41 protein-coding genes and 1 pseudogene are annotated in these 40,873 nt (G+C 50.6%); 20 read left to right on the plus strand and 22 right to left on the minus strand.

Annotated features, from left to right (window positions below):
• The 3 genes from JCM12296_RS38175 to JCM12296_RS38185 all read right to left on the minus strand — a co-directional run.
• The coding region (locus JCM12296_RS38175) for a hypothetical protein (RefSeq protein ID WP_218188044.1) at positions 1 to 695 on the minus strand (695 nt) is incomplete at its 3' end.
• Positions 641 to 1,327, minus strand: coding sequence for a recombinase family protein (locus tag JCM12296_RS38180; protein WP_172683857.1), 687 nt, complete (start codon positions 1,325 to 1,327; stop codon positions 641 to 643). The genes JCM12296_RS38175 and JCM12296_RS38180, both read right to left, overlap by 55 nt.
• Positions 1,324 to 1,911 (minus strand): recombinase family protein, encoded by a 588-nt coding sequence (locus tag JCM12296_RS38185; RefSeq protein WP_054692640.1) that lies wholly within the window; start codon positions 1,909 to 1,911, stop codon positions 1,324 to 1,326. The genes JCM12296_RS38180 and JCM12296_RS38185 overlap by 4 nt, the downstream gene beginning before the upstream one ends.
• 223 nt (positions 1,912 to 2,134) lie before the next feature.
• Between JCM12296_RS38185 and JCM12296_RS11010 the strand changes: the two genes are divergently transcribed.
• From JCM12296_RS11010 to JCM12296_RS11065, 15 genes and pseudogenes are all read left to right on the plus strand, one after another.
• Positions 2,135 to 2,455, plus strand: a complete 321-nt coding sequence (locus JCM12296_RS11010; RefSeq protein WP_054692643.1) for a hypothetical protein — start codon at positions 2,135 to 2,137, stop codon at positions 2,453 to 2,455.
• A gap of 475 nt (positions 2,456 to 2,930) precedes the next feature.
• A complete protein-coding gene (locus JCM12296_RS50400; RefSeq protein WP_422698680.1) occupies positions 2,931 to 3,170 on the plus strand; it encodes an acyl-CoA dehydrogenase family protein in 240 nt (79 codons plus the stop codon).
• A gap of 4 nt (positions 3,171 to 3,174) precedes the next feature.
• Positions 3,175 to 3,333 (plus strand): hypothetical protein, encoded by a 159-nt coding sequence (locus JCM12296_RS38190; RefSeq protein ID WP_157067537.1) that lies wholly within the window; start codon positions 3,175 to 3,177, stop codon positions 3,331 to 3,333.
• A gap of 11 nt (positions 3,334 to 3,344) precedes the next feature.
• On the plus strand, positions 3,345 to 4,238 hold the full coding sequence (locus JCM12296_RS11020; protein ID WP_054692649.1) for a 3-hydroxyacyl-CoA dehydrogenase family protein: 894 nt from the start codon (positions 3,345 to 3,347) through the stop codon (positions 4,236 to 4,238).
• Positions 4,239 to 4,255: 17 nt separating this feature from the next.
• Positions 4,256 to 5,434 (plus strand): thiolase family protein, encoded by a 1,179-nt coding sequence (locus JCM12296_RS11025; RefSeq protein ID WP_054692652.1) that lies wholly within the window; start codon positions 4,256 to 4,258, stop codon positions 5,432 to 5,434.
• A gap of 155 nt (positions 5,435 to 5,589) precedes the next feature.
• Entirely contained in the window at positions 5,590 to 6,459 is an 870-nt protein-coding gene (locus JCM12296_RS11030; protein WP_172683858.1) for an enoyl-CoA hydratase/isomerase family protein, read from the plus strand.
• A gap of 89 nt (positions 6,460 to 6,548) precedes the next feature.
• Positions 6,549 to 7,007 (plus strand): annotated as a pseudogene (locus tag JCM12296_RS50405) (ketopantoate reductase family protein); the annotation flags it as partial.
• 236 nt (positions 7,008 to 7,243) lie between these two features.
• Positions 7,244 to 7,489: a ketopantoate reductase family protein gene (locus JCM12296_RS50410; RefSeq protein ID WP_422698679.1), complete on the plus strand. Its 246-nt coding sequence runs from the start codon at positions 7,244 to 7,246 to the stop codon at positions 7,487 to 7,489.
• A gap of 63 nt (positions 7,490 to 7,552) precedes the next feature.
• Positions 7,553 to 8,803 carry a 2-hydroxyacyl-CoA dehydratase subunit D gene (locus JCM12296_RS11040; protein WP_054692660.1) on the plus strand — a complete coding sequence of 417 codons (1,251 nt, stop codon included), beginning with the start codon at positions 7,553 to 7,555 and terminating at the stop codon, positions 8,801 to 8,803.
• An 11-nt stretch (positions 8,804 to 8,814) separates the two neighbouring features.
• On the plus strand, positions 8,815 to 10,371 hold the full coding sequence (locus tag JCM12296_RS11045; RefSeq protein WP_054692663.1) for a class I adenylate-forming enzyme family protein: 1,557 nt from the start codon (positions 8,815 to 8,817) through the stop codon (positions 10,369 to 10,371).
• Positions 10,372 to 10,418: 47 nt separating this feature from the next.
• Entirely contained in the window at positions 10,419 to 10,895 is a 477-nt protein-coding gene (locus tag JCM12296_RS44185; RefSeq protein ID WP_246804154.1) for an indolepyruvate ferredoxin oxidoreductase subunit alpha, read from the plus strand.
• The gene (locus tag JCM12296_RS11050; protein WP_246804155.1) at positions 10,856 to 12,226 is read left to right on the plus strand and encodes a thiamine pyrophosphate-dependent enzyme; all 1,371 of its coding nucleotides are present in this window, start codon (positions 10,856 to 10,858) and stop codon (positions 12,224 to 12,226) included. The genes JCM12296_RS44185 and JCM12296_RS11050 overlap by 40 nt, the downstream gene beginning before the upstream one ends.
• A gap of 24 nt (positions 12,227 to 12,250) precedes the next feature.
• On the plus strand, positions 12,251 to 12,841 hold the full coding sequence (locus JCM12296_RS11055; protein WP_054692672.1) for an indolepyruvate oxidoreductase subunit beta: 591 nt from the start codon (positions 12,251 to 12,253) through the stop codon (positions 12,839 to 12,841).
• A 153-nt stretch (positions 12,842 to 12,994) separates the two neighbouring features.
• Positions 12,995 to 13,516: a ketopantoate reductase family protein gene (locus tag JCM12296_RS11060; protein WP_172683860.1), complete on the plus strand. Its 522-nt coding sequence runs from the start codon at positions 12,995 to 12,997 to the stop codon at positions 13,514 to 13,516.
• Positions 13,438 to 14,328: a ketopantoate reductase C-terminal domain-containing protein gene (locus JCM12296_RS11065; protein WP_083456058.1), complete on the plus strand. Its 891-nt coding sequence runs from the start codon at positions 13,438 to 13,440 to the stop codon at positions 14,326 to 14,328. Before JCM12296_RS11060 ends, JCM12296_RS11065 begins: the two co-directional genes overlap by 79 nt.
• Positions 14,329 to 14,341: 13 nt before the next feature.
• Here the strand turns inward: JCM12296_RS11065 and JCM12296_RS11070 are convergent, their stop codons facing one another.
• A complete protein-coding gene (locus tag JCM12296_RS11070) occupies positions 14,342 to 15,076 on the minus strand; it encodes a TetR/AcrR family transcriptional regulator (RefSeq protein ID WP_054692681.1) in 735 nt (244 codons plus the stop codon).
• Between the two features lie 315 nt (positions 15,077 to 15,391).
• Here JCM12296_RS11070 and mobB point away from each other — a divergent pair, with 315 nt between their 5' ends.
• Positions 15,392 to 15,913 (plus strand): molybdopterin-guanine dinucleotide biosynthesis protein B, encoded by a 522-nt coding sequence (mobB, locus tag JCM12296_RS11075; protein ID WP_054692683.1) that lies wholly within the window; start codon positions 15,392 to 15,394, stop codon positions 15,911 to 15,913.
• 10 nt (positions 15,914 to 15,923) lie between these two features.
• Here mobB and mobA read toward each other — a convergent pair whose 3' ends face one another.
• From mobA to JCM12296_RS11110, 7 genes are all read right to left on the minus strand, one after another.
• A complete protein-coding gene (gene mobA / locus JCM12296_RS11080; RefSeq protein WP_157067538.1) occupies positions 15,924 to 16,550 on the minus strand; it encodes a molybdenum cofactor guanylyltransferase in 627 nt (208 codons plus the stop codon).
• Positions 16,551 to 16,571: 21 nt separating this feature from the next.
• On the minus strand, positions 16,572 to 17,789 hold the full coding sequence (locus JCM12296_RS11085; RefSeq protein ID WP_054692690.1) for a molybdopterin molybdotransferase MoeA: 1,218 nt from the start codon (positions 17,787 to 17,789) through the stop codon (positions 16,572 to 16,574).
• Between the two features lie 49 nt (positions 17,790 to 17,838).
• The gene (gene moaA, locus JCM12296_RS11090; RefSeq protein ID WP_246804158.1) at positions 17,839 to 18,942 is read right to left on the minus strand and encodes a GTP 3',8-cyclase MoaA; all 1,104 of its coding nucleotides are present in this window, start codon (positions 18,940 to 18,942) and stop codon (positions 17,839 to 17,841) included.
• Complete coding sequence (locus JCM12296_RS11095; RefSeq protein WP_246804156.1) at positions 18,894 to 19,832, minus strand: molybdopterin-binding protein; 939 nt, start codon at positions 19,830 to 19,832, stop codon at positions 18,894 to 18,896. Before JCM12296_RS11095 ends, moaA begins: the two co-directional genes overlap by 49 nt.
• A gap of 97 nt (positions 19,833 to 19,929) precedes the next feature.
• Positions 19,930 to 20,559 (minus strand): FmdE family protein, encoded by a 630-nt coding sequence (locus JCM12296_RS11100; RefSeq protein ID WP_054692694.1) that lies wholly within the window; start codon positions 20,557 to 20,559, stop codon positions 19,930 to 19,932.
• Positions 20,560 to 20,679: 120 nt separating this feature from the next.
• Positions 20,680 to 21,045, minus strand: coding sequence for a winged helix-turn-helix domain-containing protein (locus tag JCM12296_RS11105; RefSeq protein ID WP_083456059.1), 366 nt, complete (start codon positions 21,043 to 21,045; stop codon positions 20,680 to 20,682).
• A gap of 5 nt (positions 21,046 to 21,050) precedes the next feature.
• Positions 21,051 to 22,037 (minus strand): DUF169 domain-containing protein, encoded by a 987-nt coding sequence (locus JCM12296_RS11110; RefSeq protein WP_054692700.1) that lies wholly within the window; start codon positions 22,035 to 22,037, stop codon positions 21,051 to 21,053.
• A 307-nt stretch (positions 22,038 to 22,344) separates the two neighbouring features.
• On the opposite strand from JCM12296_RS11110, the gene JCM12296_RS11115 reads away from it, so the two are divergent.
• Positions 22,345 to 22,611: a hypothetical protein gene (locus JCM12296_RS11115; protein WP_054692702.1), complete on the plus strand. Its 267-nt coding sequence runs from the start codon at positions 22,345 to 22,347 to the stop codon at positions 22,609 to 22,611.
• Between the two features lie 54 nt (positions 22,612 to 22,665).
• On the opposite strand, the gene JCM12296_RS11120 is transcribed toward JCM12296_RS11115, so the two are convergent.
• The 11 genes from JCM12296_RS11120 to JCM12296_RS11170 form a co-directional block, all read right to left on the minus strand.
• Positions 22,666 to 24,438, minus strand: coding sequence for an aldehyde ferredoxin oxidoreductase family protein (locus JCM12296_RS11120; protein ID WP_054692704.1), 1,773 nt, complete (start codon positions 24,436 to 24,438; stop codon positions 22,666 to 22,668).
• A gap of 62 nt (positions 24,439 to 24,500) precedes the next feature.
• Entirely contained in the window at positions 24,501 to 25,133 is a 633-nt protein-coding gene (locus tag JCM12296_RS11125) for a heterodisulfide reductase-related iron-sulfur binding cluster (protein ID WP_083456061.1), read from the minus strand.
• Positions 25,052 to 25,660, minus strand: a complete 609-nt coding sequence (locus JCM12296_RS11130; RefSeq protein WP_054692711.1) for a 4Fe-4S dicluster domain-containing protein — start codon at positions 25,658 to 25,660, stop codon at positions 25,052 to 25,054. Before JCM12296_RS11130 ends, JCM12296_RS11125 begins: the two co-directional genes overlap by 82 nt.
• Before the next feature lie 26 nt (positions 25,661 to 25,686).
• Positions 25,687 to 27,498: an acyl-CoA dehydrogenase gene (locus JCM12296_RS11135; protein WP_054692751.1), complete on the minus strand. Its 1,812-nt coding sequence runs from the start codon at positions 27,496 to 27,498 to the stop codon at positions 25,687 to 25,689.
• A 114-nt stretch (positions 27,499 to 27,612) separates the two neighbouring features.
• Positions 27,613 to 28,968 carry a DUF1329 domain-containing protein gene (locus JCM12296_RS11140; RefSeq protein ID WP_172683861.1) on the minus strand — a complete coding sequence of 452 codons (1,356 nt, stop codon included), beginning with the start codon at positions 28,966 to 28,968 and terminating at the stop codon, positions 27,613 to 27,615.
• Positions 28,969 to 29,099: 131 nt separating this feature from the next.
• Positions 29,100 to 31,463, minus strand: a complete 2,364-nt coding sequence (locus JCM12296_RS11145) for an efflux RND transporter permease subunit (RefSeq protein ID WP_054692718.1) — start codon at positions 31,461 to 31,463, stop codon at positions 29,100 to 29,102.
• 2 nt (positions 31,464 to 31,465) lie between these two features.
• Entirely contained in the window at positions 31,466 to 31,651 is a 186-nt protein-coding gene (locus JCM12296_RS11150) for a hypothetical protein (protein ID WP_054692721.1), read from the minus strand.
• Positions 31,652 to 31,668: 17 nt separating this feature from the next.
• Positions 31,669 to 31,998 carry a beta propeller repeat protein gene (locus JCM12296_RS11155; RefSeq protein WP_157067540.1) on the minus strand — a complete coding sequence of 110 codons (330 nt, stop codon included), beginning with the start codon at positions 31,996 to 31,998 and terminating at the stop codon, positions 31,669 to 31,671.
• Complete coding sequence (locus JCM12296_RS11160; RefSeq protein ID WP_054692726.1) at positions 31,974 to 32,594, minus strand: WD40/YVTN/BNR-like repeat-containing protein; 621 nt, start codon at positions 32,592 to 32,594, stop codon at positions 31,974 to 31,976. Before JCM12296_RS11160 ends, JCM12296_RS11155 begins: the two co-directional genes overlap by 25 nt.
• Positions 32,595 to 32,637: 43 nt before the next feature.
• Complete coding sequence (locus JCM12296_RS11165; RefSeq protein ID WP_054692729.1) at positions 32,638 to 33,996, minus strand: DUF1329 domain-containing protein; 1,359 nt, start codon at positions 33,994 to 33,996, stop codon at positions 32,638 to 32,640.
• Positions 33,997 to 34,049: 53 nt separating this feature from the next.
• Positions 34,050 to 35,726, minus strand: coding sequence for a DUF1302 domain-containing protein (locus JCM12296_RS11170; RefSeq protein ID WP_083456062.1), 1,677 nt, complete (start codon positions 35,724 to 35,726; stop codon positions 34,050 to 34,052).
• A 630-nt stretch (positions 35,727 to 36,356) separates the two neighbouring features.
• On the opposite strand from JCM12296_RS11170, the gene JCM12296_RS11175 reads away from it, so the two are divergent.
• From JCM12296_RS11175 to JCM12296_RS11185, 3 genes are read left to right on the plus strand one after another with little or no spacing between them, the layout of a single operon-like run.
• On the plus strand, positions 36,357 to 39,035 hold the full coding sequence (locus tag JCM12296_RS11175; RefSeq protein WP_054692741.1) for a molybdopterin-dependent oxidoreductase: 2,679 nt from the start codon (positions 36,357 to 36,359) through the stop codon (positions 39,033 to 39,035).
• A gap of 36 nt (positions 39,036 to 39,071) precedes the next feature.
• Positions 39,072 to 40,196, plus strand: a complete 1,125-nt coding sequence (locus tag JCM12296_RS11180; protein ID WP_054692744.1) for an NADH:flavin oxidoreductase — start codon at positions 39,072 to 39,074, stop codon at positions 40,194 to 40,196.
• On the plus strand, positions 40,177 to 40,818 hold the full coding sequence (locus JCM12296_RS11185; protein ID WP_054692747.1) for a TetR/AcrR family transcriptional regulator: 642 nt from the start codon (positions 40,177 to 40,179) through the stop codon (positions 40,816 to 40,818). Before JCM12296_RS11180 ends, JCM12296_RS11185 begins: the two co-directional genes overlap by 20 nt.
• The last annotated feature ends 55 nt before the right edge of the window (positions 40,819 to 40,873 follow it).

Consider the following 40,873-nt stretch of genomic DNA (forward strand, 5'->3'; position numbering starts at 1 on the left):
TTCGCATTTTTAACAATTTCATCTGACGGCCGTTTTCTTTTCGAACTTCTCAAACCCTGGCGAGAAAGCAAACTATGCACCATATATCTATTAAATGTATTCCGGCGCTTGGCCGGTCGCCACCCTTCTTCATTCAATATATGCACAATCGCTTTAGCACTCTTTTTTTGGCCGTTCAAATCCGCAACTCGCTTTAGCAAATCAGGATAGTAGCTCAACTGCTCTAACCGGGCAACGGGTCGAATTAAAGATGCTTGGGTCTTATGGCCGCCGGCCCAATGGTATTCTACCGAAACTTTTTCTGTTTCTCCCTGAACCGTTACAACAATACGATCAATTAACTGACGGACTATCATTTGTCGCTCTGCAGGAGTCGTACTGTCTGCATTCCATATTTTGGGTATATCAACTGCTAACTGTCGTATTGCTTCGCGCTCTTCTTTTGACAAAGGAGAGGCCTGTTGTGATAAAAATCGCTCATATTCCATTTTTAATTCTTCTTCTGCAACAAGGGCCTCTTCCCACTGCTTTTCTAACGAACGAGCAACCAACCTGTTTTCCGGTTCAACAACGTTGTATTGACGAAATGCTCTTTCTACTGCATAGCGCGCTCGTTCTAATTTTTTCTCCCAATGAGCTCTCATTTGACTGCGTTCAGACTCAATATCTTCTGCAACCTTGAGACTAATCTCCAAGCCGCCGGTTCAAGTGATTGAAATACAAGAATCGTCGTTAGTTCATCCAAAGGCTCTCCTACCAAAGATTGGCAAAGCGGCTCTCCATAATCAACCATCAAACGGCTGCAATTGTACCGTAATCCGTTTCCGTTATTACTATATTGAGTGGACATTCTCATTCCACATCGGCCACAAATAAGCAGCCCGGATAACAAAGAAGGTCCATTTCGCGGAGCACCAGTTCCCTGGATGGTATTGGATTCCAACTGGCATCTATTTTTCTCAAACTGATCCCAAGTAATATAAGAAGGAAGGTGATCTTTTAATAACACCTCCCACTGACCAAACATAGCTACTGCTCGGCCTGTTGAAGGCCTCTCGGGCTTTTTCTTTTTGGTAACCGTCGGCCGACGCCCGTAGACGTAAGCTCCGGCATAAATTGGATTGTGCAATATGTTACTCAACGTCGGACGATTGGGTCTGACCCACTTAAGTTCACCTTTAGCCGGTCCAGATCTTACTCGGTTCGGCATCTGGATGCCATTGCGGACAAAATGCTGTAAAACAGCGTTTAAGGTTCCGTACCGTTTAAACAGATTGAAAACCATCTCGATGGTGTCTTGGGCTTGCTCGTCCGGATCTTTTATCACTTCTCCCGACGGACGCCGGATATATCCCATGGTACTTGCATACCAAGTTCACCACGTCGTGCTTTGGCGCGTTTACCTTCCAGCATTCGTCGTTTTAGTATGTGCAATTCTGCTTCCGACATGGTGCCTTTTAATCCCAATAACAAGCGGTCGTTATAGTCGGATGGATCGTATATGCCATCAAGATCGCCAATCAGTGTTCCAAAAAGGGCACATATCTCAAGCAACTGGTGCCAGTCTCGATTGGAACGGGCTAACCGAGACATCTCTATCCCAAGAACAATCCCTACATGGTCTAAACCAACTTCGGCAACTAAACGTTGAAACCCCGGTCGACCAACTGTGGTTGTTGCCGACCGGCCAAGATCTTCATCGATGACAATCACTCGTTGAGACGGCCAACCCAATTGAGTCGCTCGAGATACAAGACCGTACTGGAGCCGCGTGGATTCCTGATGTCGTTCGACTTGCTGCATGGTTGACTGACGAACATAAATTAGAGCAAGACGATCTATGTGATTTCCCAGTATTTTCCCATTGTGGAAGGGGGCCGTCAATATCGATTCTTGACAAATTCCGGTCATTTGAGGACCTCCCTACTGTTTGCGTTTGCATTTGACGTTTCAGTAGTCGTCCTACTAATGCGATTATCCGTTCCTGTCGCTCCTCTGGGATAATCGTCCACTCCACCGGAGTTACTTGAATCTCTAAGCTCATGTAGCCTCCTGACCAACGCAACCAGCGACAATAGTGCGTTTCTGCTAACGATAGGAGATTCAAAGGAATCTGTCAATTTGAGATTTTTAGATGTATTTACTATGGTGCATTGAGCTGTTTTTCAAGGCCCTCAAGCAGAATCTGAAAGTGAAGACCTTTGTCGGGACCACCGAGAATGCATTATTCATCCAGATTTGGACAGCATTGATCGCCATGCTGCTGATCAAGTATCTCAGCTTCAAAGCCAAGTTCGGCTGGTCGCTGTCCAACCTGGAGGCCTTTCTCCGCTGGAATCTGTTTACTTACCGGGATTTATGGGACTGGATCGATCATCCCTTCGATGTTCTCCCCATACGCCCGAGTCTGTCCAAAATCTACTTCCCTTCAAAGGTCTTGGACAGCATCAATTGAAAATGGGGACCTGATTCTGAATTTGAAGGTTTTCAAATGCTAAACGGTTGTATTCCCAAAGAGCGATTTTGAATTTCCGATTATTTTGGACAGCAGTGGATAAGTTCAAAGATTTATTTTGTTGCCTATTCAATTGAACCAGTGTGTGACCGCCGATTTAATCCCCCACCTTCTATATCTTGGAAAAAATGTTCGACATCCTGATGCCCGATACGACAGCACCGAAAATGGCAGGCATACAAATTCCTTCATTGGCCGGCAAAAAGGCTTGACAACGATTCGATCCTTTAATAATTACACCTATAGGTGGCACTATTAAGTAACTTTAATTGGTTCAATAATTTCCGGCGTATAAATTGATGCGCTTCTACGTGGGTTCGCCCAGACATGAACGCTACTTTCCCGCGGTATTCAAACAGCATGACTGATACGATGCATAACAACTGAAACCGCCGCGGTCATAAAAGAGTATGCCATCAGGTGTTCTGCGGCCAAAGTATACAGTAGTGAGTGCCTTGACTTCTGTGTGGATGAATGGGTTCAGATTCTGGATGGCGCCGGTTACACCACCGAATACCCGGCAGAACGCGCCTACCGAAACTCCCGGATCAACCGAATCGTTGAAGGCACCAACGAAATCAATCGTCTTCTGGTTGCTCGGACCCTGATTCAAAGAGCCAATCAGGGAAGACTTGACCAATCAGGGAAGACTTGAACTGATGGAAGCGGCCACCCACGTGACCCGGGCGGTAGAAAATGTTGACCTTGCACCAGAGGCCCACACATACGGTCCGCTTTCTCATGAGGCCCATGTGCTTGTCACATGTAAAAAACAGATTGCTGAAAAAGTACTCAAGACAAAAAAATACTTCTTTTAGGAGATGAAAAAATGACCATCAAACACGTTGGAGTCGTGGGTTGCGGTGCGATGGGATCAGGAATCGTGCAAGTGATCCTTCAAGGCGGCTATCATGTCATCGTGCAGGAATCCAGCGAGCAGTTTCTCGAGCAAGGCCTTGCTCGGGTTGAAAAAGGCGTTGCCAAGCTTTCCGCAAAAGGATCCATTTCCGAAGAGGAATCTCGGAATATGCTCGCCAGCCTGTCTGGCACCCTGAATACGGCGGACTTGAAGGATTGCGATCTGATCATCGAGGCTGTCTTCGAGGAGATCGAAATTAAAAAAGAATTGTTTAATACCCTGGACGGCATCTGCAAACCCGAAACCATCTTTGCCAGCAACACATCCTCCCTGTCGATTACCGAGATGTCGGCGGCGACCCAAAGAACACAACGCTTCGTGGGCCTGCATTTTTTCAATCCCGTGCCACTGATGCCGCTGGTCGAGGTCGTCAAGACCCTTTCGACTGAACCGGATGTTATTCAGGATGCATTGAGCTTCGCCAAATCCATCGGGAAGGTACCCGTCCTCGCCAAGGATCAGGCCGGATTCATTGTCAATTTGCTGCTGACCCCTTTCATGCTCAATGCCATGCATGCCGCGGCCAATGGTGTGGCCAGCGTCGGTGACATCGACAAGGCCATGAAGCTGGGTTGCAACCATCCCATGGGGCCGTTGATGCTTGCGGATTTTATCGGTCTGGATGTTATTTACAACGCCTGCCAGGTCATGTTCGAGGAATATTGCGATGCGCGATACGCGCCGCCCCCGATCTTGAGAAAAATGGTACTGGTCGGCAACCGGGGACTCAAATCCAGTCGGGGGTTCTATGATTGGTCCGATCCCAAGAAACCCGTACCCTGGATGGCCGAGGGTCAATTCTAATCCCTGTGGAGGATAATATGGAGAAAGAGGTCTTTATTGTCGGGGCCACCCGAACACCCGTCGGTGAATTTGGTGGTGCGTTGAAAACCATGTCGGCAACCGAGCTGGCCATGACCGTGATGACGGCGGCGATCGATCGCGCCGGCATTGAAAAAGAACAATTAGAGCTGGTGACCATGGGAAATTGCATGGATCCCATAGCCAGCAATGTGGCCCGCATCGCCTCGGTTAAATCGGGGATTCCATCCGAAACACCGGCCATCAGCGTGTCGTGCACCTGTGGATCGGGAATGCAGGCGATTATCAACGGATTCCTGGCCATTCGCAACCGGGATGCCCAAGTCGCTTTGGCCGGCGGGGTCGAGAGCATGAGCAATGCGCCCTACATCCTGCCGGCGGGTCGATGGGGACAACGACTGCAACATGCCCAACTCGTGGATTTGATATGGAAGCAAATGCAGGAATACCCGATCGGGGTTGGCATGGGGCTGACCGCGGAAAATTTGGCCGAGCGGGACAACATTACCCGGGAAGCCCAGGACGAATTGGCCCTGACCAGTCAGACTCGGGCCTTGAACGCCATCGACACGGGCCGCTTCAAGGACGAAATCACACCGGTTGAGATTCCCGTGCGGGGGCGTGAACCCAAGATCGTCGACACCGATGAGCATCCCCGGCGCGGCTTGAGCATGGAAAAACTGGCCGGGTTGCCAGCGGTTTTCAAAAAAGGTGGTACCGTGACCGCGGCGAATTCCTCGGGAATCAACGATGGTGCCGCGGCAGTAATTCTCATGGACGGTGACAAGGTAAAAGAAACCGGTGCTAAACCGTTAGCCAGGATTATCGGCTACGCAGTCGCCGGTGTCGACCCGAACATCATGGGTATCGGCCCAGTTCCGGCGACCCGCATGCTTCTGAAGAAAACCGGCCTGTCCATGGCCGACATCGACCTGATCGAACTGAACGAAGCTTTTGCCGCCCAATATTTGAGCTGTGAAAAGGGGCTGGAACTCAATCGGGAGATCACCAATGTGAACGGCAGCGGCATTGCATTGGGTCACCCGGTGGGATGCACGGGATGCCGCCTGGTCGTCAGCTTGGTCTACGAGATGCAGAAAAGGGATGTGAAAAAAGGGCTCGCCACGCTCTGCGCGGGCGGCGGCCATGGATTTGCCATCATGATTGAACGGCTATAGACTTCAAGGAAATGTTTTTGGGCTGCGTTATCGGTTGTCGCGGTATTATTATACAGCTTCCTCCCTCTGGCCTTGCCACAAACATTTTCTTAAACCCTATATATCAGAGTGCTCAACCGTCGTTATTGCGGACCCCGCCTCTATCCAAACGCTCGATGAAAATCATCGACCCAATTTTTTTGGAATGGATAAGTTTTTCTATTGACAACTGTTCAACCATATCAGGAGCGAAAGTAATGGAAAACCCAACCACACGAGTTGAAATTTGCGGTGCGATCGGGAAACTGATTTTCAATCGCCCCGAAGTCCTCAATGCCTATAATCGTTCGGTTTCGGAAACATTGACGGCAGGTCTTGAAACATTGATCGGCACGGATGAAGTACGGGTTATCGTTATCACGGGTGCCGGAAACGCGTTCATGGCCGGTGCGGACATCAACATGCTCAATGATTGGAATCAGAAGGGGGATAGGGCGCATATCCGGTCATCACTTGAAGCCACGTTCAATCCCACCATGTTGGAGGACTGCCCGAAACCGACGATTGCCGCGGTCAATGGCTTGGCTTTTGGCATTGGGTGCGAGGTCGCCATGGGCTGCGATTACCGGATTGCTTCCCAGGACGCCAAATTCGCCCTTCCCGAAATCAAGCTGGGAATCATTCCCGGTGGCGGCGGAAGTCAACGTCTGCTGCGACTGGTGGGTGCCACCAAGGCGCTGGAAATGATCAGTACAGGCGATCCCATTGATGCGGCCGAAGCGCTGCGCATCGGTTTGGTAAACCAGGTGGTTGCACCGGACAAATTATGGGATGCGATCGACGCGTTCGCTTCCCGCTTGACCAGTAAAAGCGCTTTAGCCCTGAAAATAGCCAAACAATTGGTCTATCAGGGCGGCAATCGTTCCTTATATCAAGGGATCGACTATGAACGTGACTGCTTTTGTGAAATCCTGCTCAGTGAAGATGCTGCAGAAGGCACCCGCGCTTTCATTGAAAAACGCAAGCCGGTATTCAAGGACAGATGATCAAACAGGTCGGTACGGATATCACCGACCTGTTCATGCGTTTATCATTACACGCTAATCGAACCAAACTAATATAGGGGAGGATGATCATGAAAGACAAGAAAATTGCAGTGGTGGGTATTGGTGCAACGGGATCGGTCCTGGCTGCCGCGCTCCTCCAAAAACGTCCGGATACCATACTCGTTGATCCCGCCCCCGGAATGAAAAACAAACTTCTCGAAAATGGACTCAACATCACGGGAGAAATTTCTTATCCATCCGTACCGGTAACCCATTTTTGTAGCAAGATATCGGAAATGGAAGAAGATGCTCCGGATATCGTATTCATCGCAACGAAAACATTTTATCTGCCATCCGTGCTAGAAGATTTGAAATCGATTGCCAAACCGGGAATAAAAATCATCAGCACCCACAACGGCCTGGGGACTGAAGACATGATCGCTAAAACGTTTGGGGCTGGCGCGGCTTTCCGGATGAGCCTTAATTTCGGTGTGGCATTGAAGAAACCGGGAGAGGTGGAGGCCGCATTTTTTAATCGCCCCAATCACCTTGGATGTTTGGATAAGACAAACACGGAAATCGGCAAACGAATTGCCGAACTACTGACCCGTGCAGGGCTGGATACCGAACTGGTTGATGACATAAAGCTCTACGTATGGAAAAAAATGATTTTGAAATGCACCATGGCATCGATCTGCGCGGTAACCGACAAAAGTATTAAAGATGCCCTCGCATCCAAGCCGGCAAGAGAAATTGCGAGGTTTGCTTTCGGGAAGCGCTTGCCGTGGCAAAAGCGCAGGGATATGATCTTGGTGAAAAATATCTTACCGACGCATTCGCATATCTGGAAAAGGTGGGCATCCACAAGGATTCAATGTGCGGTGATCTGGAAAGAAACAATCCCACCGAAATCGATTTTCTGGGCGGCAAGGTTGTTAAATATGCTCGTGAATTAGGAGTTTCCGTGCCTTACTATACCGTAATGACAAATCTGGTGAAGGAACTGGACAAGGCTTATTCCGCCAAATGATATTGAAAGGCGATCCCTTTTTGCGCGGTAACGATCAAAACCCAATACAAACAAGAGAAAATCATGCCTGTGGAGAAAAAGAAGGTATTGAAAAGGCTCGATTCAGCAAAGGACCTGTCACGGTTCATGGCCGAATACTACCATGCGCTGGATGAAGCGGATCGTTCCGGAGAGCAGAAGATCGCCTGGTGCACGAGTGTGGGGCCGGCAGAACTGCTGCGTGGCATGGGCTATCAAATCTATTTTCCCGAAACCCACTCGGCCATGTTGGGGACTACGCGCATGGCCACCGACCTGATCCCCACGACCACCGCCATGGGCTATTCACCAGAGATCTGCTCGTACTTGACGGCCGACATCGGGGCCTTTGTCAAGGGCGTCACTCCTCTGGCCACGGCGTTCAAGGGAATCAGCCAAGTGCCCAAGCCGGACATTCTGGTCTACAACACCAACCAGTGCCGGGATGTCCAGGATTGGTTCAGGTGGTATGGCGTTCACTTCAACGTCCCGGTGATCGGTATCCAATCCCATCGGTCGGTGGGCGACATCACCGATGCCCACATCGCTTCCATTGCCACGCAAATCCAAGACCTGGTGGAGCCCTTGGAAACGGTGGCTGGCCGCAAGCTCGACATGGATGTTTTCAAACATGCCGTGGCCTTGTCCCGGCAGTGCTCGGACCTGTGGGAAAAATGCCTGGCCACCGCTTCGGCCCTACCCGCACCCCTGACCTTTTTCGACGGCACGACCCTCATGGGGCCGGCGGTGGTGGGACGCGGCACGCAAAAAGCCGTGGATGTCTACCGCCTGCTTCTGGAAGAACTGGAATCGCGTGTGGCGGCCGGCGAGGGCGCCCTCGTCGATGAGGAGAAACACCGTATATACTGGGATGGCATGCCGGTGTGGGGCCGCCTGGGCATGCATTCCACGATGTTTGCCGAACTCGGTGCCAATGTGGTCGCCTCCACCTACTGCAGCAGCTGGATTTTCTCGGCCCTGGATGCGTCGGATCCGTTCCGAAGCATGGCCCGGGCCTATACCGAGCTGTTCATCACCCGCGACGATGCTTACAAGGAAAACTACATCCAAAATAAACTCGAATGTTTCGGCTGTGACGGCATTATCTACCACAATGCCCGCACCTGTCCCAACAATACCAATTGTCTGTACGGCCTTCCGCAACGCATGTCCAAGAAAAACGGCATTCCCTTCTTGATCATCGACGGTGATTTGAACGACTTGCGGTGTTTGTCCGATGAACAGACACGGACCAATATCGAAGCCTTTATCGAACAACTGGAAGAAACGAAATAAGGAGGTGAACCGTGGCGCATTGGATGAATCTGGGCCAACAGTTCAAGGTCAATGCGAGGAGATACGCCCGCAAGCTGGCCTTGAAGGACCAAAGGCGCAGCTATACATATGCCGAAGCCAACCAGCGGGTCAACCAGCTGGCCCACGGTCTCAAGGGACTGGGCCTTTCCAGAGGCGATAAAATCGCCGTATTCATGGATAACTGTATCGAAATCATTGAGCTTTACCTGGCCACGGCCAAGACCGGCATCATTATTGTGCCGATCAATTTCCGGCTGGTGGGCCCCGAGGTGGAATACATCGTCAACAATGCCGATGCCAAGGCCATGGTGGTGCAGGACCAGCTCACCGACGTTATTGATCCGATCAAGTCGCGTCTTTCCAATATCCCCGCAAACCATTACGTGGCGGTGGGAAGTGAAGTACAAGGCTACATGGCGTACGAGAAATTCATCGCCGGCAATATGGACGATGAACCTGACGATACGGTAGCTCCCAGTGACACGTGGATCTTGATGTATACATCCGGTACAACAGGCAAGCCCAAGGGGGTGATCCGCTCCCACGAATCCCACATCTCCTTTTACCTGATCAACGGTTTGGACATGGGATTCAACAATAGTGACTACTGCATGAACGTCATGCCCTTGTGCCACATTAATTCGACGTTCTACACGTTTTTGTTTCTTTATCTCGGGGGCTCGGTCTATGTCCATCCGGCCCTGGCGTTTCGGGCGCCGGAGGTGCTGCGCATCGTCGAAGCGGAGCGGATCACCTTCATCTCCCTGATTCCGACCCACTATAACCTGATCTTGAATGTGGATGAGGAAAACCGGCGTCGCGACGTCGGCTCCATCCGCAAACTGCTCTGCTCGTCGGCACCGGTGCGGCGCAAGATGAAACGGGAAATTATGGACTTTTTCCCCAATGCCGAACTCTATGAAGGGTATGGTTCCACCGAAGCCGGATCGGTCACCGTGCTTCAACCCGAGGACCAAATGGTCAAAACCGGTTCCATCGGGCGGGAGCTGCTTGGCACCGATTTTATCAAAATTCTGGACAAACAGGGCAAGGAGGTGCCCGCCGGTGAGGTGGGCGAGATTTATTCATGCGGCCCCACACTGTTTGACGAATACTACAAGCTGCCGGAAAAAACCGCCGCATCCTTCAAGGACGGTTGGTTCTCCGCCGGTGATATGGGCATGCGGGATGAAGACGGTTACTATTATATCGTCGACCGCAAGGACAACATGATCATTACCGGCGGGGAAAACGTCTATCCCAGTGAGGTGGAGGAGGCGATCGGCAGCCATGAATGCGTGTTCGACTGCGCCTGCATCGGCCTGCCCGACGAAAAGTGGGGCGAGAAGATCGTGGCCGTGGTGACCCTCAAGGAAGGCGTCGACGAGAACAGTGTTAACGCGGCGGATATTCAATCCTGCTGTCAAGAAAAACTAGCCGGTTACAAGCGTCCCAAGGAGATCATTTTTATCAAAGGCAATGAAATGCCCCGCACGACCACCGGTAAGATCCTGCACCGGAAATTAAAAGACAGATACACGAACTAGAAGTAACGGCCAATGCGCCCGCAACCCATTGACTGGAGAATTTATAGATGAACAAGCATATCCTATCAGGCAACGAAGCGGTGGCCCTAGGCGCGTACCAAGCCGGTGTAAAGGTCGCCAGTGCCTACCCGGGAACTCCGAGCACGGAGATCCTGCAGAATTTTGCGACCTATGACGGCGTATATGCCGAGTGGGCGCCCAATGAGAAAGTGGCCCTGGAAGTGGCGATCGGGTCGGCCATGACCGGTGTCCGCACGCTATTCACCACCAAACATGTGGGGCTGAACGTGGCTGCAGACCCCTTGATGACCCTGGCCTACACCGGTATTACCGGAGGTCTGTTAATCGTGTGCGCCGATGATCCGGGCATGCATAGCAGCCAGAACGAGCAGGACAACCGGTATTATGCACGCTTCGCCAAAATTCCCATGTTGGAGCCCAGCGACAGCCAGGAGGCCAAGGCCATGGTGCGGAAGGGCTGCGCTTGTCCGAATCCTACGACACGCCGACCCTTTTGCGCATGACGACCCGAGTCTGCCATTCAAAAGCGATCGTTGATACGGATGTGGAAAATCAGGCCCCGATCCCCAAGGCCGAGGGATTCAAACGGGACCTGAAAAAATTCGTCATGATCCCGGCCTTTGGCAAACTGCGGCATCCCCTGGTGCTCGAACGAGAAGAAAAGCTTACGGCCGTATCCGAGAAAAGCCCCTTCAACCGCATGGAAATGAACGACACGCGGGTCGGGATCATCACCAGCGGCATCGCCTACCAATATGTCAAGGAGATCCTGCCCGAAGCGTCGGTGCTCAAACTGGGGATGACATTTCCGTTGCCCGCCACCCTGATTCGGGAATTCGCCGCCAAGGTGGACAGGTTGCTCGTGGTGGAAGAGCTTGAGCCTTATATCGAGGATGAGATCCGTATCATGGGGCTCGCTGTCGAGGGCAAGGCCTTGTTCTCCAAACTGGACGAACTCTCTCCGGACACCGTGGCCGCCGGTTTTGCCAAAGCCGGCATGCTGCCGTTTGATCTGCCGGCAGCCCGGGAAAAGGCGCCGGGCAGCGAAATGCCTCGTCCGCCGCTACTTTGCGCCGGCTGCCCGCATCGGGGGCTGTTCTACGCCCTGAATAAAATGAAGGCCCTCGTCCACAGCGATATCGGCTGCTATACCTTAAGTGTGCTGCCACCATTGCAGAGCATCGACACCACCCTTTGCATGGGCGCCAGCATCAGCATGGCCCACGGTACGGCCAAAGCCGTGGCCCAGGCCGGCATCGAGGACAAGCGGCCGGTGTTTGCCACCATCGGCGATTCCACATTCTTTCACTCGGGCATCACCAGTCTTTTGGATGTGATCTACAACAAGGGTAACGTGAACGTGATCATCATGGACAACCGCATCACGGCCATGACCGGCGGGCAACAGAATCCCGGCACGGGCAAGACCCTGCAGATGGAAGATACCAATGCCGTGGACATCATTTCCCTGGTCAAAGCCATGGGCTGCACGCGGGTCAGGGAAATCGATCCCTTTGACCTTGAGGGAACCCTGGCGGCGCTCAAGGAAGAAGTTGATTACGACGGACCCAGCGTGTTGGTCACCAAGCGCCCCTGCATCCAGCTTTTCCGTCAAGACCCCCAAGCCGTACGCGTGGTGGACGAGGCGGCCTGCATCGGCTGCAAGATGTGCCTGAAACTGGGTTGCCCGTCCATTTCCCAGGGCGGGATCATCCCGGATGAAGAGGGCAAGAAGGAGCGTCACTACGCGCGCATCGACGCCGCTACCTGTTACGGCTGCTCCCTTTGCGAACAGGTTTGCAAACAAAACGCCATTTCCGTGGTGGCCGGCTAATCACCGGGAGACAGGAGACGAACAATGAAGCGTGAGAATACAAAGACGACCAACGTGTTGGTGGTGGGCACCGGCGGCCAGGGGGTGATCACGGCCAGCGAAATTCTCTCGGACGTGGCCATGTTCAGCGGTTTTGACACCAAGAAGAGTGAGATTCACGGCATGTCCCAGCGTGGCGGCGTGGTGACCAGCCATGTGCGCTACAGTGAGAAAGTCTACTCTCCGATGATCATGGAGGGTGAGGTAGACATTTTGCTCTCATTCGAACTGGCCGAAACGGTCCGATGGATGCATTATTTAAAGCCAAAAGGCCGAGTCATCGCCAACCTCCAGCAAATCATCCCTCCGGCAGTGTATGCGGGGATGGGCCGTTACCCGGAGGATGCGGTATCGGTTATCCGTCAGGGCGCTGATCATTCGATCTTGGTGGATGCCCAACTGATTGCGAAGGAACTCGGCAATCCCAGGCTCGTCAACACCATTTTGTTAGGTATTGCCTCGGCCTTTTTGGACCTTTCTGTAGACGGTTGGAAAACCGTCATCGCCAACCGGGTACCACCCAAGTTCAAAGAGTTGAATATCGTCGCCTTTGACCGGGGACGCGGGCTGAATTAGTTCGTGCCAACCCTGAAATAATCAGATTCGGCTGTTCCCGAATGGATAAACGATAAGATGGTAGGGTCTATTCCCATTACGCCGCCAACCCACAAGATAAGAACTGTGCCATGGAAATAGCCATCGTTGGAGCAGGGGTCCTGGGATCCATTTTTGGCAGTCTTTTGCGCAAAAGGGTTTTCCGTAACCTTGATCGAAGTGCTCACCGAGCGCGTCCATCTGATTGACAAGGAAGGCTTATGGATGCAGTGGCCCGATGGGAAACGCACCCATGAAAGGATCACCATTACCTCGGATGTTAACGCGGTTGGCATCCAGGATGTGGTGATGGTGGCGGTCAAAGGGTATCATACCCGGTCTGCCATCAAGGGCGCTTTGCCAATGATCGGCAAGGACACCGCGATCCTATCGGTTCAAAACGGGCTGGGGAATCTGGAGGTCATTGCCGAAGCGGTGGGCCCGGAACGGGTGGTTGGCGGCATTACCGCGCACTCGGGTATGCCGATAAGCATGAACGAGGTGCGATATGTGGGCGGCCTGGGTCCCTTGCTGGTTATTGGCCCCTATGACGGCGTGGTTCGTCCAGTTTTCGAAACATGGTCAATCAGTTCCAGGGCACGGGCCTGGACGTGCATGCCACGCCGGATATCAACAGCGTCATCTGGAAAAAACTGATCGCCAACGTCTCCACCAACGTGGTTGCCGCCCTGACCGGTCTCACCGGTAGTACAGCGATCCAGCATCAACAGTCGGTCAACATCATCAATGCCCTGTGCCAGGAACTGGCCCAGGTGGCCCGTGCCAAGGGTATCGACTTTCCCGAGCTGCAGGATCCGTTGGCCTTTTCTCTCAAGGCCTTTGCCTCCACCAAGGACAACAAGGTATCCATGCTTCAAGACGTGGAAGCCGGACGCCCCACGGAGATCGGCAACCTCAACGAAATAATCGTTTCCGAAGGGAAACGGTTCAACATCCCTACGCCCTATAACGAGGCGGTGTCATGGCTGACCCGGGGGGTCGAGGAACGCAACCGGCAGAAGCTTTCCGTGGTCGAATCGGCCTGTGAGCCCGATGCCGTGCGTGACGCCATCAAGAACGAGAACCTGGACGCCCTGCGCCAGACGCTGGAAACCTCTCCCCTGGCCCGCGCGTTGTCGATTCATTTTACCGAATTCGAGCCCGGCCGGACCACGGCCAAGCTGCCCGGTACGTCGCAGCTATCCAATTTTCTCGGCTACACGCATACCGGTGCGTTGTTTATGCTGGCGGAGCAGGTCATGGCCGCTGCGGCCAATTCCTTGGGCCATGTGGGCCTGCCGCTGAGCTGTGATATCGAATTCCTTCACGCGGCCAATCCGGCCAAGGATGTAATCGCGTCAGCTCGGGTAATCGACACCCAGGGGCGCATAGCACGGGTAAAAGTTGCGCTAACCCAAGATGAACAGGTCGTTGCGAGCTTATCAGAGATGGTTTTTTTGCGTAAATAGGCAGGAATGTGCGCTATGCTGCATCTTTTCTAACTTTTATCAATCTGTATCTGAATCTGTTTTTGGATCGGATTTTGGGTTTCATTTTCGGTTCCACGCTTGGGTTTGGTTCCGATAAGATTCTGACAAACATCTGGTAGACGTCATCAACCAAGGCATCCGAAATTTCGGTCCCATATTTTGCGACGTATTGACCATAATATTTTGAATCTTTGTTTATGTGGCAAGCAACGATTCGCCAATAAACAAAAACGGATCGAATCATGATCCCGCTGACCATGGGATTTGCCTTGATGAATACTTTTTCTTTAACTCCCTCTTCGATCGTTTCGTCGATGAATTTGCAAATCAGCCCGATACTCTCCTCGATGGAGCATTGTGGTAAAAATGTATTGTTTGAAAGTAGCTCTCTGACAATTACCGAGTGAATCTCATTATTTTTCACAATCTGTGCGATGGCATGAATGTATTTATAGAGCCTTTCGTGTGGGGTAAGCGCATCGGACTGTTTCATGGTTTTTTTCAGCGCCACCTTCGCCCCCGATTCGATTTCCTCCACAACAGCACGGTAAAGGGTATCCTTGTCCCCCATGTAATAATACATGCTTCGTTTACTCATGCCTGCGGCGGTGGCGATATCGTCCGCGCTCACGCCATCGTAGCCTTTTTGCGAAAAGGCTTCGGTGGCCTTCTTGAGAATGTGGTCGATTTTTTCTTTCCGCTTATTGTTGGGTCCACTTCGTTTCATACGATTTGACTCGGATTGCTTATTAAAAAAATTATGGGGGCCCGCACTTGAAATTCTGGATCGGCCGGCGGGTGATAATATGTCGTGTATAAAATTATATTGTCGTTTTATGACTTATTGTTTATATCATTTGGATATTTTTGTCAATACAGCCCGCCCCCCTATGGTTTGTGAATGGATTCCGTTTTGACCCCATGCATCATCACTTGTCAGCGTAACCCGATTATATTGCACTAAATATGGATTAACTGAGCCACAAAAGCGGATCAGTCAACTGGATAACAATTAACGATTACCCATCTAAAAAAGGCGGCCATGACACCTCCAATCCTTTCTATTGTCAGCAAAAAAAATAGTGGAAAAACGACGTTGCTCGAAAAATTGATCCCTGCATTGCTTAAAAATGGATATCGCGTGGGCACCGTCAAACATGATTCCCATGGATTTGAAATCGACCATGAAGGAAAAGATACTTGGCGTCACAAACGTGCTGGCGCCTTAACGGTGGCTATTTCTTCCCCCTGGAAGCTTTCCCTGATTAAAGATGTAAAGGAGGAACTTTCACTGGACGAAATCGTTGATACCTACTTTGATGATATGGATCTTGTATTAACGGAAGGATACAAACGATCCGGCAAGCCAAGCATTGAAGTTTTCCGGAGCACGGCGCATCAAACGCCCCTTCATGTTAAAGGGGCGTCGAACAATTTGCTTGCCGTGGTGTCAGACGTTCCGGTTGACCTTGGTGTGCCCAATTTTGGCATGAATGATATTGATGCGATAATGAATTTTATTTTGACTCGCTTTCCCGTTTCACACAAAAATAAAAACCTTTAAGGCAACGTTTTTATCCGCCGATGCGTGCCTGGCATAATGTATGGCTGAGAGAATGTTTTTCCGGTGTGTTTACATTGAAAAAGGAGATGAGGTCCGGGTCAACTGCGGCAATTTGCGTGGTTGACAAAGTCTTGATTTTTACCAAATCAAAAAAGTCATAAATTCTATAGTTCCCCCGATTAAGTTGTGTTTCTATGAGCGGAATGCAGCGTTTTGAATAGATGGCACACAGTGGCTCATAGTATCCATTGACATGCGGCACCACGACGTCCACATCCGAAGTGAGGGCGTCAATTAACAATTGAATAACCGCCGGTAGAAGAAATGGTGTGTCACAAGGCACGATAAAAGCATGTTCCGCACTGGATTGCTTCAAACCAGCGTGAATGCCGGTAAGGGACGCGCGGATCTCATAAAGGTCGGGGACCACACGAATCGGTATATCGGCATACACCTCGGGTTGCCTTGTAACTAATAGAATTTCTGTGAATTTAGAATCCAGACAATTGAGCAGTCTTTCCAGAATTGAGAGTTCGCCAACTTTTAAAAAGGCCTTATTGCGACCAGCCATGCGGGTATTCAACCCGCCACTTAAAACGACTGCGCTGCATTGGTGTCGGTATCGTTGATCGATCAATGACTTCGTCCCTGGTAAAATTTATTCTATATGTTGGGCTGTTACGGTAATGCCAGCCGGGAGCAAGGTCTTCCCTTCAGGGATGGATACGACCGCATGCGCCTCAGCCATCGAGCGTAGACGGCTTTTATCCGTCAATGCATGAAACACAGGGGCATCCTCACCAGGCGTAAGAACACCAAACACGAATTGGGTCCAATCCGCGTGTCGCCCCCTGATCTCTTCTGCAAGCTTAACGTGCACCATCGGTAAGTGCGGGCAGCCATGCCCGGCCAGTGTCAACAAACCGGGCAGCGCAATTTGAAGAAATCCCATTAAATTGGACGGTGGGCCGCCAGGAAGAATAAACACGGGCTTGTCATTCAAAATCCCGAATCCAACCGCTTTACCCGGTCCGATGCGAATTCGGTGGAATATTTGTTTCCAGCCCAGTTCGTCCAATATCCGCGCCACCAAGTCACGATCACTGGTCCATGCCCCGCCACTGGTTACAATCGCATCCGCAGATGCCGAATAAGATTGGATAACTTTAGAGATTTCGTGCGGGTCATCTTCCACTACGGAAAGTAGCGGTTGCATACCATATTTCCGGCACCAACTGCCCAGCGTTGTCATATTGCTTGCGTATAGTTTTCCCTCGGGCAAGGGTTTTCCAGGTGCGACGACTTCACTCCCGGTTGAAATGAGTGCAACCGTCGGACTCCGAACGACATTCAATTGACTATAGCCTGCAGCAGCCATAAGGCCGGCCACGCCCGGTACGACCAAACTTCCTTTTTTCGCCATAAGCTGCCCGTTGGCCACATCACTTCCTTTGGGCAAAATATTTCTTCCGGGTTCCGCATTATTGGAAGCGATGACCATAGATCCATCACACTCGGTAAATTCTTCAGATAAAACGGCATTGGCATCCGGAGGAATTCGTGCACCGGTTAAAACACGTACGGTAAAACCGGGGGTCACGCGCGTCATGACTGGATCACCGGCCCCAATACTTCCAGCCAATTTTAGTGCAACCGGATGGCCGGCAGACGCATGCGCCACCTCTTCGGATATGACGGCATACCCATCTTTTAAAGAGGCATCAATGGATGGCGAGTCAACTTTGGCAAAAATGTCTTCAGCCAGCGCCCTTCCAAAGCTATCCAACAATTCCGTGGACTCCGGCGGTAATGCGTGAATATGTTCAAGCGTCAATGCAAGGGCTTCATCGAAGCCTATCGGTAGCGTTCTTACCATACCCGTTCCTTTCCGATCAGAAAGCGTCGCCGTTTTGCTTCATGGTGAATTACCCGCCGATCATGTGCATCTGCCCAGACAAATACATTTTTTTCGACGATACCAGCAAATGTTCGGTCGGTTTCATATTGACCACCCTTCTAAAGATACTCCGTAATTCATCATCCGTTGCACCGGATCGCAAAGGTGTCTTTATGTCCTCTTGTATATTATGCAGCAGGCATGGTCGCAGTTCACCGTTGGCCGTTAGCCTGATGCGATTACACGTCTTGCAGAAATGATTGCTGATACTGCTGATAAAACCGATTTCCCCGGGTGCGCCGGCAAATTTATACCGCTTGGCCGGACCGCTGAGCGGATTTCGCAAAACGGGCACCAGTTCTCCGATGGTTTCGAGCTGGCTGCGGATTTCTGAGTTGCTGATGGTTCTGGATCGGGCTCGCCCGCTTTTGGCACCAAGGGGCATGTATTCGATAAACCGTATATGGTAAGCATGGGACAGCGATAATGCCGCCATGTCCAGGACTTCATCATCATTCACCCCCTTGATCACCACCATATTGATCTTTATGGGGTTGAAATTCATCTCCGTGGCACGTTCAATGGTTTTCCAAACATGATCGAAATGGTCGCCACCGGTAATTTTAGCGAATCGGTCCCTGCGAAGGGTATCCAGACTGATGTTGAGCCTGCGTATCCCACCGGCATATAACTTCTCCAGATTGTCTTTGAGAAAGACACCATTGGTTGTCAAACTAACATCTTTGAGTCCGGCGATACTGGTTATCCGTGGAATGAAATCAACGATCCCTTTGCGAACCAGCGGTTCTCCTCCGGTCAGACGGACTTTTTCCACGCCCAAACTCGCTGCAATGGTCGCCAATCGAAAGAGTTCGTCATAAGTTAAAATATCATCATGCGACAACCGCTTGAAGTTGTTATCCGGCCTGCAGTAGAAGCAATTTAAATTGCATCGGTCCGTTATGGACATTCGCAGATATGAAATCGTTCGGTTGAATGGGTCGATCAGTCTTTTGCACATGATATGTCTCGTCGGTTTTTTATCAAAAGGGGTGCCTGGCCCCAGACAAACACGCTGGATGATCAATTCGCTTTGCCGAAGGTGCACTTGGGGTATCGGCAAACGTCGCATTTGAGACACAGGCCGCCATGTCCGAGCTTTGCAATTTCTTGACGGGTTATTTTTTCGCCAGCCAGAACACGCGGATAAACCAAGTCCAATATGGTTCGTGCCGCGTACATCCCGCAAGCAGGGGTGCCCAACACCGGCACATCCTTCAGATAAGCAACCATAAACATCGCGCCCGGTAAAACCGCCGACCCGTATACGATGTCTCGCGCCCCTGCCATTTTCAGGGCGTGCCTGGTCCGGTCATCTGCATCCACTGACATTCCGCCAGTGGTGATGAGCACATTGACCCCGCTTTCGACCAACCGCAAAGCGGTCTCGGAAATCCGCTGGTCATCATCCGGCAAAAAGACGACCTCGCAGACATCGCCGCCGAATTCGGCGACCTTTTTGCGCATGATCTTTTCGAATTTATCTTCAATGCGTCCATAATAGACTTCGTCGCCAGTGATGATGAGGCCGGCTTTCGCCTTTTTCATGGGCAGCACACGGAGTACTCCTTGGGAGGCCGACCGCGCTGCAACGACAGCCGCTTCGACTTTTGCCCGAGGAACCAAGAGGGGAATCGCCCGTGTGGACGCCACATGTTGCCCCTTTTTGACGACGGTGTTCGTGTGCATGGTCGCACACATCACGTCACCAGGCGTATTGAAATGCATGAGCGCATCCACATCGGCTTTAAAAAGGCCATCGAAGTTGGCTTTTAGTTCGATTTTGCCTTCGCGCGGGTTGCCGCTCCAACTCACGCCGTTTCCGCAAAGGGCGTTGGCGAGTTCAACAGCGGCTTCATCTTCATGCATTTCGTATTGCTCGGGATGTAAAATATAGAGATGATTCTTACCCAGACGGCGCAAATGCTCCAGATCGTCTCTTTTAACGATTTGTCCCTTCATAAAGGCGGGGCCTTATACTTACCGGGAACAATTTCCGTGATGTCATGGGCTAGCGGAAAACCGACCGAATCTTCGATTTTAACGACCTGTATCATGTTCATGCCTCCCCAACTAAGGTTTCTGATTCGACACTGTTACCTGCTCCCGCCGGATAAAAATAGCTTTCCCCGCTGCACGGGCCGCATAGGGTTTCGTCTCCGACCTTAAATTCTTTTCCGTCGCGTACCATTTGCCCACAGCGCGTGCAAACCGAGTGGCGCCGCGGCGGCCCGGGCATATCCCATTCGCCGAGGCTGACTTGAACTTGCCGCACATCAAAAAGCAGTTCGTCCGGCATCGATTTATATCCCTCGATTTGCTGCCGCTTCGGGTCAACGCCCGTCGGTGCGAAGTCTTTGCATAATTCTCTGGAGCGTTCTGTTGAGACGATCCGAAACGCACGATGTGTGTCCAAATTTAGAAAGGTGGCCGCATTGATTCCGAAATCTTTAAATTTTAAAGTACGCTTGCCCATGCGACAACCGGTCACGCTTTCAATTGCATCCGTCGCGCAACGGTCAATCTCGACGAAAACAATCAACTTTTTGGCGTAGGTCGCATCCTTTGGATCTTCAATGCCCACCAAGCGGCATCCAAGCATGGCCATGCGCACGCCGATGACTTGTCCGGCGCACAAATGGCCGTGTCGCTCCACAGATTCGTTCAACAGCTGATCGAATGATTTCATGACGTTCCTCCAATCCATGGCATTGACATCAAACTGTGTATTCCTCGGCCTATCACGACAGGTCGTCCTTCCGGATGAAACGGGCCGCGTTGATACGGGGCTGTATTTTACAATCGCTCATCATCTGAGATAGTCGCTAAATAAACGCGCAAATGTCTTGTCCATCTTATCGTGGAGACCGATTTGCTGCTGTTCAAAACGGTAAATTAGGTCTCTTGCGGTGCTGGTGATTGCAGTCCCCCCGCCGAGCTTTCCACCACGGCAGGATACGACCAGTGCACGCCCAAGATGTTTTTCCATTTCTCGAATAATTCCCCGGATTCTACGGTAGGATATGTTTGTCTCTTCCGAGGCCTTGATCATTGAACCATGGTGGTCAATTGCACGCAAAATGGCCAGCCGGCCTTGTCCGAAGAAGGGTACACCGGCGAGTTCCAACCATACTTTGGATCGAATTTTCAGTTCTTTTTTTAGCTCAGTCATCATTTGTATCAAGGGATGGGTTGCAAATATATTTTGGCCCGGCAATCGGGAATTGCCCTGCGCCCCAGTTGTTTTAAACCCTCCACGATGGTGGGCATCTTTCTCATGGGAATGCCCAAGAACATGGTATCCTCACCAATGTCTGAAATGGCACGGCACCCGTAGCAGCCAAGAGATGTATTCATTTCACCAGTCGTATATGGATAAAGCGTACTCTCGACACATTGGGCGTTATAAGAACTCATCCGGAACGTCATCCGTCTTCCGGTATAATACGTTGAAGCCATGCATAGCCACATCATGCTTTCCGGTGGCGCCATAATAACGACCACGTCGGGCATCATGACGGCCTCGTCAAGCGGTGCGACCAGTGTAGCCTGAATGGAGTCCTCTGCAATCCGCGGCCTTTCTGCAACCATCTGCGAAGCCGCCTCTTGCGTGGCCAACTTGCCAAGCTGCACATAGATTTCTCCTGATGCCAGCTTGGGCGGAACCTTAGAAAGGCCCAGTATCGATGTGCCATCTGGACAGGCGTGCGCCCATGCGGGCATCAACAAGCTGTATCCACGCCGCGCCATGATCAATGCCTGGCAATATCGCAACCGTTGGCGTGGCACCGGTACATGGGGAAGCGGCTTGCCCTTCTCAATGAGATTTACAGCCACGGGCCTTGATCGCAATTTTAGTATTCTCTCAAGTGATTCGGCATATTCCTGGCAGATTGCGGCATCCTGAGGGGCAATCGTTGGAAAAGGCGTCTGGTTTTCGTTATCGATATACTTTCGATGCTGTTCGTGCTGCTCAATGGAAATCGCTTTTACCTGACACTTTCCAGCACAGGTCAGGCATGCCCAGCACCTCTCAAGATGGGTTGCCGATATCTCTTTCCTTCCGTTTTGTTCAACCCAATCCAGAACGGACATTGGGCACAATTCCACACACTGACCACAACGCGTGCATTTTTCATGATCGATGGTTATTTGGATGTCAATCATTGCTCTGACTCCATATCTATCCGGTTTTACGAACGCTCCCCAAAAACACGATAGGCGAATTTTGCCCATCGACTTTAAAAATTTTTAGGGATGTATTCTGCTGCTCTTCATCGCATTCGTCGTTCTATTAGAATATCATGGGAAAGTATCGTTTATGGCTGGGTGAGCCCAAGTAGCGGATCATGCAATTTGCGCGTCGACAACGATTGAACCAAATTATCTTACTTTATAGTGCCACCTATTGGTGTAATTATTAAAGGATCGAATCGTTGTCAAGCCTTTTTCCTGGTCAAATGAAGGAATTTGTATGCCTGCCACTTTCGGTGCAGTCGTATCAGGACAATCAGTGGTGGACGGCAGCAAGGCGTTCTATGGCAACAACTTGGAGGAAATAGCAGAAGTATATGATCGAGACGCGTTTTTGTTGCGTCATCTTATTCGACTCAGCGCAGGGTGTCTTCACAATTGGATGAAAAAAGTTTATAGCATTCAAGATCATGTTTTTGGGCTGCGTTATCGGTCGTCGCGGTATGGTTTATACAGCGTCCTCCCTCTGGCCTTGCCAAAAACATGATCTTAAATACTATAGATCAGGCTCGATTATCCTTGAGAATTCCATCGGTGTTTTTCAACCCTCACCCATGAGCCCTTTTTCTTTCCAGTGCCGCTGGGCATAGTAATCGTCCAAGAGCCGATCCATCTCCGCTTCGGGGATAACTTTGCCGATTTCCGGCAGCGGCTCCTGATAAAATCTTTTGGGCAGTTTGTCATCTTCCCGGGTCAATCCCTCTTTAAGGTTGAACCGTCGGGTATTGTCCGAGATCTGTCCGGCGATCTTTCGCAATCTTTGTTGATCCATGGTAGCGCCGGTCACCGCCTCGATCATCTCGGTCAGCTCTTCCCATTGGTAAAAATCCCGATAGAACCGACACAGCACCAGACAATCGAAAATGATCAGTCGATCCTCCCAATCCACGAGCATTTCCGCTTTGCCGTCAATTTGATCGGGTTCGATCATTTTGGACAGCTCAGGTTTGTAAAAGGTGGTTCTCAAATGACATGCGCCTCTAGGTGAAGTGCCGTAGGACAGGCCCATTCCTTTCAACACCCGCGGATCGTATCCGGCCGGCTCCAAACCTTTGACGTGAATGGCCTGGTCTGCCATTTCCAAGGCCGCAGCAGCAGTCTTGATGCCTTTGGAGAGAATCTCTCCCAGCCCCTGTTTGGCTGCGATGTCCTCCAAAAGGGCAGCAATTTTGTCGGTTTCACCGTAGTCGATGGGGTATTGAACGGTTCCTTTTTTCGCGGCTTCGATGACCAGTGCTACAAGATTGCCCGCACTGATGGTGTCGATACCGAGCCGATCGCACACATCATTGAGGTAGACAATATCCTCGATATTGTCCACCATGCATAATCCGCCGAAGGTATAGATGGTTTCATACTCCGGGCCTTCGATTTTCAACCCCACATGACGGCCCTCTTTGACCGTTGACAGCCTTCCGCAAGCCATAAAACATTTTCGGCAAGCGCGGGGGTGAACCGCACAGCGCTCATGCAGTGCGGCTGCATTGATGGATTCTCGATGGGGAGCCTGGCCCTGATGCCAGTAACGTGTGGGAAAACTGTTCGCCGCGCTCATGATGTCCACCATCATGGGTGTTCCCAGATTTTTGTAGGCTTTTGCACCAGGATGGTCTTTGTTTGCATCGCCAAACTGTCTGGCCAAAGCACGTATCTTGTCAGGATCGGCAAGGTTTCTCTTTTGATTGCCCCAAAACCCGATGGCCTTGATGTTTTTCGACCCCATTACGGCCCCGCCGCCGGTGCGACCGGCACTGCGCCAATAATCATTTTCAATGACCGCAAAGACCACCTGGTGCTCTCCACCCGGACCAATCACTAGCGCCGCACATTTTTTGGCAGCCGGACGGTTTTCTTTAATCCACGCCTTGACACAGTCCTCGGTTTCATAGGTCCCTTTGCCCCACCACTTTCGGGCGTCATGGAAAACAGCCCCCTCCGGGTTGATCTCAATCCAGACCGGCGATTTGGCCCTTCCCTGGATCATGACCGCGTCAAACCCGGCGCGCGACATATACTCGGCTGCCGTTCCACCGGAGTAGGATTCGGAATAAAAACCGGTCTGGGGCGACTTGGTGTAAACACCATAGCGGCACCCACCCCAGACGGCCGTATCGGTCACCGGTCCAAGGGCAAAGATCAGCCGGTTGTCCGCACCTAAAGGATCAACACCGGCAGGATTGTGCTCAAGCAGCAAATGCGTTGCCAGCCCCTTGCCGCCCAAGGTCTTCTCGAGCAGTGCATCCGGCAACGGGCTGATGCCAAAAGTCATTTTGGACAGGTCAATATCTAAAAGTCTTTTAAAAAACCCGTGCACTTAAAAGCCTCCTTGTTTTGGCCGAATAATTTTGGGCACAGCTTCACAAAACCGAAGGCCATCTAGCTTGAAGGTTGCAAGTCCAAAACTTCCGATTGCATGAGAAGGTCTGAATTCTCTTCTCCTGTCTCGTCAGTCCACATATTGTAGTTTTTCTCGTTAAAGGCTTCATGGTCGACCGGTTCGTTGAAAACAAGTTCCAATATGTGGCGAACCGAGTTGCCCTTGGATTGCGCGTTGAGGCGATGGGCACAGGCCATACAATAGGTGACACACACATCAGCCCCGGTCTCGCTGACCTCTCTCATTCTGGCCGCAGCCCGCGCTTCGCAAATATCAGGATCGACCGCGGAAACAATCCCGCCGGATCCGCAGCAGATGGTGTCGGTACCGCTGTGGGCCATCTCTTTGACATTTAAACCTGCCAACAATTTGCGGACACATTTTCCGATCGCTCCGCTACGGTCCGTGCACGAATCATGGACCGTTACGGTTTTAAAGCCTGTATCCGAGACACCGAGGCCCGCTTCTGCCATCAATTTAAAAATGGATATAACTTCCAAGTCACTGTTGTTGGTTTCCACAAGCCGCTGATGACAGGTCGGGCAGGCGGTCACAACCCGGCGGACACCCCGGTCCTCGATACTTCGCCACAGCCTTTCAGAATAATCTTTGGCCCGCGCCGCCAGGCCCATCTGGTAAAGGGGGGCGCCGCAGCACTGAAGCGACGCGCCGACCTCTTGTCCGCCCTGGCCCAGCACTGCGCAGCGGCCTGCACCAGATGGGGCCCTTCATTGGTGAGCATGCAGCCGGGAAAAAACAACACATTGCAGCGGTTTTGGGTCAGATCGGCATAGAGGGCATCCATATTGTAAGTTCTGCGGTAAAGCGAAAAAGCATTCCAGTCGTGATCCACCCATAAAAAGTGATACTGTTCCGGATCAACAATGCCCGATTCGATAAACTCGCTTCGCGCTGTTTGAACCATACCGGCAATATCCAGATCCTCCGGACATAGCTCACAACACATCCCGCACAGCGAGCACTTTTGAATAAAATCGATAACCGTCTCGTCAGGATCTCCTGCAGACAAAATTTTGGCAATCTCGTCCGGCAGGTGATCTCCACAATTTTGCAGATGCTCACACCCTTCGGCACAAATTCCGCAGCCGGTACACTGGTCCGCTATGGTTTCGAACGTTCGCTTTGCATGTTCATCCATGGCAACACCTCTGCCTGCGTTATCGGTCAGCCGCCAAATTGTTCTTCCTCAATTTCGACAACAGCACGACCATCTCTTTTAATGGAATTCATTTTGCCAATGGTAACCGGCAAAACAGAATAAATGAAGTATTCCGCACTTTTAATCTGACCATGATAAAACGAGGCATTTTTATGGTTAGGTTTTTGAATCAATTGGGTTTTGGCGATTTTTGCCCGCCATAAAAGCATCCATGCCATCAGCATATCACCCATGACTTCCAGAAAAGGATGGGCATGGGCATAGGCGGTTTTGAACGCCGGCGACTGTGCGGTTTTGGTAATATGGGATGCGGTTTCAACAAATTGCGTCATAACGGCCGAGGTTTCGGCGGCCAGGGTTTCGAGCCCTTCGATCTCTCCGGCGGTCTTGATACACGTTTCGATATTCTCAACCAATTTTTCAAAGACTTTGCCTTTCGCCATACCCAGTTTGCGGCCCAACAAATCCATCGCCTGAATTCCACTCGTTCCTTCATATAACGAAGCAATCTTACAATCCCTGGCAAGCTGCTCGACAGGATAATCCTTGATGAATCCATATCCCCCGTATACCTGGATCGCCTGGATACATGCCTCAAAGCCTCGTTCGCTGAAATAGGCCTTAACCACCGGTGTAAGCAGCCCCACCATCGCGTCGCATTGCTGTTTTTCTACCTCATCGGTAGCACACTCCATCCTGTCCGAGAATTCCGTTACGTAGTACATGAGGCTGCGCATCCCTTCCGCATGAGCCTTCATCCACATCAACATGCGACGTACGTCCGGATGCCGAATGATCGGCACTTGCGATGGATCATCTTTGCCCGCCCCCAACTCGCGTCCCTGAAGTCTTTCACGTGCATAATTCAATGCATATAGGTAGGCCGACGAACATGCATTCAGCCCTTGTAGTGCCACATCCAAACGGGATTCGTTCATCATGTGGAACATAATTTTCATACCTATATTTTCATCACCCAACAAAAAGCCTCGACAATTTCCCTTTCCTCCCAACGTCAAACTACAAGTCGCACTCCCATGGATCCCCATTTTCTCTTCAATGCCAGTACATACCACGTCGTTGGCATCGCCCAGACTGCCGTCTTCATTCACCCATATTTTGGGAACAATGAAAATCGAAATACCCATAGTCCCCGAGGGTGAACCTTCAACGCGCGCCAATACCGGGTGGATGATATTTTCCGACAGGTCGTGTTCGCCATTGGTGATAAAAATCTTGCTTCCTGATATTAGATAAGTGCCATCGGCATTCTTGGTGGCGGTTGTGGTCAGTGCGCCGACATCGGACCCGGCGTTGGGTTCGGTGAGCAGCATGGTGCCTGTCCATTTGCCGGTATACAAATTTTTTAAAAATAAGTTTTTCAAATGGTCCGTGCCATAAAGGTCGATCATTTTCCCGGTGCCATGCCCCATCATGGCATAAAAAACCGCTGACCAGTTGGCGCCTTCGAGATACTCTCCGACCACCCGGTTGACGATATGCGGCATTCCCTGCCCCCCCCACTCCGGCGCTTCGGTCAATGAGGTCCACTCGCCCTCTCTGATGAGTTCGTATACGCGATGATAACTTTCCGGCACCTTTACCTGACCGGCATTAAAGGTGGCGCCGATTCGGTCTCCATCCACGGCGGTCGGCAATACCTCTTTGATGGCAAGATTGCGTGCCTCGTTGATAATCATATCAACGGTCTTTTTGTTGAACCCGGAATACTTCTCATTTTTAATCAATTCCAAAGTGTTCATTTGCTCGTATAAAACAAAATCAACATCCCTGCGGTCTGCAATCAGCTGCGCCATGAATCCCATCTCCTTTTGATCATACTTTATTTAATTTGCATATTTCCGATAAGTTGGAACAAGCTTCAGTCTTCCCGCCACCACGATAGATGGACAGTGGTGTCGCGCCTCATCCTATCGAACACCTGTAGCGGCAAGTGTTTCCGGTGAGAAAAAAGTATCTGGATGTGGCGAAACGGCCTGTAGTTGTTTGGAGAATCCGTTGAGAAGCATATTGACGCCATAGGCACCGCTTTGATGATTATAAACCGCTTGGGTATAGTTTAGTACCTCCGGATATTCCATCGCAATAATCGGCAAGCTGATGGTAGATCGCCAGAGTACGTTCTGTCCGTCCCAGCCATCAAGAAGAACCGCCCGCCAGGTATCTTCATCGATGTAGAAGACCCTCCTGTGGACGGCATGCCGCTTACCGGGGGCAAGATCGGCTTGAACGACCCATACCCGGTGAAGTTCCCAACGGACGTAGTCAGGATTTAAGTAATTGGCGCCGAGCACCGCTTCATCCTCATGGGATAAAAACCCGTTGCAATTATACGGAATATATACCTCCTTTTTCCCTTTAAGCGTGAACTCGTACCGGTCGATATTACCATTGAACACATAGACTTCATCGAAAAAATTATGCCCTGAATTCACAAAATCCGGAGTATCGTATGAAATCGAAGGCGCACGACGTACCCTTCTTTGGCCAACAAGATACTGCCAGGTCTGGCGCCCCGTTTCGCCCAGATCTTCATGGGTCAGAATCGTCTCACCGGCTTTAAATGGCGGGGCCGTCTGCCGGCTTTTATAATACCAGAATTTCTTGTTCCATTCTTGGGCGGAAATATCTTTACGGTAATACGGAAATTGATTGCTCTCTTCCATTTCCGTCGTCAAGATAATCTTTCCTTCCCTTGTAATGATATAATTTCTTTCTCTCATCACATGGGAAACCCCTCGCCAGGATAAGATGTGATTCCAAATGACTTCATACCCGTTTTGGGGAATGGGAAAGGGGATTCCGTTGTAAGCGCCTTCAACCTTATGGTCTTTGGTGAGTTTTGCATGGGTGGCATTTTTATAGATTGCCTCATAGACATATTGAGGGGCTGCTGCTGTGCGGTGGGTTGGGAAGATATCCAAGCGGAAGTTCGGATATTTTTTAAGAAGCGCAAGTGTGCCATCCGACAGTTTATCCGCGTATTTTTCTACATTTTCCCCTTTGATGGAAAAAAGAGGCTTTTCTTCGGCAAACGGATCCGGGCGCAGATCTCCTGAAGTATAGTCAGCAGGCACGGCCGTGTACCCCCCATCCCAGGCCGGGATCGTTCCATCCGCGTTGCCTGCTCTTTCCGCGCCCACCGGTGTCAGGGTCGATTTCAATTGTTCGGCCTTTTCAGCAACAACCATTGCGATGACTTCCTGAGTGAGAAGCCCAAAAGTAGCAAGCATCATTAAGGCAAAAATAGAGGCTTTGAATTTCATTTCGCGATCTCCCATCTTTGTGTAAAGGCACTGATTATCGATTCCCACATTTAAAACTTATCTTTTTTAACTGCACTCAAGGGATAATTTTTTTTCTTTTCTTGATGTTTGGGTTGCACTTGAATAGTTTTTCAGGAGAAAGCGCCCAACGCCGGCATAAAAACCAGCGCACCGACCATGTTCCAAAGAAACATGAAGGCCAGTAAAATCCCCATATCCGCCTGGAATTTTATCGGCGAAAAGGACCACGTGGCCACACCCAAGGCCAACGTCAGCCCCATCAGAATAACGATCTTGCCGGTGAAGAGAAGCGCCCGGTAATAAGCGGCGGAGAGCGTCATCCCCGACCGGATGTCGGCAAGCGTGACGCTGAGAACATAAAGTGCATAATCGACACCGATCCCCACCCCCAGGGCAATGACCGGCAATGTTGCGACCTTAACCCCGATGCGAAGATAAACCATCAGCACTTCGCACAAAATGGAGGTCAATGCCAAGGGAAGAACGGCAACCAATGCCGCACGCCAGGAACGAAAGGTAAGCAGACACAATACAAACACCGAGCCGTAGACCAGATAAAGCATCTGTACCATCGCTTTTTCAACGACGATGTTGGTAGCCGCCTCAATGCCGGCATTTCCAGCGGCGAGCAGGAAACGAACCTCTTCACCGTCGTTATGTTTCTTAAATGCTTCAACCGCATCAATCACGGATTTCAGCGTATGTGCTTTGTGATCTTTCAGATAGACAAACAACGAAAGCATGCTGCAGTCGGTATTGAATAGCTCGCGCGGTGCCCGCACCGTCACCGCATTGAGGACGTATTGATTTTTCAACAATTCATACCACTTCAAGCTCCCCTCATTCATCCCGACAATCGCCTGCTTGCTGGTCGGGGCCATGGAGTTGGTCGACTCCACCCCATCCAGCTGCTGCAGTTGCCATTCCAGCACATCGACTTTTGCAAGGGTATCAAACTGCGTGCATAGATTTGTCTTTGTTTTGACCATTATCACCAGCACGTCACTACTGGATGAGAAGTTCTCAACGATAAATGCGTTATCGAGATTATAGCGTGAATGGGGTCTCAGTTCGGGCGCGCCGGGATCCAAGTCGCCAATTTGCAGGTTGGATCGAATGACAATGCCAATACCGGCCATCAGAAGGTAAACCACTATAGCAACTGCGGCCCATTTACGGTGGGTGAACAGGTCAAGAAACCGCCATACAATATGCTTGTCTTCGCCTGTCAAGCCAGCGGTTTCCTGTCTCAGGCTACGGTCAGCCGCCTTTTTACTGACACCGACAAAACTCAAAGTGATGGGCACCAGGACCAGATTCGTGAAAATCAGGACGGCCACCCCCACGCTGGCCATTAGCGCAAGCACTTGGATGACACCGATGCGGATAATCATCAACACCGCAAAGCCGACGGCATCGGTGACCAAGGCGGTAAATCCGGCCATGAAAAGCCTGCGGAAGGTATAGCGCGCAGCGACAACCTTGTGCATGCCTCGCCCCACATCCTGCAAAATTCCATTCATCTTCTGGCCACCATGGCTCATACCGATGGAGAAAATCAAAAAGGGGACCAGCATTGAAAAGGGATCCAGCTCAAACCCCAACAAATGCAGCAAGCCAAGCTGCCAGATGACGGCAATAATTGAACAGGTAACAATAACCATCGAGCTACGCAGGCATCGGGTATACCAAAATATAATGACAGCGGCGATGATGATCGCGATCAAGAAGAAGAAAAGCACATGCTGGAGGCCATCCATCAGATCTCCGGCCAGCTTGGCAAATCCGGTGATGTGCAGCTTGATGGTGTCATTTTGATAGGTCTCGCGTATCTTTTCCATCCTGTGGGAAAGCAGTTGGTAATCCAGTGGCTGATTGGTCTCCGGATTGAGATCGAGAAGCGGAACAAAGATGATGCTGGACTTGAAATTATTAGCGACCAATTGGCCGATCTGGCCCGATCTTTCCACATTGACCCGTACCTGTTCCACACTGGTTGGCGAAGCATCATAGGTATCGGGAATCACTGGCCCGCCCGCCAAACCGTCTTCGGTTACTTCCGACCAGCGCGTCGACGGTGTCCACAATGATCTCATCGCATTGCGGTCCACACCAGGAATAAAGAAAACCTCATCGTTGATCTTGCGCAAGGTTTCAAGATAATCGGCATTAAAAATCGTACCGGTTGTCGTCTCGACTGCAATCCGGATCGAGTTGCCGAGGCCGGGCAATTCCTGTTTGTTTTCAAAATAGTTGGTGATGTAAGGATGAAAGGTCGGAATCATGCGTTCGAAACTGGCATTGAGGCGCAGTTGAAATGCATGGTAACCGAGAAAAAGGGTTAAAAGTGCGCAAATTGTTATGATAACAAGACGATTATTGAAAAGCAGCCGTTCCAGCAAATTTCCCGATTGTTTGTCAAAATCCTGCAAACGGGCAATGACCGGTTGTTGTGTGCCAGTATCATGTTTCATTGTCACTCTCCCGCATCCTTCTTGGTTGCACTTGCCAACTCGGATGAAACAGGGATCACCTTGACCCCGCGCGTACCCACCACAACCAGATTTCTGTTGTAGGCATTGACAATGCCCATCAACGGGAAGACTTCTCCCTCCAACGTCAGTTTGCTAAATGTATTTGCCTGATCATGGCTGATGAGCACATCTCCATACTGGGTGGTCAGAACGCACGTGCCGTCTTTAAGTTCAGCCCCCGCGGTGAGCGCGACAGAAACCCCGGCGTCGATTTTTTGCCAGCTGTTACCATAATCGTCGGATCTGAAAACATTGCCTTTGAGGCCGAAATCAGCAGTCGGTTGTTTGCAACGGCAAGCAAACCGAAATAGGTTCCTTCGTATGGCGTGGGCATCTTGTGAAACGATTGCCCCTGATCTTCAGAACGCAAAAAAAGTCCGCGTTCGCCCGCCATAAAGATATATCCCCCCATCGGCAAAATGCTGTACAAATGGAGTCCTTCCGGATTTTCTACGTGATCTTGCCAAGCTGCCACGACTCTCCGCCGTCTTCGGTATAAAAGATCATATTGTAGGCCCCGACAATGAAACCCTTCCGTGCATCGACCATGTAGATATCCAGGAAAGGTTTGTCCGGGCCGTCCTGAACAAACAACTCGGCATTGGCAACGGCTTGCTGGGCACGCATGTCGGCCGGGAAGGCTTTCGCCGTTGCTTTAGCCGCCTCCATCATCAATGCAGCCGCCTGATGTCCCTCGAGTTGCAAGACCCAGCTCTCACCGCCGTTTTCCGAATACAAAACCACACCGGAATGTCCGACAGCCCATCCCTTTTTGGGCGTTGCAAAACGGATATTGGTCAACGTGACGCTAACCGGCACGTTGGCTTGTATCCATGATTTTCCATCATCATCGGAGAAAACGATGATGCCGCGTTCGCCGGCTGCAAGAATTCGATGGCCCGCCCTGGCCACGCAAAGCAACGTGGCTTTTTCCGAATTTTCCGACATTAAGGCCGGGCGCTCGAGGGGAAGTCGGACAACCTTCTGCGCGAAGACATTTGTCGTCGTTAAGATCAGCATCACGAAGCCCATCAAAGCGATGCCATGGCACAGGCGTAAAGACGTTTTCATAGTATCATTTCCTTTTCACTCCTTCACGCTGGGATATTGACGTCTAGCGGACACCTGTTGCGGCGAGCGACTCCGGCGAGAAGAAGGAGTTCGGTAGAACTTTTATCGCCTCAACTTGAGGATGCATTTCATTAATAAAAATATTGACGCCGTAAGCCCCCGACTGCAAATTATAAACGGCTTGGGGAGAGTTGATCACTGCCGGGAACTCCATGGCAACAAAGGGAAAGCTGATAATGGATCGCCAAAATTGCCCTTTCCCATCCCAACCATCACTCATGATGGCGCGCCAGCAATCTTCGTCAAGATAGAAGACGCGTTTGGCCACCGCATGGCGCTTTCCCGGTTTAAGGTCCGCCTGCACCACCCAGACGCGGTGAAGCTCCCAGCGCACATAGTCCGGATTTACAAAATGGCTGCCCAACACCTCTTTGTCCTTGTGAGCCAGCATCCCGTTGCAGTTATAAGGAATATAGAGCTCTTTCTTGCCGACCAACGTAAAGTTATAACGGTCTAGCTTGCCGCCGAAAACAAAGACCTCATCGAAAAAATTGTGTCCTGAGTTCACAAAGTCCGGCGTATCATAATCAATGGACGGTGCTCTTCGAACCCGACGCTGGCCAACCAAATACTGCCATGTCTGACGGCCGTGGGCCCCCATGTCATCATGGGTCAAAATGGTCTCACCGGCCTTGAACGGGGGTGCCGTTTGAATCTGCCGAAAGAGCCAGAATTCTTTGTTCCATTGATCTTCCGGCATCTCTTTCTGATAATAGGGATACTGTTCATATTGCTCTGCCTCTGCCGTCAATATGACTTTGCCGTCTCGGGTAATGACATAGTTTCGAAATTTAATAAAAATGGAGACCCCGCGCCACGCCAGCTTGTGATTCCAAATGGCCTCGAAGCCGTTTTGGGGAATCGGGAACGGGATGCCGTGATAAGCACCAGCGACGACTTCATTATCGTTACGCAGTTCGGCTGTGGTAGCATTCTTGAAAGTGGCGTCATAAACGAATTGCGGGGCTGCATAGGTTCGATGCGCAGGATAAACGTCCATACGAAAGTCATTATATTTTTCAAACAACGCCTTGACACCGTCGGAGAGATGCTCCGCGTATTGCGACATGTTATCCGCCGTTATCGTGTAAAGCGGTTTTTCATCGGAAAACGGATCCGGTCGCAAATCGCCGGACTTGTAACCCGGCGGCACGGTTGTATAGCCACCGTCCCAGGGCGGTATCGTGCCATCGGCATTACCGGCCTTTTCAGCGCCCACTGGCGTCAATGCCGTTTTCAGTTTTTCGGCTTCCTGCGTGCTGACCTTTGCCAGTGCGCCTTGAGTAAACATGCTATACGAAAAGAGTAACGAGAAGACAGCCACCATGAGTTTTAGCTTCATTTGGAACTCTCCTTTAATTAGGTATGATTCCTTATACAGGCCACATGCCATATCTAGAACGTTCGTTTCACGGATATGGAAATAAAATCACGATCTGCCAACGTCTGGGTGGTTGTTCCGCCAAAGTAATTGGTATATTTGATTCCAAACTTCCAAACATTGAAATAGGTCAAATCTACACCGACACTAAAATCCCCGCCCCCGTCCGCGCCGTTGGCATTGAATTTAAGATCTGTCGGAGACTTACCGGCCACGTTGTAACCCAACCCCAGGGGAAGCGTAATATCAACCCCGGGAAACACCTGGTAATACGACGGTTCAAAGACCATGCGGAATCCCAGTGCCCAATCATCTCTGCTATCATCAACGGCCTCGTCGTTATCCGTTATTTCGAGCAGGTCTGTATACCCTGCTTCGGCGAATAAATTTGCGCCCTCCCATAAGGCGGATCCCCCCATGAAATAAATGGCTGATAAATTGGCATGCAGTGTGTTCCCTTGAGCGTATGCTGGATTGTCGTCGTTATTTTTTCCCGTTCCATCGAATGCCGAAGTACTGACTAACGGAGCGTTGATCCGCCCGCTGATTTCTCCGGAAACATTGACATCACCGATTTGGGTGCCAAAGCTCATACCGATCATGTGAATATCTTCCGGGAAGGCCAAAAAGTACTCTCCAACCCTGAAACCGTCGGCAGTGATGCTCGGCGCGTCCTCAACGGTGTAAATCCAATAGGGCATGTTTTCGTTAAAATGGACATAGTATAGCCCGAAATCCGTGTCTATTTTCTCAGATCGAAAGCGTAGACCAACGCCGTAGTTTTCAAAATTGGTCTCACCGAATTCACCCGTTGAGTTTCCGGCGCCCAGGTCGTCACCCCGATCCAGGTATGCAGGGCCAAACGGCGTATCGATACCTGGCAGAATGCGTTCTCCGCCGGCATCAATCATATCCGCGTCACTACAATAGCTACCTGCGGAGCACATCCGGCTTCTTCTCCACTCATATTGCCAATAGGCATTCAAACTCAAATTCGGTTTCAGTTGAATCTGCCCGGACAACTGCCCCGTTGGCATAAAGAGTTCTTTGGCCTGGGTCCCAGGGACGGTTTGCGCTTTGACCGCATCCAACGGCGCCTGCCCATGTGCAATCCCGTTTTTTGCCATGAAGAGCGTTTCTCCCCATATCATGGTGTGTCGACCGAGCCTAAAACTCACCGGCATATTTCCGAGTCGACCGCGGCCAAATACGAAAGCATCCAGCAATTCGACATTTTTCCCGTGAAGTTGTTCCGTATCATCGGTAAACTCGTCATTATCTCCGGTGCCATTGAATGTACCCGGAGAATCATTGTCGTTATCATTCAAGTAAACCGTGTCGACCCATGCAGCGCCGCTGATGCGGAACCCAAAATCCTTATATAAGACGTCCATCTCGGAGAAGACATCCAATCGATTGGATATGAGACCGCTATCAAAATTACGATCGCCATCATCGGCGTTGAGGTTGGCGCGACCAATCAGGTCATCGTCTTGATCTGCGACACGAAATCCAGCGCTGTATTTCAACGTCGTGTCCCATTTTACTTTTAAATCCGAACCGTCGTAGAGTTGAAAAGCATTCGCGCATACGACCATTAAAATTGAGATGATGGATGATAGAATTGCGTATACAGACCTTAGCCGCCATTGATTCAGTGTTGAAAATGCCGAAGAAACCATTCTTGCCATAGCCTCCCTCCCACGCCACGGTGTTAAAATGTTTATTGAATGCCGATAGAAAGCAGTGCTGCTCCACACAGCCGCCTAAATACGGTCTCATCCAGAGAAATACGGCCAAGCATACTTTTTTGTTAGTCATTTTATAAATTGCATTCATTTTCAGCGAAAAAAAAATTCTCGCCCCATCAAACACTTTCGCGTTATGCGGCGTTCAAGGTAGCAGATCTGATTCCGCTGCCTACAGTGATTATGAATCGGGTCAGGCGATAAGCAGGATTATGCATATAATGTGGTTACTGATTTGTGTCACCTATCGGTTCAAAAACGTTTAATGCAATTGGCAACCGGCTGTCAAGAAATTTATCGGCGCTTCCCAATCTTAATCGTTCCAACTTTAACCAGCCACATAAATGCATGTATGACCGACATGCATCCGGATACCGAAAACGTTATTTTGAAATTTCAAATATTAAAAAATGCTTGACAAGCCTTGCTTTTTGCTCGTTTAATTGGTGTCACTCTTTAGTGTTACTATTTAGTTCATACATTCCGGCGGCATGGGGTGCTTTTATTGGAAAAACAGTATTAGAGCACGTTTTCCCGTGTTTTTTTCTAACTTAGAGAGGTGGATAATAATTTATGAAAAAGATACGGTTTTCCGTAAACGGTATCCAGCATGAATGGATCGCCGATTCCAAAACAGTATTGCTTGATCTGCTTCGTGAAGACCTTGGGCTGACCGGAGCCAAGCAGTCATGTGACCGAAAGGGCCAATGTGGTGCATGTACCGTTATTATCAACAAAGAGGCAAAACGCGCCTGTCTCGTTCGTCTCAACGATTTGGGTGGTGCCGAGGTTATCACCATAGAGGGGGTCGGAACGCCTGACAATCCTCATCTTATACAGGAAGCCTTCGTTCTTGCAGGGGCAGTACAATGCGGTTTTTGCACACCCGGAATGATTATGGCCGCCAAAGCGCTGCTCGATAAACATCCTGATCCAAGCAACGACCAAATTGTTCAGGCCCTGCGCCGCAACCTTTGCCGCTGCACCGGATACAAAAAAATTATTGAGGCGGTAAAGCTGGCAGGCCGTTTCATTCGTGGAGAAGTCAGCCCGGACGATATCCGACCGCAGCCTGATCAGAATAACATGATGGGCAAATCATGGCCCAGGCCCTCCGCCATGGCGAAGGCGTGCGGGACGGCCCACTTTACTGCCGATTTCCATCTTCAGGGAGCACTCGAGCTTGCTGTTTTGCGGAGCACGGTGCCCCATGCCCGTATCGTTGCCATCGATACCACAGCAGCCATGGCGTTTCCAGGGGTTGCGGGGGTGATGACAGCGGCCGATATTAAAGGCACCAATCGCCTCAAATATCTGGTGCCGGACCGGCCTGTTCTTTGCGAAGACAAAGTTCGCTATATCGGAGATCCGATTGTTGTCGTGGCCGCAGAAACCCGGTCACAGGCGGAAACCGCCCTTGCCGCGATCAACGTCGCGTTGGAGCCATTGCCGGTAATGGAGAGTCCCCAGTCATCCTTAGCAGAGGACGCCCTACCCATTCATGACGAATTTCCTAATCTTTGCTATGAGCAACCCCAAATCAAAGGCCAGGCGGAAGAGGCGCTGAACACCTCGGCAACCGTGATTGAAGCCCATTTTCAAACCCAGGTCAATCATCAGGCCCCGCTCGAACCCGAAGCCACCATCGCCTTCTGGGAAGACGCAGATGACCCCGAGGAAAAAGACAGACTGGTGATCATCGGCCGCAGTATCAATATCCATTACCATCTGGGGATGCTTCAAGATGCACTGGGATGGGAGGACATGAAGTATATCGAGGCGTATTCCGGTGGTCAGTTTGGCATCAAGATCGATGTCATTTCAGAGGGTATCGCCGGTGCCGCCGCCATTCATTTCCGCCGTCCCGTCCGCTACATCCCCACGTTGACCGAAAGCATGTTGATGACCTCTAAACGACATGCGTTCCAGCTGGACGTTAAGTTAGGCGCGGACGAGCGAGGCTATTTGACGGCTTACTGCAATGACTTCATCATTGATAAAGGCGCATACTACTCCATTGGCCATGTCGTCGCTTACCGAAGTATGCTGATGCTGTCCGGTTCCTATCACATACCCAACGTCAAAGCGCGCGTCAGAATGGTTTACACCAATAATCCCTGGGGCAGTGCGGCAAGAGGGGCCGGGCCACCTCAGGCCAATTTCGCATTGGAATGCGCCATGGATATGCTTGCGGACAAAACCGGCATCGACCCCTTGGAATTCAGGCTGCGCAATTCATTGCAACCCGGCCAAAGCAAATCCACCGGTCGTGTGGTTAGCCAATGGCCCCTGGCTGAACTCATTGAATCAATACGGCCGCATTATCAACGCGCAATAGAAAATGCCAAGCCTTTCAGACAGGGAAAAATCAGGCGCGGCGTGGGTATCGCCACCGGATCTTTTGGCATTGGTGGACCTGGTGATATTTCCGTGGCTTCGGTCGAATTGGATGACGATGGTGGCATCAGTATATACGCTGCAGCTGCCGATCCGGGAGAAGGCAACGACTCCATGTTGGGCCAGTTAACAGCACAATTCATGGGAATTGCCATTCAGCGTATCCGCCTGCACACCCGTGATACCGATCAAACGGCCGCCAGTGGACCTGCTGCCGGTAGCAGGATTACCTATATGATCGGCGGTGCGCTGATCAATGCCTTGACCCATCTCAAAACCGCCATGCAAGAAACAGGGGCCAAAACAGGGGCAGAGCTGGAAAAGGCAGGAAAAGCCAGACGATATCTGGGACAGAAGAAGAACGAAGATGCAGGACCCCTTGATCCGCATACCGGTCAAGGCCCTTCGTTCGAATCCCAGGTTCATGCCGTTCAGCTTGCCGAACTCGAAGTCGACATGGAAACGGGCAAAGTGAAAATGCTGAAGATGACCACTGCCGTCGATGCCGGGCCGGTGATCAATCCACTTAATCTGACCGGGCAAATTGAAGGCGGGATGGACATGGGCGTCGGGTATGCCCTTAGAGAGCAGTATATCCCCGGAAAAACCAAGGACTGGGTGACATTCAAGTTCCCGACCATACGTGATCATTTCGAAATGGAAACCATCATTCGGGAAACCCCCAGGCCAAATGGTCCATTGGGTGCCACCGGCATCGGTGAAATGTGTATGGTGCCGACGGCACCGGCAGTGATCAATGCGATCAAAAATGCAACGGGTGTATGGATACGCGATCTTCCGGCCACCCCTGATAAAATCAAATCCGCTATCGAAACGATTGCCGGACGTCAATGATTTATTGACATACCAAACGTTTATTCAGTATATAGCATGCCTGAACTTTTCGAAAGCACAAAAATTAAGGGTCTGGAAATCAAGAATCGGTTCATTCGTTCTGCAACATGGACGGGGATGGCGTCTGCCTCCGGGTATTGTACCGAAAAGCTTACCCAGTTCATCACCCGACTTGCACAGGGAGGCGTTGGCTTGATTATCACCGGGCATGCGTTCGTGCGCCGTGATGGTCAAGCGGCCCCATGGCAGCTTGCCATCGATAGCGATGATTTGATCGACGATCTGAGAAAGATGACAGATGCGGTCCATCATGCGGGTGGTAAGGTTTTCATGCAACTTTCTCATGCAGGCAGTCGTGCGGATACCGAACTTACGGGGATTAAAGCAATCGGGCCTTCCATTCAAAGAAACGCGAAAGGAATTGAATGCCGTGCAATGTCCGATCGTGATATAGAGGAGATTGCAGCGTCATTTGGACAGGCTGCCGTTCGTGCCAAATTGGCCGGATTTGATGGGGTGCAGATTCATGCAGGACATGGTTATCTGTTGAACCAGTTTCTCTCTCCACGGCACAATGATAGAAGTGATCGCTATGGCGGAAAAATCGAAAATCGTGCTCGAATCGTACTCGACGTCTATCACAAAATTAGAAATGATACCGGTGACGCGTTTCCGGTCATCATCAAAATCAATTCCCAGGACCATGCGATAGGCGAATTCGTTGTAAACGACATGCTGGATCTGGCAACCCTGTTACAAACAGCAGGTATTGATGCCATAGAGCTAAGCGGCGACCGACATCACGTGAATCGTTCGATATCCACCAGCGAAGGAATGGCTTCCACGGAGAAAGAAGTTTATTACGCCCGACAAGCGAAATTGTACAAGGAAAAAATGATTACGCCGCTCATTTTAGTCGGAGGAATCCGCTCTTTTCACATCGCCAAGCAGATTGTCAATGACGGCGTGGCAGACTATGTTTCATTATGCCGCCCACTCATCAGAGAACCTGCCCTGATCAACCGCTGGAAGTCCGGAAACGTCCAAAAATCCGCCTGCATATCGGACAATCTGTGCATAAAACCAGCACTTCAAGGCAGGGGATTACATTGTGTCGCAGAAAAGCATAAGGAGATAAATCTTGTCTCGAAAAGACATTAAGGCAAAAAGACAAAAGAAAATCAAACACATCCTCGAAAAAGCCACCGAAGCTTTCGCCGATAAAGGATATTCCGGTGTAAGCACCAATGAAATAGCGGATCTAGCAGGCATCAGCAAACGCAGCATGTATTATTACATGGGGGATAAAGATACCCTTTACAGTTCTGTAATTAATGAAATTCTCGAGGTGGGAGGAGCTTTCTTAGCCAAAAAGGGCAACAATTGGGACCAGCTTACGTCATCCGAAAAACTGCATTATTTCATCAAGTCCGTTGCCCAAATTGGAAAGAACAATACCATTCATTCAATTGTCGTCAGGGAACTGCTTTCAGGTGGAGAGTTTTTGCCAGAAGACTTCATTACCCGGTCAATGGGCCTAATCGTCGACTTTTTCAGGGACATCCTCGATGAAGGGATTGAAAAAAAGGAATTTCACAGTATTAATCCTCTGATCGGTGCGTTAATGATCTTGTCCTTCTTCGTTTATTGGAAAATGACCATCCCTCACATCCAAGACACATCTGAATATTATGATTATATTAAAATTTTTGGTGTTGATGTAAGCGATGCACTGATAGACGAAGTGCATGGGATGTTTTACAAATTACTCACAACGGAGTAATATTGCTTGGATTTCGCTTGTTCAAATCTTAAGTTGAAAAATTAGCTATTCATAG

The sequence above is a fragment of the Desulfosarcina cetonica JCM 12296 genome (assembly GCF_001311845.1).
GTDB classification, from domain to species: Bacteria; Desulfobacterota; Desulfobacteria; order Desulfobacterales; family Desulfosarcinaceae; genus Desulfosarcina; species Desulfosarcina cetonica.

Bases quoted from the DNA above. Each gene is read 5' to 3' on its own strand.
- JCM12296_RS11110 (WP_054692700.1), bottom strand. From the start codon at position 22,037: ATGATTGACATCCAAATAACCATCGATCATGAAAAATGCACGCGTTGT.
- JCM12296_RS11165 (WP_054692729.1), bottom strand. From the start codon at position 33,996: ATGAAGCTAAAACTCATGGTGGCTGTCTTCTCGTTACTCTTTTCGTAT.
- JCM12296_RS11065 (WP_083456058.1), top strand. From the start codon at position 13,438: ATGGTCAATCAGTTCCAGGGCACGGGCCTGGACGTGCATGCCACGCCG.
- moaA (WP_246804158.1), bottom strand. From the start codon at position 18,942: ATGCGACGTTTGCCGATACCCCAAGTGCACCTTCGGCAAAGCGAATTG.
- JCM12296_RS11020 (WP_054692649.1), top strand. From the start codon at position 3,345: ATGACCATCAAACACGTTGGAGTCGTGGGTTGCGGTGCGATGGGATCA.
- JCM12296_RS11145 (WP_054692718.1), bottom strand. From the start codon at position 31,463: ATGAAACATGATACTGGCACACAACAACCGGTCATTGCCCGTTTGCAG.
- JCM12296_RS38190 (WP_157067537.1), top strand. From the start codon at position 3,175: ATGGAAGCGGCCACCCACGTGACCCGGGCGGTAGAAAATGTTGACCTT.
- JCM12296_RS38185 (WP_054692640.1), bottom strand. From the start codon at position 1,911: ATGACCGGAATTTGTCAAGAATCGATATTGACGGCCCCCTTCCACAAT.
- JCM12296_RS11130 (WP_054692711.1), bottom strand. From the start codon at position 25,660: ATGGATGAACATGCAAAGCGAACGTTCGAAACCATAGCGGACCAGTGT.
- JCM12296_RS11125 (WP_083456061.1), bottom strand. From the start codon at position 25,133: ATGGGCCTGGCGGCGCGGGCCAAAGATTATTCTGAAAGGCTGTGGCGA.
- JCM12296_RS11115 (WP_054692702.1), top strand. From the start codon at position 22,345: ATGCCTGCCACTTTCGGTGCAGTCGTATCAGGACAATCAGTGGTGGAC.
- JCM12296_RS44185 (WP_246804154.1), top strand. From the start codon at position 10,419: ATGAACAAGCATATCCTATCAGGCAACGAAGCGGTGGCCCTAGGCGCG.
- JCM12296_RS11025 (WP_054692652.1), top strand. From the start codon at position 4,256: ATGGAGAAAGAGGTCTTTATTGTCGGGGCCACCCGAACACCCGTCGGT.
- JCM12296_RS11010 (WP_054692643.1), top strand. From the start codon at position 2,135: ATGTATTTACTATGGTGCATTGAGCTGTTTTTCAAGGCCCTCAAGCAG.
- JCM12296_RS11175 (WP_054692741.1), top strand. From the start codon at position 36,357: ATGAAAAAGATACGGTTTTCCGTAAACGGTATCCAGCATGAATGGATC.
- JCM12296_RS11030 (WP_172683858.1), top strand. From the start codon at position 5,590: ATGAAAATCATCGACCCAATTTTTTTGGAATGGATAAGTTTTTCTATT.
- JCM12296_RS11140 (WP_172683861.1), bottom strand. From the start codon at position 28,968: ATGAAATTCAAAGCCTCTATTTTTGCCTTAATGATGCTTGCTACTTTT.
- JCM12296_RS11135 (WP_054692751.1), bottom strand. From the start codon at position 27,498: ATGGCGCAGCTGATTGCAGACCGCAGGGATGTTGATTTTGTTTTATAC.
- JCM12296_RS11105 (WP_083456059.1), bottom strand. From the start codon at position 21,045: ATGATGACTGAGCTAAAAAAAGAACTGAAAATTCGATCCAAAGTATGG.
- JCM12296_RS11100 (WP_054692694.1), bottom strand. From the start codon at position 20,559: ATGAAATCATTCGATCAGCTGTTGAACGAATCTGTGGAGCGACACGGC.
- JCM12296_RS11055 (WP_054692672.1), top strand. From the start codon at position 12,251: ATGAAGCGTGAGAATACAAAGACGACCAACGTGTTGGTGGTGGGCACC.
- JCM12296_RS11040 (WP_054692660.1), top strand. From the start codon at position 7,553: ATGCCTGTGGAGAAAAAGAAGGTATTGAAAAGGCTCGATTCAGCAAAG.
- JCM12296_RS11160 (WP_054692726.1), bottom strand. From the start codon at position 32,594: ATGAAAACGTCTTTACGCCTGTGCCATGGCATCGCTTTGATGGGCTTC.
- JCM12296_RS11085 (WP_054692690.1), bottom strand. From the start codon at position 17,789: ATGGTAAGAACGCTACCGATAGGCTTCGATGAAGCCCTTGCATTGACG.
- JCM12296_RS11070 (WP_054692681.1), bottom strand. From the start codon at position 15,076: ATGAAACGAAGTGGACCCAACAATAAGCGGAAAGAAAAAATCGACCAC.
- JCM12296_RS11170 (WP_083456062.1), bottom strand. From the start codon at position 35,726: ATGGCAAGAATGGTTTCTTCGGCATTTTCAACACTGAATCAATGGCGG.
- mobB (WP_054692683.1), top strand. From the start codon at position 15,392: ATGACACCTCCAATCCTTTCTATTGTCAGCAAAAAAAATAGTGGAAAA.
- JCM12296_RS11095 (WP_246804156.1), bottom strand. From the start codon at position 19,832: ATGAAGGGACAAATCGTTAAAAGAGACGATCTGGAGCATTTGCGCCGT.
- JCM12296_RS11180 (WP_054692744.1), top strand. From the start codon at position 39,072: ATGCCTGAACTTTTCGAAAGCACAAAAATTAAGGGTCTGGAAATCAAG.